The sequence below is a fragment of the Hymenobacter ruricola genome (assembly GCF_015694525.1).
GTDB classification, from domain to species: Bacteria; Bacteroidota; Bacteroidia; order Cytophagales; family Hymenobacteraceae; genus Hymenobacter; species Hymenobacter ruricola.
In genome coordinates this window covers 57310-106111 of record NZ_JADQDM010000018.1, presented here as the reverse complement: position 1 = coordinate 106111, position 48802 = coordinate 57310, and the positions used below count along the sequence as shown (strand labels likewise).

Below are 48802 nucleotides of genomic sequence, written 5' to 3'. Positions count from 1 at the left end.
ACGCCCCGCTCTTTTTTGCTGTCATTACAGAAGAAATATACGTCCTTCTTCTGTCCATCATTCCTAGACCACCTCAAGCAAAGCCAAGTCATTAATACGTTGCGGCGCCTGGAAACCCGGCTGTTCATTGTGGACGAGATTCAGCACATCCTGGCGGGCAACCGGCTCAAGCAGCGTCAGTTTTTGAATGTGCTCAAGTATTTGTCGAATGAGTTGATGCTACCATTGGTGGGGGCCGGGATTAAAACGGCGTTTAATGCCATTAAGCACGATGAGCAGCTATACCGGCGCTTTGACTCGATAACCCTGCCGTTATGGGAAATGGATGAGGAGTACCTGCGCCTGCTCTTGAGCTTTGAGCGCCTCATCCCGTTGAAGCTGCCGTCAAATTTGGGGGAGGAGAAATTGGCCAGCATACTGCTCACCATGAGCAAAGGCAATATTGGCGTGTTGGCTAAGGTTTTACAGAAAGCAGCCATTCAAGTCATCCGCAACCGGCAGGAATGCATCAGCGTGGCCTTGCTGGAGAAGCTGGATTGGCTCTCAGGGTTCGAATAGACCAGTTATTGAACGCTTACCCCAGACGAGTCATGAACAATACCAGCCGTTTGCCGTGCGCCACCCGGCCCCAACCGGATGAGCTTCTGTCCAGCTGGCTGACGCGCCTGGCCCACGACCACCTGCTGAAAACGCACACGTTCAGCAAGATACTCTTTCCGGGGGCGCATGTGTGGAATACGGACCTGGACCGAAGCGCCCCGGACAGCATGTTGCGCACACTGGCCATCCGCACGGGCGTGCCGTTGGCAATGATTGAGCACACGGTGTTGCGCTGATACGAGCGGTGCCTGCACCTGCGTGCCACATCGGGCAGCATGGCCAATGGCATTTTGCCCTTGGGCATCTACCACCGCACCCGGCGATATTATGGTTTGCTCTTCTGCCCGCAGTGCTTGCGAGGCGATGGCAATGCCCCGTACTTCCGCACCTACTGGCGCCTGTTTGTGATGTATGCCTGCACCCGATGCGGCGTTTACTTGCAGGACCGCTGTCCGGGGTGTGCGCGACCCGTCATTTTTTTTCGGGTTGAACTGGGCCGTAAATCAGCACTGGCCGACAAGCCCATCTCCTGCTGTTTTCATTGCGGCTTGAACTTGGCCCACGCGCCAGCAAAGCCCGCGCCACCTGCCGTGTTGGCCAACCAAGCGGAGTTGGAGCGCATCTTGTACGAAGGGTGGAACGAGCAGGTGTTTTATCCGCAATTCTATTTCGTTGTATTGCATCAAATCATCAAGCAGCTAATCAACGCCCGCCCGGCCAGCATGGCGCTTCAACAGGCCATAGACACCGAAACGGGCTGGAATCCAACGCAAGAAGATGCTTCTGTGCGTAAGAAGAAAATGCCGATTGGATTATTGCCTTTGCAAGTCCGAATTGGTGTGATACAACAGGCACAATGGCTACTGACGGACTGGCCCTACCGTTTTGTACAGGTCACCAAGCGGTACAAGGTTACGAGTACACCCTTTTTGTATGCTATGCCAGATGCTCCCTTCTGGTATCATCGCGTTGTAATAGAAAATCTATATGTTAGTAACGGAAAATAAACGCTGAGCGCTAATAATTCAGCGCAGAATTGTAGCTATACGCGGCAGGGTCGGGCTGGCTTGACTGAGGGCAGGATTGTCAATTTCCACGCATCGGCGCTGAGCGCCTACTGGAGGTGGCGCGTGTCACACCTGACATAGATAGGCACGGGGTTATTTTCCATAGTGGGCGTCAGCGCTAGAGCCAACTGGTGGTAGGTCCCAACTATACGTTCCGAGCGAACTAATGAGGCGCTCCAACTCGAATAAGTACGACAGCTGGCTGAGAGGCTGGCGGCCAGTGACTTCCGAAAGGTGGTAGCATGACAGTACCGGGTGAATAATCGCGCTAGCCCGGCACTGGTACCTCACCCATCAATTCTTATCAGCTTCACTGACCTCGGTGCATGCAATGGCTAGGAATAAGATGGCAGCAACTTTCTGCCCGCTTTCATGCACTAACTGTGTTTCCAGATTCTCGCCAGATTCGCCGGCTACGTTTGCTCAATGCCATTGCTGAAGGTGGTTAGACGCATTCCCGTCCTGAGTCTTAGGTGGACCATGCGCAGGTGGCCAGTGCCACACACGGAAACATTCCCTATCTAATCGCATGAAAAAACTGCTGATTTTTGCCTTATTCGCATGCTCTCGCGGGGCTGCACAAGCCCAACAATCCACTCCCTACCACCTGCTCAATACCATCACCATCGGCGGTGAGGGCGGCTGGGACTACCTCACCGTGGACCCGGCCGGCGAGCGGCTCTACGTGTCACACGGTACGCAGGTAGAAGTGGTGGACTTGAAAACCCGCAAGCTCATCGGCACCATCCCGAACACGCCCGGTGTGCACGGCATCGAAGTGGTACCCGGCGCCGGACGCGGCTACATCACCTGCGGGCGCAGCAATACCTGCGTGGTGTTCGACCTGAAAACCCTGAAGCCCATCGGCGCGCCCATCCCCACAGGTCCCAAGCCGGATGCGCTGTTCTACGACGCTTTCTCGAAGCGCGTGTTCCTCTTCAGCAACGACGGCGGCAAAAGCACCGTGCTCGATGCGGCCACCGGTGCCGTGCTGGGCACGGCCGAACTGGGCGGAGACGTGGAAGCCCCGGCCACCGACGGCCGTGGCACCCTCTTCGTCAACCTGGAGGACAAGGGCGAGGTCATCGCCTTCGATGCCCAAACCCTGGCCGTGAAAAAGCGCAGCTCCCTGGCCCCTGGCGAAGAGCCCACCGGCCTGGGCTACGACCCCAAAGCCAGCCGCCTGTTCAGCGCCTGCGCCAACGAAAAACTGGTGGTAACGGATAGCCAAACCGGAAAGCAGGTGGCCGTATTGCCCATCGGCAAGGGCGCCGACGGCGCCGTATTCGACCCCATCACGGGCAACGTCATCACCTCGAACGGGGCCTCAGGCACGTTCACAGTCATCCACCAGGACTCGCCCACGAAATACCGCGTGGTGGGCAACATGCCAACGGCGCGCGGGGCCCGTACCCTGACGCTGGACCCGAAAACCCACCATCTTTTCACCTGCACGGCCGACTACGGCCCCACGCCGGCCCCCACGGCGGAGAACCCGCGTCCCCGGCCGAGCATCGTGCCCGGAACGTTTCGGGTGCTGGAATACGGCCGCTAAGTCGATTGGCATTGTCACAATACCTTATCTGATATGTGGTGGATATATGCCCTGCTGTCGGCCGTTTTCGCGGCACTTACTGCCGTGTTGGCCAAAATCGGTATCCGGGGCGTCGACTCGAATCTGGCCACGGCCTTGCGCACGGTTGTGATTCTGGTGCTGGCCTGGGGTATCGTGTACGTCCGGGGCGGCCTGGAACAGTTGGGCTCGCTCACGCGCACCAACTGGCTATTTATCGGGCTTTCGGGGCTGGCCACGGGATTATCCTGGGTATTCTATTTCCGGGCCCTGCAGCTAGGCAAGGTGTCGCAGGTGGCCCCCGTCGACAAGCTCAGCGTGGCCATCGCCATCGGGCTGTCGGTGGTGTTCCTGGGCGAGAAGCTGACGTGGCACACCGGCCTGGGCGCGGCCCTGATTATTGGCGGCACTCTGGTGCTGATTTGGGAGTAATCGGGGCCGTTGGTCGATGAATCAGGCGGGCCTGTCGGGATGATGGCTACTACAGACCATTAACAGAATTGTGCATTTTGTTTGGTACAGTTTTTTCATCGCCGCTTCTTCTTGCCTTTTCGCTCTGAATCATGAAAACCTACCTGCTTTTCCTCGGCCTGTCGCTGGTCGGCACCCCAACGATATACGCCCAACAAACGGCGGTGCCGCCCGTCGTTTTGCAAGCATTCGTGGCGCGTTTCCCTACAGCACAACCCGCGGCTTGGCGCCGGGAGATGCAGCCGGTCCGGCCATCATACGAGTATGAAACGCATGGTGACTTCAAGGCTCGCGAAGCCTTTTCGGCGCAGGAAGTGTACGAGGCCACCTTTCAGCTGGATGGCCGGAAGACGTCGGTGGTGATTACGCCCGCCGGGCTAATCCAAGAAACGGAGACGGATTTGGCCATTCAAGCGCTGCCAGCCGCCGTGCGTGCTGCGTTGGCCCGCGACTTCGAGGCCTACCAAGTACAGGAGGCCGCCACCATCGTGCGGGCCGACGGCAGCATCGTGTACGAAGCCGAAGTAGCGCAAGCTGGCCGGACCCAGGACGTGCTGTTCACCGCCGAGGGCCAGCAAGCGCCTGAATAAGCTGCTCCGCTGCTACGACCGTATGCCACCCGATACCCCTCCTCCCTGCCGGGTGGAAGCCGGCCGGTAGTTGCCGGTTGCGAGACTCTAAGACGTACGGCCAGCAGTTGCTTTCAGGGCTAAGCAGGTCGCTTTTCCGAACTTGCAGATTCTTTACAGAATCATATTTTAATCTTGGGGAAATATACGCTTCCATTTGAAGCTTTCCCGGTTTTATTCTCTCACTACGTATCCCTAATGGATTATCTCATTCTTTTCGTCGTCGCCTACCTGGCGGCCACGGTTTCGGCGTCCGTCGGGTTTGGCGGGGCGCTGATTTTTCTGCCCATTCTGGCCAACATTGTGGGCATCAAAGAGGCAGTGCCCGTACTCACCGTGGCCCAGATATTCGGCAATGCCTCGCGCTTTTGGTTTGGCCGGCACGAGTTGCAATGGAAGCCGGTGCTGTATTTTCTGGCCGGCTCGCTGCCTATGGCCATCCTGTCGAGCAGCCTGTACTCGGGCATGAAAGCCGACTGGATTTTCAAGCTGGTGGGCGGCTTTCTGGTGCTGGTGGTCGTTTACCGCCACCTCAACGTGGCCAAAAAGGTGGAGCTGGGTAACCCCGGCATGGTGCTGGGTGGCGCGCTCACGGGCTTCCTCTCGGGCCTGACGGGCAGCGCCGGGCCCACCGGAGCTTTGTTCTTTCTGGGCCTGAACCTGCCGCCGGTGGCCTACGTGGCCAGCGACGCTTTTGCCTCGCTGGTGCTGCACCTCACCAAAACCATCGTGTACAGCAAGTATGCCCTCGTCACGACCAAAGGCCTGTTGGTGGGCACCTTCGCCGGCGTGGCCATGATTGGGGGCAGCTACACCGGCAAGCTGCTGCTGAGCCGCATCTCCAAGGAAAAATTCCTCATGGTCGTCGAGGGCCTGATTGTGGTCTTCGGGCTGCAAATGATGTTCGTGGCGTAACCTGGTTCGAGGTAAGCTAAAAAGGGCTGTTACCCGTCGTAGGTAACAGCCCTTTTTATTGTCATTGAGGGTGGTACAAACCAGAACCGAAGTTGTAAGCCCCGAAGAGCGGACAAAAAACCGGTGCTACTTGCCCTCCCGGTTCAGCGCGATGCACACGGGGCAACGGGGCCGGGTTTCCGCAATCTGGCGCGGCTCGTAGTATTGCCACTCGCCGCTGCGCTTCACTTCCTGCCCCTCGGGGCATTGGTCGTTGTCGTGGAAAGGGTAGCGCTCGGGCTCCGGCGCGGGTGCCATGAGCCCAGTGACGTGAAAAGTGTGGCGGAAAAAGGGAGGTGTTTGCATTTTGTTGGTAAGTCAGTCGGACCGGCAAGCTACCGGCCAATTCTGTGCAGAATCAGGTCGGCCGCCGGGTGGGTGGCAGCAGCACGTACACGCCCGTGACCCAGCCCAGCGCGGCTATCCAGCCCGAGAGCACGTCGCTGGGGTAATGCACGCCCAGGTACACGCGCGAAAAGCCCACCCCCAGTACGAACACCGCCCCCGGCCCCCACACCCGCCAGCGCCGACGGGCCAGCAGCAGGCCCAGCGCCAGCACCACGGCGGCCGAGCCCATGGCGTGCCCGCTGGGAAAGCTGTAGGACGTTTCGGGCGCTAACGACACCCAGAATGCCGGCCGGGGCCGCCCCAGAATGGCCTTGGCCAGCAGGTTGAGGGCTACGGCTCCGCCCACGGCCAGGCCGAAGAACCACGCCTCGCGGGGACGCCGACGCCACGCCAGCACGCCGGTGAACAGCACGGCCGCCACCACCATGGGCACGGGCCCGCCGATGGCGGAGAAAAACAAACTCAGGGAATCAAGCGCGGGGCGGGCGTGGGCGTGCGCCCAGCGCAGGAGCTGCAGGTCGCCGTAGAAGCCTTCGCCTTCCTCGATTTCGGAGCTGGCTTTCAGGAACACTGCCCAGGGCAGCACCACGCCCAGCAGCAGCAGCTTCAGCAGGCGCCGCCGATGGGCCAGCAGCAGGGCAAAGAACCGGGCGAAGTACGTGGACATGGGGCTTAGTTGTCGCTGCCGCCCTCGTCGTCGGCGCTTTTGCGCCGGGCGCGGCTCTCCGAAGTCTGGCCGAAGCGGTAGGTGAAGCCCAGGTAGGCAATGCGCGACTCCCGCTTGAAGCGCGTGACGGTGGCGAAACCCGCCCCGCTGTCGTTCGAATCGAAGCGCAGGGTGTTGAAAAGGTCGGCCACGCGCAGCGTGAAGGTGCCGTGCTCGCCCAGCACATTGTAGCGGGCGGCCAAGTCGATGTTGAAAGCCTCGCCCCGCGTGCCCTGGGCCGAATTGATGGGCGAGCGGTAGTTCACGGCCAGTTGCGCATCGACGCGCTTACTGAGGGGGAACGTGTTGTTCAGCCGGCCCGTGAAAGCCAGGCTGGTCGTGTTCACGGCCGTGCCGCTGGTGCTGCCCCGGATGATGCGCCGGAACGCCGAAGCCGTGCCGTTCACCTTCCAAAACGCAGCCAGGGGCGTGGCGCCCACCACCTCCAGGCCGTAGGAGGTTTCGTCGCCCACGTTCAAGCGGGTGGTCAGCGTGACGAGGTTACCGGTGAGTGGGTCGGTAATGACCTGCCGGAAGGGCTTGAGCGTGGCCGTTTCGAGGCGGTAGAAAGCAGTGGTGCCCAGGCTGCGCCCGCCGGCCCCGTCCACCTGGTGGCCCAGCTCGAAGGAATTGACAAACTCGGGCCGTAGCTGCGGGTTGCCGGCGGTGAGGTTCAGCTGGTCGGTGCGGTCGAGGAAGGGGTTCACGTCGCCCGCGTCGGGCCGGCCCACGCGGCGCGAGTAGCTGAGCTGCACGCGCTGGTCGTGGGGCAGGTCGAGGGCCAGCACGGCGGTCGGAAACAAGCTCAGGTAGCGCTGGGTGAACTGCTCGCCCGTGGTGCGCTGGTCGCCGGTGATGGTGGTGTGCTCGGCCCGCAGCCCGGCCTGGTAGCTGAGCTGACCGCGGGCCCCGGCGTAGAGCCCGTAAGCCGCCTGCACGTACTGGCCGTACACGAAGCGGTTGCTGGGGTCGAAGGCCAGGGCCGGCGCGCTGGCCAGCTGGTAGTCGATATCGTAGCGGCGTAGGCTGCTGCGGGCGCCCGTTTCGAAGCGGCTTTTCTCGCCCAGCGGCCGCACGTAGTCGACTTGGGCCGTGGCCTGCGCGGTGCGGTTGCGGGTTTGCTGCCGCTGGGTGCGCTGGCTGTTGTCGAGGTACACCAGGCGGGAATCGACCGCGTTGTCGTTCAGCAGCGGCGTGTACACGGCGCTGGCGGTCAGTTCCCGGCCCTTGTGCGCGGCCCACTCGCGGCGGTAGTCCAGGGTGAGGTCGGCGGCCCGGAAGGTGCCCGTGCTGGCGTTGGCGCGGGTGCTGGTGCCGGCCCGCACGGGCCGTTCGCCGGCCGTGGCGTTCACCTGGCGCGAGAGCAGGGTTTCGTCGGTGCTCGTCAGGTTCAGGCGCGGCTGCACGGCCAGGGTCAGCGTCTGCTCGGGGGTGAGGGCGTAGTCTAGGCCCAGGCGCAGGGCGTGGGTGGTTTGCACGCTGGCGCCGCTGCGGTCCTGGTGCAGGCGCAGGGTGCTGTCGCGGCCCAGGGTGGTCTGGTCCACGGTGCCGCGGAAGTACCGCCGGTCGCGCCGGTAGTCGTACTGCCCGAAGGCGTTGACCTTGCCCTTGCGGTAGTTGAGCAGCAGCGAGGCGTTGGCCTTGTCGCCGGTGCCGCCGGTGGCGCTCACCTGGCCGTTCAGGCCCTCGCGCCGTTCTTTTTTGAGCACGATGTTGAGGATGCCGCCCGCCCCACTGGCGTCGTACCGGGCCGAGGGGTTGGTGATGACCTCCACGCTTTGGATGCTGCTGGCCGGAATCTGGTCGAGGGTGGTGCCGGTGGGCTTGCCGTCGATGAACACCGTCACGTTGCTGGCCCCGCGGATGCTCACGGCCCCGGTTTGGTCCACCGTCACGGAGGGCACGTTCTGGAGCGCGTCGATGGCCGTGCCGCCGGTGGCGGTCAGGTCCTTGCTCACGTCGATGACCTTTTTGTCGAGGCCACCCGTCACCACCGCCCGCTCGGCCGTCACCACCACATCGGTGAGCTGGGTGGCGGCGGGGCGCAGCTTCCACGTGCCCAGCGTGGCGGCCGAGGCCCCGGCCGTGAGGCTGATAACGCGCCGGCCCGTGCGGTAGCCCACCGCCGTGGCCCGCAGCACGTACTGGCCCAGCGGCACCTGAGCCAGCTCAAACACGCCCAGCTCGCTGGCCTGGGTGCCGGCCACGAAAGTCGAATCGGCGCTGCGTAGCAGCACCACACTGGCAAACGAGACGGGGTTGCCGGTGCCCGTTTCCAGCAAGGTGCCGCGCACCGCGCCCGTTTGGGCCTGCGCCGCCCAGCCGATTCCCCACCACAACCCCCACAGCATCCCCAGCCGGGTCAGTACCTTTCTACGCAACATTTTCTTGATTATTAACACGCAAGCCGTCGAGTATTTCACGGCCGCTCACGCCCCGCCCAGCCAGCTGCCTGAGCCGGCTGGGCAGGGCGGTTGAAGTAGTTGATTTTACTGGGTTACGACTTTGCCATCGGCGGTGAACAACACGTCCTGCGCCTTGCCGCCCTTGCTCACTTCGGCTTCGTACACGGTGCGGCCGTCAGCTTTCACGATGGCGGCAGCTTCCTTCACCTGATAGGCTTTGTAGTCGCGGGCCAGGGTAGCACGCACGGCGGCCGGCAACTGGGCGGTCGGCATGTCGGTTTCGGTTTCCTGCAGCACGCCGGCGGGCGTCAGCACGGCCGACATGGTTTTGCCGTTCTGCTTGAAGCCGGCTTCGTAGTCGGCCCCTTCTTTTTCCCAGGTCACGGCTTTCAACGCCGGAAACTTGGCTTTGAACGCGGCCTGAACGGCGGCCGGCACCTTGGCCGCGGGCAGGTTCTGGGCGAGGGCGGTACCGGCCAGCAGGGCGGTGGCCGCCACGAGCAACAGGGTTTTCATGGGGTTGGAACGGGTGATTTGGTTGAGGAATGCCGCAAACCTAGCGGCCGAATCTGGCCGGAATCTGTACGGCGCGGACGGGCCTCAGAACGCTACACGCAACGTGTGCAGGTGCCCGGCCGGCGCGTAGGCATAGCTCAGGCTGAAGCCGTAGTAGGTGCAGATTTGCTCGGCAATGGACAGGCCCAGCCCGGGCGAGTCGGACGCCGCGTTGTGCTTGCGGAAACGGCCGAGCAGCAGCATGGGGTCGGAATGGAGCTCGGGGCCGGTGTTGGTGATTTCCAGCGCGGCCGGGCTGAGGTTCACCCGCAGTAGGCCGCCGCGCACGTTGTGATTCACGGCGTTCTGCAACAAGTTGCCCACCAGCGACTCCGCCAGCGCCGGGTGCATCGTCACCGACACGGGCGTGAGCAACGTCACCTGTGGCTCAATGTCTTTGTCTTCCAGAAAATCCTGGAGCTGCCGCAGCTTTTCCCGCACTACGCCGTCCAGCGACACAGGCACGCCGGCGTTGAACTGCCTGTTCTCAATCTTGCTGAGCAGCGTGAGGGCCTGATGCAGGCGCGAGAGGCGGCGCGCGGCACGGTACACGTCCTGCACCGCACCGAGGGTGCGCTCGGGCAGCTCGGGGTCCTGCACCAGCTGCTCCAGCCGGGCCTGCATGATGGCCAGGGGCGTCTGGGTTTCGTGGGCCGCGTTTTCGGTAAATTCCTTGAGGGCGCGGTAATCGGCGGCCACGCGCTGGGTGAGCTGGGCCACGGCCTGGTTCAGCTCGCTGAACTCGTCGATGGGCGTGGCTGGCAGCGCCAGCGACTCGGGCTGCTGTAGCTGGAAGCCGCGCAGGGCCTGCAGCGTGCGCCGAAACGGGGCCCACAGCCAGCGCGACAGCCAGCGGTTGAGCAGCAGCAGGCTGCTGAAGAGCAGCGTCATCACGGCCAGCATCACGCCCATCACCACCTTGAGGACATCCTCGGTTTCGAGCAACGACTTGCGCAGCGTGAGCCAGTGCACCTGACTTCGCACCACCACCGGGAAGGAGATAACACGGAAAGGCACCGGCTCGCGCTCCACGGGGTCGAAGATGACGGTATCGCGCAGGCTTTCGGAGCGGGTGGGGCCGTCAATGGTCAGCTCCTGAGGCAGGGCAATGGTGGGCAGCGCGCCCGCCCGCCGGATGCGCGCGGTGAGGTAGGTGCGCTGCTGCTGCAGTTGCTCGTCCACCTCGTGCGCCAGGGCGTGCTGCAGGCCCTCGTACAGCAGGCCGGTGCCCAGTACGAACAGCGTGGCGCTCAGGCCCAGGTAGTAGCGGTTGGTGCGGGTGAGGAGCTTCACGCGGTTTCGAGCTTGTAGCCCAGGCCGTAGATGGTGCGAATGTAGTTGTCGGCCCCGTGCTCCTGCAGCTTCTTGCGCAGGTTCTTGAAATGCGAGTAAATGAAGTCGAACGAGTCGGCCATGTCGGCGTCGTCGCCCCAGATGTGCTCGGCAATGGCCTCCTTGGTGAGCACGCGGTTGGGGTTGGCCAGCAGGAACAGCAGCAGGTCGTACTCGCGCCGGGTGAGCGTGAGGGGTTTTTCCTTTACCAAGACCAGCGTCTGGTCGGGGAAGATGGTCAGGTCCCGAAATACGATGTGGCGCTGGCCCTGAAACTGCCGCCGCCGGATGATGGACCGCAGCCGCGCGTTCAGCTCGGCCAGATGAAAGGGCTTGGGCAAATAGTCGTCGGCGCCCAGCTCCAGGCCCTGCACCTTGTCGTCGAGCGAGCCCCGGGCCGAGATGATGAGCACGCCGGCCACCGACTTGTCGGCCTTGAGCGTGCGCACCAGATTCAGGCCCGAGCCATCGGGCAGGGTCAGGTCCACCAGCACACAGTCGTACTGGTAGAGCTTGATTTTTTCGTGCGCCTGCTGGTAGGTTTCGGCCACTTCACACACGTAGCCCTCGTGCCGCAAAAACTCCAGCAGCGTGCTGCGCAGCGGCGCCTCGTCTTCAACAATCAGAATTTTCACGCTCAGGGAAAGAAAGGTGGCGCGCCCGTTGCCGGCCGCAAGGTCGGCAAGTAGGCCGGGAAATCTGTAAACAATCTGGCGACAGCCTGACCCCTGGTCCCGGCCCGCCGGTGCCCGCGCCGGGGCCGTCCAGAATTTACCCAGATTTGAACAGGAGGTTTGCCAGAAACTTCCTTGCCTGACCGCGTGCGCCGATTATCCTGCTTGCTTTCCGTTTTCCTGCTGCTGGCCTTGAAGGCGGCCGTGCCGGCGTGGGCGCAGCAGCCCGCCGCGCCGCCCGTGCTCAATGCGCCACCCGTTTACACGCCGTCGGCCGCGCTGGTGAGCCCGCGCCGGCTGGCTGACTTTCTGCAAGCGGCCCGCCAAAACAGCCCCCTGCTGCGCGAAAATATCAACCAGGTTGGCCAGAACCGCATCGACAGCCTCGTGCGCGCCCGCCAGAACGGCGTGCAGGTAGGCGGCATTGGCTCGGCGCTGTATTACCCGTCCATCACCAACAGCCAGGGCGAGAGTGTGTTGGGCTACGACAACGCCATTTCCAACGGCGGCAACTACGCGGCCATCGCCCAGGCCACCAAGCCCATCCTCAACCGCTTCCAGCTGCAAACCGACTACCAGATTCTGGCCAGCCAGGGCCAGGTGCTGCGCAACACCGGCCGCCTCTCGGCCCTGGACCTCCGCCGCAGCATCACCGACCAGTTCCTGACTGCCTACGCGGCCGAAACCCAGCTCACTTTCAGTCGCTCGCTGCTGACGCAGCTGCGTGAGCAAGATAAAATGCTGCGCCAGCTGGTGAACGGCGGCATTTTCAAGCAAACGCAGTACCTGAGCTTCTACCTCTCCGTGCGGACCCAGGAAGTGACCGTGGAGCAGGACCGCCTGGCCTACCGCCGCGAGCTGGGCACGTTGCGCGCCCTGGCCGGCGTGGCCGATACGGCCCTGGTGACGCTGGAGGCACCCACGCCGCCCAGCCACCGCCCGCTGGCGGGCCTGCTGGCCCCCGCCCAACGCCAGTACACGCTTGACAGCCTGCGCCTGCGCCTCGACCGTCAGGCCATTGACGCCACCTATCGGCCCAAGGTCAGCGCCGTGCTCGATGCTGGCCTACAATCCTCGTCGTATCTGCCCGTGGCCCTGGCCCACAGCGTGGGCATCGGCGGCGGCCTACAGCTCACGCTACCCATTTTCGACGGGCACCAGCGCCAGCTGCAATACCAGCGCATCGAGCTGAGCGAGCAGAGCCGGCGCGGCTATCGGCAGTTCATTTCCGTGCAGCGGCGGCAGCAGTACGAACAGCTGGAAGGTTTGATTCGGGCCTCCGATGCCTTGCTGGCCCGCATCCGCGAGCAGGTGCGCGTGGCCGATGCGCTGGTGGGCGCGGCGCGGCAGCAGCTGGCCACCGGCGACGTGGCCATCCTCGATTATTTGAACCTAGTGACCAGCTACCGCACCTTGCAATTCAGCCTCACCCAGGCCCAGACCGAGCAACTCCGCAGCCGCTTTGCGCTGGACTACCTCGCCGAGCAGTAGCGTGAACGATGCGCGTCCATGCCACACTTCCTTCCCGCTATCATGAGCCTGTCCCTTCGTCTGCTTCTCCTTCTCGCCCTCACCAGCCTCGCGGCCTGCGGAACCAAAGACCCGGCCGCCGATGAAGCTGCCGCACCCGCCGACGGCGAGGAGGAAGCGGCCGTGAAGCCCCGCGCTCTGGTCACGGTAGGCAGCATCCAAACCGACACTCTCACCGATGTGCTGCGTCTGAGCGCCGTGTCGGCCTACGCGGCCAAGGACGCACTGCGGGCCACCACCACCGGCTACGTGCTGGCGCCCACGCCCGTGGTGGGCCAGCAGGTGCGCGCCGGCCAAACGGTGTTCACCATCCAAACCAAGGAATCGAAAACCCTGCACTTGGATAAGCTCACCGGCGACCCGCGACTGAAGTTCAGCGGCATCATTCCGATTAAATCGGCCCGCGCGGGCATTCTGGCGACGGTGGACAAGCTGGCCGGCGACTACGTGCAGGACGGCGAGCAGCTCGGCCTCACCTACGACAAAAGCCGCTTCGGCTTCATCCTCGACGTGCCCGTGACGCAGCTGCGCTACGTGCACACCGGCCAGACCTGCCGCATCCTGCTCCCCGACGGCCGTGTGCTGCCGGGCCGCGTGGCCGAGGTGCTGGCCACGGCCGACGTCAGCATTCAGACCCAGCGCTATACTATCCGCCCCACCGGCCCGGTGCCCGACCTACCCGAAAACCTGGCCGTGCAGGTCGAGCTCGACAAAACCGCGCCGCACCTGGCCCGCACCCTGCCGCGCGGCGCCGTGCTCACGGACGAAACCCAGACCGAATTTTGGGTGATGCGGCTGCTGAATGACTCCACCGCCGTGAAGGTGCCGGTGACCGTGGGCGCGCAGGAAAAAGACCACATCGAAATCAAGCAGCCGGCTTTTTCCCCGAAGGACCGGATTCTGCTCAGCGGCAACTTCGGCCTCGATGACACGGCTGCGGTGAAAGTTACCCGGCCGGTGGCGGCCGAAAAGGAATAACGCGCCGACCCCCAAACCCGCAAAACGGCCGGTTTGCCACACAAAGCATCCTTACCACGGGCGTATTCCGAGGGGATGCAGCCGGTTCGCTGCAACGAACACGGTAGGGATGCCGCGTGGTGCTGGTGCCGTTCTGCTTAAACCGATTTATTTTCTCATGGCTCGTCTCGCTCTTTTTCAAGCCTACAAAGCACCCATTGCGGTGCTGCTGGCCCTGGCGCTGGCATTGGGCACGGTGGCCTACCGACGCATCAATGTGGCGCTGTTCCCGGAGGTGACGTTTCCGAAGGTAAAAGTCATTGCCGATAACGGGCTGGTGCCCGTGGACCGCATGATGGTGACCGTGACCAAGCCCATGGAGGACGCCATGAAGCGGGTGCCGGGGCTGAAGTTGTTGCGCAGCACCACCAGCCGCGGCAGCTGCGAAATCTCGGCCTTCCTCGACTGGAACGTGGACGTGGCCAAGAGCCAGAGCCTCATCGAGTCGCGCCTGAACCAGATTCGGGCCGACCTGCCGCCCACCGCCCAAATCTCGGTGGAGCGTATGAACCCGGCCATCCTGCCGGTGATGGGCTACACGCTGGAAGCGCCGGGCAAGTCGGCGCTGGAGCTGCGCAAGCTGGCGCTGTTCACCATCAAGCCGTTTCTCTCCCAGGTCGAGGGCGTCTCGTCGGTCCAGATTCAGGGGGGGCGCACCAAGGAGTACCAGGTGCAACTGCTGCCCGACCAACTGGCCGCGTTGGGCTTAGGTCCGGATGACGTGAGCAAGGCCCTCGGCGCCACCAATTTCGTGCAGAGTAACGGCTACCTGAGCGACTACCGCCGCCTCTATCTCACCGTCACGGATGCCACCATTACCCAGAAGGAGGACCTCGAAAACCTGGTGCTGCGCAACGACGGCCGCCGCATCGTGCGCCTGGCCGACGTGGCCACCGTGGCCCTGGGCGAGCAGCAGGAGTACACCCGCATCAACGCCAACGGCCACGACGCCGTGCTCATCAGCATCCTGCGCCAGCCCGACGCCAACGTGGTGCTCGTCTCCGACGGCGTGCGGGCCAAGGTGGCGGCCCTGCGCGCCGGCCTGCCGCGCGGCGTGCGCCTGGCCCCGTACTACGACCAAGCCGATTTCGTGGCCGAGGTCGTTCGCTCGGTGCAGGACGCGCTCTGGATTGGCCTGGCGCTGGCCCTGGTGGTCACGGCGCTGTTTCTGCGCTCCTGGAAGGCCACGCTGACCATTCTGGGGGCGATTCCGGTGGCGCTGGCGCTCACCATCGCAGTGTTGTACTTCGGCTTGGGCTACTCGTTTAATATCATGACGCTGGGCGCCATCGCCGCCGCCATCGGCTTGATGATTGACGACGCAGTGGTGATGGTGGAGCAGCTGCACCGCGTGCGCGAAGACCACCCCGGCGAATCGGCCGGCGAGGTGGTGCGGCGCTCGGTGGGCCATCTGCTGCCCGCGCTCATCGGCTCGTCGCTGAGCACGATTGTGATTTTCCTGCCGTTCGCGCTGCTGGGCGGCGTGGCGGGCGCCTATTTCAAGGTGCTGGCCACCACGATGGTGGTGGCACTGCTGTGTTCGTTTTTCGTGGCCTGGCTGGGGCTGCCCGTAATTTATTTATTGCTGTCGCGCGGGCCCAAGCAGGAGAAAGCGGAGGCCCCGGATACCATCGACGTAGACGACGCCAATAATCAGGTAGGTGGCGATGGCAGCGCGGCCCTGCCCAAAGCGGATTCCAACCACCACGAAATTCCTTGGGTGCGGGCCGTCATCCGGCACCCGGCATATAGCGTCATCGGTATCCTCGTTTTGGTAAGCAGCATGGTGCTCATTATCCCGCGTTTGGCCACCGGCTTTCTGCCCGATATGGACGAGGGCGCTATCGTGCTCGACTACACCTCGCCCCCGGGCACCAGCCTGGAAGAAACCGACCGCATGCTGCGCCAGGCCGAGAAGCTCATCGTAAAGGTGCCGGAGGTGGCGAGCTACTCTCGCCGCACGGGCACGCAAATGGGCTTTTTCATCACCGAGCCCAACAGCGGCGACTACCTCATTCGCCTCAAAACCGACCGCAAGCGCAGCACCGAAGACGTCATTGCCGATATCCGCGAACGCATCGAAAGCACCCAGCCGGCCCTCACCATCGACTTCGGCCAGGTCATCGGCGACATGCTGGGCGACCTCATGAGCACCGTGCAGCCCATCGAAATCAAGGTCTTCGGCCCCGACGCCGCCAAACGCTACGCCCTGGCCAACCAGGTGACGGCCGTGGTGGAAAAAGTGGCCGGCACGGCCGACGTGTTCAACGGCATCGTGCGCATGGGCCCCAGCGTGGACGTGCGTCCCGACCCGCGTCGACTGGCCCAGTTTGGTCTTACCGCCACCGATTTTCAGACCCAACTCCAAACCCAGCTCCAGGGCACCACCGCCGGCAACGTGCTCGAAGGCGAGCAGCTCCTGAACATCCGCCTGCGCTACCCCAACGCCGCCCAGACCAACCTGGCCCAGATGCAGGCCGAGCCCGTGTTCCTGCCCAACGGCCAGCGCCGCCGCCTCGACGAGCTGGCCACCGTGCGTGTGACGCCCAGCGAAGCCGAGCTGGAGCGCGAAAACCTGCAGGCTATGACGGCTGTCACGGCCCGTCTCGACAACCGCGACCTGGGCAGCGCCATGACCGAAATCAAGCAGAAGCTGGAGCGCAACGTGCCGCTGCCGCCCGGCTACTTCATCCAGTACGGCGGCTCGTATGCCGAGCAGCAGCAGTCGTTTCAGGAGTTGCTCACCATCTTGGGCACGGCCTGCCTGCTCGTGTTCGCGGTGGGCTTGTTTCTGTTCCGGGACTTGAAAGCCGCCGGGCTCATCCTGCTGGTGGCCGTGCTGGGCCCGGCCGGTGGTAGCCTAGCCTTGTTTCTCACCAACACGCCCTTGAATGTGGGCTCCTACACCGGCCTCATCATGGTGGTGGGCATCATCGGGGAGAATGCCATCTTCACCTTTCAGCAGTTTAACGAGGCCCGCGCCGAAGCGCCCGTGGAGCAGGCCATCGGCTACGCCATTGCCGCCCGCCTGCGCCCCAAGCTCATGACGGCGCTGGCCGCCATCGCGGCGCTCCTGCCGCTGGCGCTGGGCATCGGGGCGGGCGCGCAGTTGCACCAACCGCTGGCCATTGCCGTCATTGGCGGGCTGCTGCTGGCCCTGCCGCTGCTGCTCGTGGTGCTGCCCAGCCTGCTGCGCCTGGCCTACAAGGGCGAGCCGGTAACCGAGATGCCCGCCCCGGTGGCCCGGGCGGCCTAGGGCCCGCGCTACTTCGTTGGCCGCCAAGTGAGACTCACGCCCGAGGCACCGCTGCCGAAATAGGCGGGCGTCATCCCGATGTCGCGGCCGATGCTTTTGCGGCCCCAGCGGTTGCGGTGGCTCAGGTAGGCCAGGTGGGCCGAGAGGATGCCGAAGCCCGCGCCGGCCACTACGTCGCTTTGCCAATGCTTGTCGTTAATCATGCGCAAGGCAGCCACGCTGGTGGCAATGGTGTAGGCGCCCACACCATACCACTGGCTTTTGTCACGAAACTCGGTGTGCACGATGCTGGCCGCCAGAAACGCCTGCGCCGTGTGGCCCGACGGGAACGAGAGATTGTCTTGCCCATTGGGGCGGGTTTCGTGGGCCAAATATTTCACGGCGAAGGTGCTGGCCAGCATGATAGCCTCGCCCTTGGCAATGATGAGCAACGTGTTGATGCGGTCGTTGCGCGACTCCACGCCGGCCAGGGCCACGGCGCCCAGTTCCACGTAGGGTAGGAAAATGACCGTGTTGTCAATCATCGTATTCACCGGTCGGAACTGCTTCTGGACGAAGGTGCGGGCGTCGCGGTTGACACCTGCATCACCCTGAGCCGTAATTGCTCCGTAGGTTATCAGCACGGTTGGTATGGCTACGGCCTTGAACAACTTGCTTTTGAAAAAAGGCTGCTTGACGGCGGCAGGTATTCCGCCGGGGTTTTCGTACTTGCGCGTGGTGTCGGCAGGGAGCGGGGCGACCTGCGCGTGAATTGAAGAGCAAGCAGCCGTTCCGAGCGAAAAAGCCAGCGCCAGCCGTAGTGGTAGTAATTTCATTACTCGGAGCAGAAAGAAGCAGTTAATTATTTAGGAGCGATTTGGCTCGATATTTCAGTCTACGGGGGCATTCTGGAGAAAAGCTGTAGAGGCTGTACAGAATTCAGTATTTTACCCAGCCCAGCTTAATCTCGATGTGGCGCCGGTGACTTCAGGTTAGGCTTGGCGTATTATATAGATGTCGGAACCTGCGATACGTTTCTACGTGCCCCGTATTACCGAAAATGCGGGCATTAACACCACCGCTTTCCCTAAACAGCACTATCCTGTCACGCGCGGTGTAACAGGATAAGCGAGGGAAAGGGCAGGAATTAATTCAGAAATTTGTCCCGGTATTCCGTGGGCGTAAGCCCTATTTATTTTTTAAAAAGCCGGGAGAAGTATGGCGGGTAGTTAAAGCCCCTGTAGCCCGTTGCCGCCACTAGAAACAGGTGAATGTGCTCCAGCGCAGTCTTGCCAGTTTCCTGTTTCAGCAAGTCGTTCAGGTAGCGGGGCGAAGTGGCAGTTCGTAGGCCATGTATTTCACCCTTGGCAAGCCACCTGTTTCGCTCGCGGGCCCACGTATGCCAACTCATGAACGAGTGAATGTTCGACTACAACACCCAACGGCCCTACCAAGCTTTACATTTTTTGACTCCTATCGAATAAAAATAAGCGGCATAAGCCTACCCATTGCTGACTGGCTGGGGAAGCGGACATGCGCGGTCAAGAGAATTTGCTGCCCGACTCGCTCTCGTAACGGACTCGCAGTTCGGTCAAATCCTGGTTGCCGGGGTGGTCCTCCAGCATTTCCGCTAGCAGTTGGCCGAAAGTGATTCCACGTCCACCGTTACGCAGGTGGCGAGCGGCATCCAGCCATTGCATTCGCCCAGTAGAACCTACCGCAATATCAGCTATTCGGCCACCCGCTCGGTTCCAGATATCTGCGTCTCGAATGCCGCCAGCATATAGTTCGCTTGCCAACTCGGCTAGCCGCCGGGCTTCATCGGCCGTAGGCAGGCGGGGCGGCGCGCTGACTGCGTAGAGTTGTTGCACGAAAGCTATTACAAACGCCGCTGCATTGGCACAGGCGTAAGGCTGCGAACCACGACGGTCTGCGCCCTGCTTATCCTCCACTAAATCGGATATGCCGCGTAGCAGCAGTGCCTGAGTAGCGGGGTGCTGACGGGCAGCTTTTAAAAAACCATAGCCTTCCATCTCGATGGCTAGGGCGTGGCCACAGTGTACGCGCAGAAATTGATGCAACTCTGATTCGACGCTGGCATCTACCTTTTCTCCTGAGGCAATGGTGCCGGTGTATACCTGTACTGGATTAGGAAATGCCGCTGTGGGCAATCGCGCAGCAATGGTGCGCCATTCGGTCGATTGGCTAAATGCTGTAGCGGCTCTCTCTAATTGGTAAGAGGAAGCTCCCACGCCGGGCCGGGCACTAAAACCATTGTCTGTGGCCTTGCCCCGCTCATAACCATAGACATCGTCGCCGATTACCAAATCCCCAATATTTACGTCCTTGAGTCCACCTGCTACCCCCACAAAAAAGGCGTAGTGAGGTTGGAAATAGGTAAGCGCTTGGCCAGTTTCGAGGCTGGCGTTCACATTGGTTTGGTCGGTACGACCCAGCACGACCCGCACTTCGCCGCTGGCCGTGGTTAGTTGGGTAACGTAGTAATCGGTGTGTGTATTGGGATGGTGAACAATGTTCGACGGCGGCAACTGTGCCAGCAGAACTTGGCGTTCGGGACCTTCAAGCGCGGTGAGCAGGAGAACGGTGCGGTCATTCATAGATAGGGTGATTCGCTAGAAACTGTAGATTATTATTCCAAGAGTGTTGCTCCTGCATCAGACGTAAAAGTTTAGCAGTCTGCTTGTACTCGCGGCGAGTGCGCAAAATATTCAGGGCCTGTTGCCACTGCTCACCACCAGTGCGTGCTAAGGAGAGTTCGTAGTTTTTGCGCCCGATGGATTCCCACAGGTGCTGATGAGTCGGTCCGCCTGAATACAGGTTACTGGCTTCTTCCCACACGGCCTTCCACCAGTCGGTGCTAGCCTGTTTGGTAGTCTTAGCCGTCAGAATATGAGGATTTTGAATGCGCAGCTTTAGCCGGTCTAGCCAGCCCAATTGGTCGAAGCAGTAGGCGAGGGCTGCGTAACGTGATGGTTCCGTTTGGGCCTGAGTGAGCAGAGCCTGGGCGGCTTGTTTCCAGCCATTGCGCTCGATAAGTTGCCCCAACTCTTGTGCGCTGCGCTTGTCGAATTGACTGCGGTGGGCATTAAGGTATGACAGCAAAGTGCTTTCAGGAGCCGAGAACCGGGATACGTAGCGCACGGCTCGGCCAGCGGTAAGTGAAAGGTGAGCAAGGGCACGGGCCGTGAAGGACGGGCTGGTAAATGACTGGATTACTTCTGGCTCCAGTAAGCTGTTAGCTTCTTCTGGTTGCTCATGAACTAGTAAGCTCCAAGCTGTTTCCTCCAGAAAGAGCGAGCGCACGGCGGTGGGTAGCACGGCCCACGCGGACCGCCGGGCAGGGTAAGCCCGCAAGTCGGCGTAATGGCTTTGCCCAATGAGCGCCAGCAGGTCGGTTAGCACCGGCTGCCCAGCCAGCAGTAAGTCAAGTAATTGTGCGACCTTTGAAGCAGGTGCGGCAATGTTAGCCCACACGTTGCCACTAATTTGAGCCGCCGCGAGCCACACGGACTGCCAGCCGGGCTGTTCCACAGCCAATTTTTTGAGTAACTGCGGCTTTTGGGCGCATAGGTTGCCCGCCAGAGTGGTCAGGCGCTTCTCATCCAAGGCCACGGCAGCAGCTACGAAGTCCGTCGCTACCGCTTGCTTGGCCGCTACCTCTAGCGCTGCCATGTGTGCCGGCTCAGTATCTAGGGCCAATTGTTTGGTCAGGGCTTTGGGCAATGGATAGAGCGCAAGTAAGCATGACATGTGCAGGCGCAGCCACCGGCGTGAGCGGGCCAACTGCAATCCATTTTGCCAAGCCATAGCGGGCATTTGCGCGGGCAGTTCGCGTAAGAGCAGCGCTTCCGTATGGGCAGTAGATGGTAGCAATTTCAAGTAAGACGTATTAACCTCCGCGGCTTGTTGCCACAGGTCAAAAACGAGCCGGGCAGCGGCTGTGCTGCCGGCGGCGAAAATGTCCGTCAGCGTCGCCCGCACGCTCTGCTGCCACCAGGCACGGTCAGGCGCATCGTGCCAGCTCATCAGCGCGGGCAATAACTCTGCGCTGGACACCTGGTCAGCAAGTTCCACAAAGCGCTTGTGCACGGTATCCGCTAGTTGCCGCAAGTCAGCCGAATTCAACATTTCCTCCTGCACCGACCCTAACCGCTGCACTTCCTGGGGCGGGCTGGTGGCTACAATTTGCCGGAGTCGCGCCAGTACACGCTGGCGGTAGGCCGGCTGAGTACTGGGGTACTGGCGGAGCAGGGTGGCCAGTGCTATCACATCCCGCAACGACGCCGTGGCGAGCGCTGTCGCTGTGGGGGCTACCCGTTGCAGCGCGTCCAGGTCGCTGATGCTAAGCAAATCAGCTTTGAGCTCCATCAACAGCAGGCTCAAGTTTGGGGACTGCTGTGGCAGCCCGGCCAGCCAAGCCTCGGCCTCGTCGAGCGTTGTGTAAGCAGCAGTGACTTCCACTACACGGGATACGCTACGCCAGCGCTGCAACAGGGAATCGGGCACGGCCACCAGGGTCAGCGAATCTGTTGGCGCGCGCTGGTAACCAGGTAGAAAGCCTAAGCTCAGTCGGAGTTGCTGGCGCTCAGCCGCTCCCAGCACCTGCCAGGTAAGGGCGGCCGCCTCATCGAAGCCCGCCTGCCCGGCCCATACCAGTACGCCTGGTCGGGGGGTATGAACCACTTCATGCAGCAGGTAGCCCAACCGCGGGGTAAGCACTAGTGGCGGCGCTGGCACGGGCCAAATCTCGGCCGCAGCTGTAGGAACCTGCTTGGGGGCGTCTACCGATAGGGCAGCCAGTAAAGGCTGCAAATCAGAGAGCTGGGTTACCTGGTCAAGGGGCAGCAGTAGCATATGTGAATACACTCGGCCACCTCGCACCTGCGGCGAGGTATCTGCAAACGTGCGCAACAACAGGTAAAAGTTTCCCCAGGGCAGGCCCCTCAGGGCCGGCTGCCAACTCAGCTGCGACGGGGCGCTTTCGCTCAGGTCGGCTGAGTTGAAAATGCGCCTTACTAAAGACTTGTCGGGGTGGGTGGTACCCAGTAGCGCAAAGCCTTGTCCGTGAGCAGGGTCTTGCCCAAATAATGCGCGGTGTACCGTAATACTCATCTGACCTATCCGAATAACCGCGACAAGTCATGTACTGGCTCACCGCCTTCGGGCAGGACTACGTACGCATACTCGGATGGTGTGCCATCGAGATATTTATCCTGATTTTCAGTGGTGTCCAACCGGAATCCCTGTGCTGAGAGTCCCCATACCTGTAGAGCTTCTGGTGTCCAGTTGCTGCGGGCGAACTCCAGTAATAACGGCAGGCGGGCTGCCAACACCTGCTCGGGCCGGTCTGCTGTGTGCAACTCATCCCATAACGTGAGTACCAGCTTCAAGCGAGGCTGCCGCAAAGGTTGCTGAATGCCCAATTCACGCACTGCCAGTAACAACTGAAGTAATTCAATCAACTCGACTGCCTTTTGAAAGGTGGTCAAGTCGCCAGCCGCCTCCGGGTCGGGCAGTTGCGGGGCCGGCTCTACCTCGGCGGTTGCCTTGGTCAGTACATCGTGCGGCTCCTTATGGTCGTGCAGCCGGATGAATAGTAGCCAGTCGTCGCTCTCGCGGCACATCTGCACCCACTCTGGCCCCAACTGACGCTCTTGGATAATGGCGTCTACCTGCTCACCACCATAGTCAGGAAATTCCAATTCCAGCGGCTGGTCAGCCAGCTGCAAACTCAGGCGTAGCGTCTGGTTTTGGGAGGCTGGCGTGCTTTGAGTGGATTTACCTTCGGCTAAGCGGCGGCGGGCCTGCTCGATGGCCACCGTGTTGGCAGGAGTTGCGAGTAGGCGCAAGCGGCCGTGTCCCAGTTGCAAGACTTCGAAAAGCTGGGCTAGGAACGTGGTCTTGGATGTCCCTGGCTTACCAATAATTAGCACTCGGTTAGCAGGTTGATTCATTGTCCGCGGTAACGTAAGAAAAAGTCAGAGCGTTGGCCCACTGGGGCGAGCTCCAGCACCGTAGGCCGCCGCTGGGCTATCCGGGCTAACAGATTATCTACCGCTTGCAGGTTGGCCAGCTGTTTGGGGTCGGGCTGCGCGTCAAGCTCTTTGCTGATGTAAAGATGGGGCACCTCACCAAACACGAGCATCAGTTGCCGGGCCATGCGCTCTTTTACCGCTTCACGTACATCGGCGAGCTTATCGGCCTTTGACCAAACGACGAGCACTGGCCGACCGCGTAGCCCCTGCGCCAAACGGCTGGCTAGGTCGGCCAGGGGAGCTACTGCTGCCCCGCGCCGCTCGGCCAGTGCTTCGCAATCCACGAAAAAGAAGAAGGCGTCGGCGTGACGGTATATCCAGCGTACGTTTTCTGCGTTGCTGTCCTGCTCATCCACAGCCCACTGGCTGAATACCTCGCCTGCCGCGTCTGGAAACAGCACGTCTAGCAACCGACCGTCGGCAGGTCGACGCAAGGCCCAGTGCAGCAGACGGTAGTAATCTGGGTCGGCGGGGGTTGGCGGTTGGTCTGTAGCTTGCCCTTTCGGAAAGCGCAGCGCCAGCGCTAGTTTTTCCCAACCCAGCAGCGTCAGTGAGCCGGCAAACGTGTGTTCCCGCAGGCTATGGCCATGCAACAGCAATGTGTGCAGCATTCCCAGAAAGGATGATTTGCCCGCATCCGTTTCGCCCACGGCCGCTAGCAGCAGTGGATTTGAACGCCGACTGACAAGCTCCAGGTCAGCCAGCTGCAGAGCCTCACCCGTCCAGGCAACTCCTTGGACGTCACTTGCGCGGTCATGCTTGGCTCCGGCGACGGGTGCCTTGCGCAGTTCTGCTGATGGCCGTGCCTGTGCTGCCCCAACTGCTATCCAGTGTGGGCACTTATCCAAGGCGAGATTATCGAAACAGAGTCCGGTTTTTACCGCTACGCATGCGGTATTGGTACAGCGTCCAGCTGGTTTCACGGCATTACTTGGCACTAGCCAGTTTAGCTGCTTGCAACTCGCGAAACAGCCATACGCCGGCTTGCTGCCAGTTAAGCGTATCGGTCAGGCGCAAGCCGGTGAGAAATTCAAAATCAGCGGGCTGCGTAGTGCCCGCTGCCAGCGCCCGCACAAAGTGCAGGAGAGGTTGGCGACCAGGCTCGGGAGCAACGACTGCCGGAAGCGGTTCGGCCATTTTCCCTAATTCCACCTGCCAAGCGGCCAGTAGCTCGGTAAACGTGATGGATATCTCGGTATCCATCGCCGCGCTGGCCGCGCGTAATACTTCGCGTAGGAAATATTCCACACTCACTGGGTACACCGCCGGCACTAGCGCGGCTAGGTCCATCGCCAATGCCACGCTGCCCGCCGCTACTGATAGCTGGCGGTAGCTGACTTGTTGACTTTCGGAATACAGGCTCTCCTTAAGCCACAGCAAATGGCTCCGCAGATTGTGCGCGGCCGTCTGCTGGGTCGCCTGTTCCCCCAAAGCCCTTAGGTAATCTGTTATGGCCTCGGTATAGGACGTAAGCTGTTGGGTGCTGGCTACCTCGGCGAGAGATTTATTAATGGAGTTAACGATGATATCGGCCGTTTCCTTAATGAAACCACCAGCTAATTGACCAAAGGAAGATGCCCAAGCGGCTGATGGCTTTATGTTCTTCTGTCCATCGTAATTGCTTTGGAATGAAGATAATACATTGTTATTGCCGGCCTCTTCATTGCCATTTACGGCCAGAGTCATTTTTGTCGTCGCGTATTCCTTCTTAATAGTCACGGCTGAAGTAATCGCAACCTGTTTCAACTCCGGCAGTGTGGGGAGATTGGTCTTGCCCCCTACGCTCCATTGGCGCTCAACAGCTTGTTGGTAGGTGTTGCCCACATCTAGCAGAAACTCACCCAACAACGCAGTCTCTCGCTCGACTCCGTCAGCGTAAGGCAAGTAATTGCTGGCCGTTAGCCAAATAATACCGGCCAGCTCGGGCTGGGCAGCCAGCTTCTGCAAGGCGGCGAGCAGGACCGCCCGCACATAGGGAATGGGTCGGTCATGACATTTGCTTGGAAACGCTTTCCACTTGCTGGTAATCATGTCCTGCACTTCACTCACCAGCGGCTCCTCTGGAATAGTCTGGGGGTCAAACGCGACCAGCGTAGCCTGAATAATGCGGCTTTTCTTACCACCAATCCGCTTCTCAACGTCAGCCGCTGTCTTGCTTAAAAAGGTGAATTCCTCATTTTGGTCAATGCTGATGAGGTTTTGATTCAGAAAATCCTGTAAAACTGACTGAGCCATATGCAATATCTTTAAAAGATTTTGCTAAATTAATAAGAAAAGAACAGCCAAACCAAAAGGCTATGGCTACAATATTTAGCACATGGGCTTGGGGTAGATTATAATCTGAGTAAAGAGACATCCACGTTTCAATACCCCGTTTAGTTTTCCATTCACTACGAACGAATGGCAGTAGCGTCAGCAGGTTTGGGGCCGACCACCCGTTTGCCGTGATGCCGCTGCTCCCGTAACTTGAGCGACACGAAACTGTGCGCAACTGCGACTTCGTGCCCACGCTGGTTCGCAAAACTGAGGCCGTCATTCGACAACTCTACGTTGCCTTCGCCCACCCGGCCATAAAAGCCTGACCAGCTATTTCACCGAACATCGACTGACTTACACGCAGGAGTTGCTGCGCGCCTTCCGGCTCGACGTGAGCCGCATCCCCCGACAACTTGGCTACAGCAGAATGGCACACTTCTCGGGCCAGTTTCGCCGGTACGCGCGGTGCTCTCCCTCGGCCTACCGCCAGCAGTTGGAAACGAGTAGTAGCCAGAACTGAGCGGGTTACTGATAACCTCTTACGCATTTTATCCGAGGTCGTATTATCTTACTGTCATTAAGCAATTGAACACCAATTATGGTTAAAATTACGGCCGCCGACCTTGCCGTTCAGGCATTTGCTCTTCTACAGGTTAATGCACCGGTTACGGATGTGAAAACAACACTTGGTATGGACAGCACCATGTGGAGTAAGGTAAGCGCGCTGGTGTATGAAAAAGCCAAAGCTGCGGGCCGGCAAGAGCGTGACTGGTATGCCCAGCGCCCGCACGTTTCGACCACTTCCAATTCGGAGATAACGGATTTGCTGGCACTGAATCAGCAACTGGCGGATTACGCGCTACTCGCTCCACCTACTATAACTGTGGCTGAGTTCCGCAGAATCGAGCAATTGGCATCGAAACTGCCTACTTCCGAAAGTACTATCCTGGCTTATCTAGGCGGCATTTTTACGTTGCCGAAGATGTTCGCTATCCTGAAACAGGGGTTTGAGAATTTCCCTGCGTTTCAGTCTTTCGTGCCCTTGGTCGAGGCGGCTATCTTGTCGTATTACCAAGAGAATTATATCAGTTCCTTCCTAAGCCTGGTGCCCATCGTGGAAGGTCTTATTCTGCGCTGGAGTGGTTTTGATGGCACGGGTCCGAAAGCCAAGCCTGATTTTGAGGTAGTGCGTAAGTTCGTGGGGAACTCATATCTGCGACAGCCCAACCCCAGCAACGTATTATTCCACGACGTGTACGTGCGAGCTAGCCAGGCTATTTTAACGAACCATCTGTACCTGAATTCGGCTACGGGTTCGGCTTACGCCAACTTTAGCCGGCATTTAGCCGCACACCTACTTACTGACCAAACGTTTGCCACCCAGTCGAACTGCGTTAGGCTATTTATTCTGCTTGATGCTTTGCTTACGGTTTACACGTACGAAATCAAGCCCGCCAAAGACCCGCGGTTTCATGTTAATCAATCTGTTCTAGAACAGGATGTCATGCGGTATCAGCAACTCTTGCTGCACCAGCACTTATTCCGAAATGAGCAGCTGAAAATAGATTAGCCGATGTACTACAATACAGCCTGAAAAATTTCCACATATCGGCTTACGAATTCTTCGAGATTTAAAGAGTGCTCAAGCATCCTCGTGAGGGATGTCGTGTTGGGATTCCTTGAACTTGACCAAGTACTGTTCCAACGCTTGATTGATGAGAAATGTCTTTGACCTCCGGCGTCCAGTGCTCCAGTAAGACAGATTGTCTAGCCCCCTCTTATTGGCTTCACTGAAGTTGGTGGTGAATGAGTGGATATAGGGGCTGCTTTTCCGGCCGGACTTTGGCAAGAGCATTTCCTCTTTATCGATTGTAGGTGCGGGAACAGATTTTCGGCGAATAATAATTTCTACCTCAAGAGGTTCCTGGTCCTCATTAACGCCCTTTATCTGGGTGATAAAATGAGCAACGGGATGCGCATTAGGCTGCACGGCTGCTGGAAAAACGGTGGATGTCACTTCTTTCATTCATGTGTTGAACGCGCAATTTACGCCTTTTTTGTAGACTACTGACAACAACAAGGGGGTATAACAAGCCTGTAGCTTGCCGCTTATATGAGCGGTGAGCCGATTAAGGTTTTTGGGCTGGTCATCAAGCAGATGCGTAAGGAGTTGGGCCTTTCCCAAGAAGCACTTGCTGATGAAGCGAAGCTAGACCGCACCTTTATCTCTCAACTAGAGACGGGAAGTAAGCAGCCCTCCCTCACTACTATCTTTCGCTTGGCTTCAGCCTTGCGGATAGAGGCATCCGACTTACTTCGACGCGTAGAAGCGGACCTTGCGACCGATAGCTCAATTGGCTTGAATAGCTAATTCCATAAATAATAAATGCGGACCAACCACGATGCGTCAGGAGTAGTGCATATGTTACGGCTTAAAAATCTTATCTTATTTTGATGTCGTATTGATGCCCCGTCAGGGTATTTCAAAAGTGTAGCTAGAACAAACTGCAATCTCTTTCTAAATCTATCTATGACATGGTTAACCAAATCAATGCAAAACGGCACTGTAACCGTTTCGCATGGAATGGGAATAGCAAGAAAAGCGGTGTTGTTTGATGCCTGCTTAAATTTTGTATAGTGAATGCTTTTATAAAAAGACGTTAAACCAAACCTGTTACGAACAGGTACAATACAACTCAATAGCTCATTCCACTCTGAGGGCTTTGGTTGAATAAGGTTTTGCTTGATAAAAAGTATTGCTAATTCTGGGTTTGATTCAGGAAAAGGCTGAGCGATGTAAAAGGGCGTATTGTCTAAATGCATTTCTATGCAAGAGAAACAACTTATCTGTTTTTCATACAGTGTTATCGGTAAAGGAGAATGTCTATTGATTGGAAGAACGGATACATTTCGTCCAAAAACATTATCTGAATTGTTTATTGATATTGGTTTGATTGTAAATTTGTTTGATTTAAATGCGGTTATTAGTCTATGAAATCTGTGAGTGTGAAAAGCTTTAGTCGCGAAAAATAAATTAGAGCGCTGAACTGATTCTTTCAATAATCTTTCACTTGTGTCTAAATCGGAAGAGCGCGGCAATAGGGATGCCCAGGGAAACCTGCGTATAACCAAAGGAAGCGTACCGGATTTACGAATGGCATAAAGCCATTTGCTGTCCGAATCCTTCATGGCCTTCGCTAAGCAGCATTTCATTTCAGACTTAAAAGATTGCTGGTGAGTTAGCTGAAGTATATCGGGACACTTTGGTTGATAAGCGTCTTCATCTACTGCTTGTTTTAAATTGCGTGATGAGTCTTTTTTTGAGCTAGTATAAATCGGATAAAAAAGGAGTGCATTGAACTCATATTTGTAGTTAGTGACCTCTAAGTTGTTCACCCAGAAGTATTCGTTGGATTCATATAAAATGCTTTGCCCTGTTGAAATGAATGAAAAGCTGCTAAAATCACCCACAGGTATAGTGCTCCTCTTATCTTGTGTGCCAGCATTTATTTGAGAAATACTGTTGCGCCAGTATGCTTGTGATAAGTTGAATGCATAAAGAAGCTTTGGGTCGAATAGGAGGTTGCCTATTAGACGAGCTTCTGATGCTGTACATTTCTCAGTGGCTATACAGTATCTCGCAGTGAACAGGTTGCTTGCATTTGGAAACTCAAGAGGAATGCAGAGCGAGCTAATCGAATTTTGAGAAAAGAAAAAATCCGTGGCTCGGCGACTTGTTGCATAGAAACATGCGCGCAACAATTCAAAATAAGTTATTATGAATATTTTATTGTTGTGTTTTAATTGCACTACCCATGTGTTTTCCTGGTTAGCCCAAAATTTCGAATGTGATAATTTATTCAGATTGAATAAGTCTTTCAAACGGCGGGCGTGTATAATACCTTGCTCGATAGTAATTGCTTCATATTCATTTGTTAAAAGGCATTCTATCTCATTAAATGGCTTGCTTCTAGTCCATATTGTACCGCAGATGAGGTTGCCAGCGAGTGTGCTATTAATGGCATGACTTACAATTTCTTCGCTAGCCGGGGTGTTGCTTAATATTAGCCAAGGTTGAAAATAGCATACTATGCGATACGCCCCGATACTACTATCATGGATTGCTTCACCAACATTTATAAGCTTATACAGTATTTCCATGCAAGTATTCGCGTTTTAAGTGTAAGGATTGGCTAAATGTGCTCTATCCGCTTATAGCATATAGATTGAGTTGTCGAAATAATTTTTGTAATAAATATTATGCTATCCTGAATAAATTGTTGTCCTAATAGCTGTTGTTATACAAGAAGTTTGTGAGCCGATGGTGTATTTTTTACGGCAATTTGTGGGTGTGTTATTCCCAACTACTCCGCTTTATTCCCAATTACTTCGCTCTATTCCCATTTACTTCGATAATTGACAGTAGCAGCCGCCGAATCAGGATGATTTCGCCGGTGTGGTAGGCGGTGTGGTCGGCAATGAGCATGGCCTCGCGCAGGAGGGTTTGGCCAGTGCCGTGGGGGAGGGGCGACAGCAGGTTAGTACCGGGCGCGTGCAGCAGGTGGAGGAAGCGCTGGCGGTCCTGCCGGATGTGGTCCAGGGCTTCCTGCCACTGCTCCTCGTCGGCGGTGGCATCCGGGGCGGGCCAGTAGCCTTCCGGCCATTTCGGCGACTCGTGCTCGGGCTCCACGCAAAACTCCACGATGTCCCACTGCGCAATGCGCACGTGCTCCACCAACTGCCAGATGGTGTAGGGCACGTCCGGCACGTGCTGGTTCCAGAGCTTGGGCGTCAGGTCGGCACAAGCCTCCTCGAAGGTGGCGTGGGCATTGGCCTTGGTGAGCAGGCTGGTTAGCTCGGCCACCACGCCTTTCTGGTTGGGCCGGTCCATTGGAGGTATGCTAGTCATAATATTGTTTATCTCAATCAGACGGCCTTGCCTGCCCGATATTTTGGAAGAGACGCGGCGGGCTTCTGCCGCTGCGCAGCATCGAGGGCGCCGGTCGAATACAACGCCGCGCCCATCAGCACGGGCTGAAAAAACAGCCGGGCCAGCCGCTTGGCATCGGTATCAAGGCCGAAGGCGGAAATGTGATGCGTGTATTGGTGCACGTTGCCGGGAAACACCGCCGCGTAGAAGGCCGCCAGCCCGATGCCCATGCGTCGCCGGTTTTTGCCTTTCAGAAGTAGCAGCGCCAGCCCCAGGCCAATTTCCACCACGCCCGAAGCCAGCACGGTGGTATCCTTGTTGCCGGGCACAATGTCGGGCACCTGCGCCTGAAACTCGCGCCGCGCAAAGGTGAGGTGGCCGGTGCCGGCAAAGACCATGAACGTGCCCAGCACGCCGCGGGCCACATTTTGCAGGGTGGAGGTGTGGGGTTGCTGCGGCATGACGAGTGGGGTGGGCTGAAGGAACGTATAGCTATACGGCGAGCACGGCGTTGCGGTGGGCAATAAAAACCCCACAGCTGCAAATGCAACGCAGAAGCTCCGCATCTGCCAAGCCCATCACACGGAGCGTCTACAGGGGAGCCCGGAAGCAGCGTCAGCCCGAGTCGCAGGGCGAATGCCAGGAATAGTCGTTCTGATGGAAACGAAAAGCCCCAAGCTTCTGATGCTTCGGGCTTTCCGGGGCCTGATGAAGTTCTGACAGCTGGGCTCGAACCAGCGTCCGCCCGGACCGAGAGCCGGGTGCTCTTCCACTGAGCTATGCCAGAAGCGGGATAAGGGCTGGGCTCGAACCAGCGTCCAACCGGGTGACAGAGCCGGAAATTCTTCCACTGAACTACCTTATCCTTATGACGAAACAGATTAGTGGGGAAACGGCAGCTTCCCCGAAAACACGTTGTTTTTGCGCAATACCAGCGCAAGATATGGATTGCTGATGCTTACGCCGTTGACGAGCTCCGGGGTGGGGCGAAACGGCACGATTTGGTGGGGGCGTGGCGCCAGCCCGATTTTGCCGCGTCGAGGCCGGCCCGGGCGCAGGCGGCGGCCACTGTGTCGCGGGTGCAGTGCGCCGGGCCGCTCAGCACTTCCCACGGCAACGGCAACTCGGCCCATACCACCGTGTTGGGGTCCAGCTGGCCTCCCGTCTGCCTGTGCCAGAACACGACATCGGCGGCCATCAGGCGCAACACTTTGCCCGGGCACAAGTCGTCGAGCACGAACTCCATTCCCAGGGCGTATAGCAGGTTTATCCAGTTGTCACGCGCTTTGTTCCAGGCGCCGGCCGTGATGTTCCACGTAGAAGAATCGTCGCCTTGCTTGACCACCATGGAATCGCGCCGGAACGTATTGGCGGCCCAGATTTGCCGCAGCACTTCCGCCAGTTCTTGCAGCAAGGCGGTCCAGCGGCCCAGCAGCTGGCCTTTCTGCGCATCGGGTAGCTCGGCCAGCACCGGCGGCGCCGCATACACGTGGGCAATGGCCCACCAGGCCGGCGCCGGCGGCCGTCCGGCGCGGCAGTGCTGAAAAAGCATGTCCGCGACGGCATCGTAGGGCCGGTCCTGGCCCTGGTTGGTGAAGGTGCTCCGCAGATTGCAGCGGGCGGTGTAGTAGGCAATGAACGCTGCGCTGAACAGGTCCCGGCTAAAGTCTGCGTAAGAAATTTCATGCGCAAAGCCGTGCTTGCTCACCATTTGCAAGCGGCGTTGCCGGTCGGCAAATACCAGTTGCTGCAATTTCTCTTCCAAGTGCCGCAGGGCCCGAAAGCGCTTGTTGTAGCGACGGCGCGACAACTCACCCAAGCCCGCGGCCTGCCGGCCTTTGCGGTCGAGCCGGTCGGTCAGGTAGTTGCTATGCCCCAGGTTCTTGGCCAGCCGAGGGCTCAGCTCCTGCAGGAGTTGCCGCACCTGCTCGGGGTCGCCATAATCGGGAGAGGCAGTGCCCGGGGCCGCGGGCCGCGGATATTCAAATAATTCAACTGCCTTAAGTGCTTGCTTGTCCGCCCCCACCGGCTGCCTGAATTCCTCCAGCATGGACGTGTACTGCCAGACATTGCGCCGCAGCGAATTGGCCGCCGCTTGCTGCAGCGTCGCTAACTCAGCGGGCGCCAGGTGGTCCTGCAAAAGCGGCAGCAGCAGCTCGGCCACGTCTTCTGGGCGGCGGCGCTGGCTTAGGGTGTGGTGAAGCGTGGTGAGGTCCATCACAAAAACATAAAATCGTTTGCTTCAGCATGTGAGGCGCGTCTCGGTACTTTACGGCAGCGGCGGCGTGCTGTTGGAATCAATAGCCAGCAAGCCGTGCTTCACGGCGTAGAGGGCCAGGCTGACGGCATTCGGCGTGTTGGTTTTTTCCAGCAGGCTTTTGCGGTGGCCCTCCACGGTGCGGTCGCTGATGAAAAGCGCCTCCGCGATTTTATTGGTGGAGTAGCCCTTGCAGAGCAGCGTCAGCACCTCCGTTTCGCGTGGGGTGAATGCCGCGGCCGTGGCCTGAAACGACGGCTTCGGGGGCGTGCCCGAAGCCAAGCCGCGCATCATGGCCCGCGAGATGCCGTCGGTGAAATAGTACCCGTCGGCCACCACCGCCGCAATGGCCGTGCTCAGCAACTGCTTGTCCACGTCTTTGGGCAGGTAGCTGCGCACGCCCAGCTTGAGCATGTGGGCAATAAAATCATCGGTCGAGTGCATGGATATCACGATGATTTTCAGGTCGGGGTGCTCTTTCAGCAGCTGCTTGGTGGCGTCGATGCCGCTGATGTCGGGCATTTGCAGGTCCAGCAGCAGCACGTCGGGCACCTGCTGGGCAAACTGCGCCTGCAGCTCGCTGAAAGTGGCGGCCTCTTGCACCGCCGTCGCGAAGGGCAGGTTTTGCAGAATGTACGTGATGCCCTGGCGAAACAGCCGGTGGTCATCCAGAATCGAGATGTGAACGAGGGGTAGAGTAGACATGGACATAAAGCTAGCAGCTTAGCTCGGATGCGGCACCGTGACGCGCACCCGCGTGCCCTGGCCCGCCGCCGTTTCCAGGTGCAGCGCGGCATCGAGCAGGCTGACGCGGGCGGCCAGGCTTTTCAGGCCCAGCCCGCCCGCGTTGCTGGCCTGCACGTGGGCCAGGTCGAAACCGCAGCCGTCGTCGGCCACCGTCAGGACCAAGCCGGCGGGCTGCGGCGCCAGCTGCACCACCACCCGCGAGGCCCGGGCGTGCTTCAGGGCGTTGTTGATGAGCTCCTGCACGATGCGGTAGAGGGCCAGCTCGTGGGCGTAGGGCAGGGGGGCCGCCAGCTCCACCTGCACCTCCACGCCGTGAGGGAAGGCCTCGGTGCACACGCGGCCCAGGTTGTGCAGGGCCTGGCTCAGGCCGAAGCGCGCCAGCACGGCCGGGTGCAGGTTTTGCGAGATGTTGCGGATGTCCTGCAGCGAGTTGCCGATGATGCTTTGCACCAGCACCACCACTTCCTGCTCTTTGGCGGTGGTCGAAACGGAGTCTTCCAGCTGCGCCATCAGCATTTTGGCCGCCGACAGCGACGAGCCGATTTCGTCGTGCAGGTCGTTGCCGATGCGCTGCCGCTCCCGCTCCTCGGCCTCGATGGCGGCGGCAAACACTTCTCTTTGGTACGCTCCCCGAATGGTTTGCAGGGCCAGCTGCTGGCTGACCAGCTTGCGCTGGTACAGCAGGAAAAAAGCCACCAGCGCGGCGGCCAGCAGCAGCATCACCACGGTGCCGCCGAACAGCAGCCGGACTATTTCCTGGTCGACGGACTTATCCACAAGGCAACTGCATATAAACCGTTTAGCACCATGTAGAGCAGCGCGTGCACGTCCCACAGCCGCAGGCTCAGGGTCTTGGAGTGCTGAATGACGTAGTTGCTGGAGATAAAGATGAACACATTGCCGGAAAAATACAGCAGCAGGCCCACCGACACCCAAAACAACGGCTCGCGCTCCAGGTGCTCGATGGCCAGCTCGCGGATGACGGTGTAGAAATACCGCAGCACCAGGCCCAGCACCAGCAGGCTCTCGGCAAAGCGCTGCACGGTGTTGAACTGCAGCAGCCGGGCCGGCTCGGCGTACGACACCAGCGAGGCCGCCGCGAACACCGCCACCACCGCCGGCAGCCAGCGGCTCAGGGCCGAAGGCCAGAACGCCCGGCGGTACATCCAGGCCAGCGCCCCAAACTCCACCATCGTGTCGGCCGGCAGCACAAACAGGTTGGGCGTCACGGCCCGCGACAGCAGCTCGACGAAGATTTCAAAGAAAATCAGGCCCGCCAGGCAGCGCAAGGCGGGGTCGAGGCGCCCGAAGCGTGCGGCCCCCACGGCGCCGGCCACGAAAACCAGCAAAAGCGGGGCGTAATTTAAAAACGACATATTTCCTCCGGTGCGGCCCGCCGGGGACGGCCGCGGGCCAGTGCAATGGGGCGGTGCCGGCCCACGGGGCCAGCACCGCGTTCAACGCCTCGCCGCATTAATACGGCGGCGAAGGCCGCGACACGTCGTAATACAGCTCGTCGGCCGAGAGGATGATGTCCTGCGACTCGCGCTGGGCAGTGTATTCGGCAGGCAAATCGTTCAGCACCAGCACGGTGCTGAACAGGTAGGAATACGTGTCGTCCACGGCGTTGGGCTTGTTGTATTTGTGCAGGGCAAAGCACAGCCACAGCGCCTGGCTGTCGAGGTTCAGCCCGGCGGGGAACAGGGCCTGCAGAAAGTCGTCCAGCGGGTAGGTGTAGCCCAGCAGCGGCCCGTACACTGAGGTGAACACAGACGCGTCGAGGGAAACTCCGTTGGCTTCCAGGTTCTGCCAGTTTTGTATCCAGTTTCCCGCCAAATCGAGGCCCACCAGCTCGGGCGGCGAGTCCGGGGTGGGGCCCACCACCACTTGCACGGTGGCCGGGTCCGCCGCCACACCCGCCAGGTAGTAGGCCGAAGTGGGCTGGTTGTCCTTGTCGACGCCATAGATGACAATGCTGAACGCCGGCTGAAAAGTCGGGCTCACCACCGCAAATTTTATCTGAATGGCCACCGTGCCCACCGCCGAGAGCAGCGCCACCGCGTACTTGTTGCTCAGGTACACGTAGTTCACGATGGGGTTGGGCGCCTCCTGGTCGCGGGCCGCAAACACCTGGCCCAGGGTGAGGCCGTCCGGGGAAGGGGTGCCCTTTACCAGCAGTTCCCAGGCAGAAGTGAAGCTCTCATAGTCATGTTGGCTGAGCAGGCGCGGTTCGATGAAGTCTGACACGGTTGGAAAATAAAATGAGGGTTGAGAAAGCCTAAATGTAGGCCGGCCGCCCAAGAGCCACCACATTCCCAAACCGCGCACCAGCCTGCCACCAGCCCGTGCCGGGGCAGAAAAAGGCCCTGACGGCCCGCTCAGCCGCCCACCCCCGGGAAAATACGGGGGCGCAAAAACAGGGGATTTCCCGGGCAATTCAGGGAATGCTACCCGATTAAAAATTCAGGGGTTTTCGCGTTTAAATAAGGCCGCCGTGAGTCGGTGCTTTGTGTCGTCAGCAAGCAAGCCCGAAGCTTGTGCCCGTTGCTCATTACCAACACTATTTCCCCCTTTTTATCATGATAGATGCCGTAGTAGACATTTCGCATCACCAACAAATGACCGTTGATTTCGTTGCTGTGGCCAGTAGCGGAATTCTGGGCGTAATTCACAAAGCCACCGAGGGCCTTGACTTTACGGACCCGATGTACGCCAGCCGGAAGCCGCTGGCCTTGCGCGAGGGCCTGCTGTGGGGCGCCTACCATATGGGTCACAACGAGGACGGTGCCGCCCAGGCAGAATTTTTTCTGAAGACGGTGCAGCCCGGCCCTACCGATTTGTTGGCGCTGGACTTTGAGGACCTCTATAAGGGGGCGGAGTACAACATGACCCTGCAGCAGGCCGAAGACTTTGTCCAAGCCGTGCAGCAGGCCACCGGCCGTTACCCGGGGCTATACGCCCTCAATGACTACTTGCTGCAAAATGGCGCCCAGAATAGCGCCATTCTCCAACAATGCTGGCTGTGGATAGCTCAGCCCGATGATGAGGCCGAACCGTCGCACCCGGCCCAATGGTCCACCTGGACGCTCTGGCAGCATACCAACGGTAAACCGGGCGTGGGCGTGCCCCCTTTCGCCGTAGACGGCATAGGCCTCTGCGACCGCGACTTTTTCAACGGTTCGGCCGATGACTTGCGGCGGCTGTGGGGCGTAGCCCCGGCCAGCTAACGCCAGCCAAGCCGCAGCGCCGGCCCTGCAAGGGAGTGTCTGGCTGCAGGCCCACTAAAAAGCAACAAGCGAAGCACTTAGATAACAGTGCTTCGCTTGTTGCTTTTTAGTGGGCCTGCAGCCAGTTGTGGCCGGTGCCTACAAGGGCACGCCGTGGAGCAGAATCATGTGGGTCTGGAGTTTCTCTTTGCGCAGCGGTGGGGTAGATGTCAATCATGGCCATCTTGATGATGTCGGCGGCCGTGCCCTGAATGGGGGCATTGATGGCGCTCGGCCTGGCAAGGGGCTATGGGAGTTCACGGTCAAGAAAATCGCGCAACGGTTGAATGGCTTGCGCATTTAGGTCCCACAGGTTTGCGTTCTCGAAAATCTTCTGGCCTCCTTTTTTGTGGTGCCTTTCCCATTCAGCGCCTTCCAATGGCATCACGTTCACATAGTCGTAGATGCGCCGCTTTTTGGATGGTGTGTTGTAATAGTCCTGCCCGTTGTCAACCAATTGTTGTAAGCAGTGCTCGTAGCCGTCGTAGCAAAGCATCACGGGTTGGTGCGCGGGCTGCACCAGTTGCAGGAGCAGGTCTTCCAGTTCGCTGGGTTGGTCAGGACCGGGGAAAAGAAACAGGGCCGGGGCCGGTTCGTCGGCCACAATCTGTGCCCGCAAGGTGGCGGCCCGCTGGGCGGGCGCTTCATCGGCATCGAATACGATGAGCGTTTTGCCGCCTGAGTCGTGGGCTTGCCGAAGCGGAAACGACTGCTTACTGCCCAGGTTTTTCCATCCGCCAATGCTGGAAATTAACAGCGTGTCGCCGGTCGCATCGGCTATCAGGTAAGTTGTCACCATCTGCCCCTCGCGGGTATTTTTGATGGTCGGGTGCGGTCTGGTGGCCCGCAGTTGCTGCACGAGCACCAAAACCAGGTCGTGGTCGTCGGTGCCTTCCACGTAAATGTTGAACTGCCGGGTTGCCATGTTATCCCCGAATTAATTACGCACCTCGATGCCGTGTTCAATGGCATACTCAAGTTGCTCGTAGTCGTGGCGGTAGCTGCGCACGGTGTCGTCCTCGGCCCGGATGAGCGTGTAGGCAGCTACATCGTCGCGGTAGCCGGCATTTTCTTCCTCATCCAGCACCCAAGTGAGGTGGCGCAGCGCTTCGGCGCTGTGCGTGGTAGCAATTATTTGCACATTGTATTCTAGTGCAGCATGTAAAATGCCTTTCCAAAGCACCCGAAGAGCAGAATAGTGTAGACCATTGTCTAACTCATCAATCAACACAATACCACCAGCATTGCTTGCAATAGCTGATATGATTGATAATAAACGCTGAATACCCTCTCCCATCAAATTAAGAGGTAAAAGAGTGCGGAAGTCTTGCCCCAAATCAAGATAGATTTGACCGCTTGGACTCAACTCTATTCTCTGAATTCTCTTATCAAGAGAGCGTAAGACTTCTAACAGTTGGTTCTCTTCCTTATTAACTTTTAATCCTTCCAATTCATCATTCAGCCAATACAAGTTACTTCTGGTAGTTAGAAGCTTTGCTAAGTTTCTAGGCCCTGCAATAAAAGCTGGACCTTGCTCTAAATATGCTCTACTTTTGTTGTCTCTAGGATATAGTTCCATGTATTCCTGTTTGAATGAACGCCTAAGCTCGAAGCCGATAGGAATATCAACTTCGGGTGTTTGCAGGATTACAAGCAAGGAATCTGGTGCGTGAGGGTTTTTAGGAGTGTTAGGTTGACGTTCATAGTAAACCAATTCTCTAGGTAGCAATGTATGTCTGTCGACTAGTGATAAAGCGGCGCTTAGAGTTGCAATAGGCACTTGAGCTTCTATTATTTCTCCACAATAAGTGCCTGATAAGGCAATAGATTTACTAGTGTCGAAACCATAGAATAAGTGCCTGAAATCTGACCTGTCAGCACTAAGGTTACGAGTTGATTCAATATTTTGGACCCAGTATGGGTTGCGAATATTTGCAATCACAAACAGTCCTTCTAGCACACTCGTCTTACCCGAATTATTCTTCCCCACCAGCAAATTCACCCGCGCTAGCTTCTCCAGTTTCAAGTGCTTCAGGCTGCGGAAGTTGTCGACTTCAAAGGATTCCATTAACATAGCAGAGCCGCTCCCCGGTTGGGCGGGAAGCGGCTCAAAGGTCGACCAAATCCAGAAAACTTCAGAAAAATTCTGATGTTAGTGGGCTTGCAGCCAATTGTGGCCGGTGCCCACTTCCACTTCCAGCGGCACGCCGTGGGGCAGCAGCAGCGCCGTCGTCATCAGCTCCTTGATTTTGGGGGTGATGTATTCGACTTCCGACTTCACGGCGTCGAAGACGAGTTCGTCGTGCACCTGCAGAATCATGCGGGTCTGGAGCTTCTCCTCGCGCAGCCAGTGGTAGATGTTAATCATGGCCATCTTGATGATGTCGGCGGCCGTGCCCTGGATGGGGGCGTTGATGGCGTTGCGCTCGGTGTAGCCGCGCAGCGTGGCGTTGCGCGAGTTGATGTCGCGCAGGTAGCGCCGCCGCTTGAGCAGCGTTTCGGCGTATTCCAGCTCGCGGGCCCGGTTGATGCTCTCGTCCATGAACTGCTTCACCGATGGAAATTCCTGGAAGTAGGTCTCGATGATGTCAGTGGCTTCCTTGCGGCTGATGCCGATGCGCTGGGCCAGCCCGAAGGCCGAAATCCCGTAGATGATGCCAAAATTGACGGTTTTGGCCTTGCGGCGCATCTCGGCGTCCACGGCGTCCATGGGCACCTTGAAGACCTTGCTGGCCGTGCTGGTGTGCACGTCGAGGCCCTGGCGGAAGGCCTCAATCATGGTTTTGTCGCCCGAGAAGTCGGCCATGATGCGCAGCTCCACCTGCGAGTAGTCGGCGGCCAGCAGCACGTGGTTTTCGTCGCGCGGCACGAAGGCTTTGCGGATTTCGCGGCCCTTTTCCGTGCGAATGGGGATGTTTTGGAGGTTGGGGTTGGTGGAGGACAAGCGGCCGGTGGCGGCCACGGCCTGGTTGAAGTTGGTGTGCACGCGGCCGTCGGCCTTGTTCACGAGCTGGGGCAGGGCCTCCACGTAGGTGCTGCGCAGCTTGGTGAGCTGGCGGTATTCGAGGATGAGGGCGGCAATGGGGTTGTCGGCGGCGAGCTGGCTCAGCACTTCCTCGCCGGTGGCGTACTGGCCGGTTTTGGTTTTTTTCATCTTGCCCTTGCCGATGTCCATTTTGTCGAACAGCACCTCGCCCAACTGCTTCGGCGAGCCGATGTTGAACTCCTGCCCGGCCTCGCGGAAAATCTGGCCTTCCAGCTCCGTGATGTAGCCCTGCAGCTCGGCCGAGTACTCGTTCATGGCGTTGGAATCGATGCGCACGCCCTCGTACTCGATGCTGCTGAGCACCGGCACCAGCGGGTTTTCCACGTCGTTCAGCAAGCCCAGCAGGCCCAGGTCCTTCAGCATGGGCTCGAAGACGTGCTTGAGCTGCAGGGTCACGTCGGCGTCTTCGCAGGCGTAGTCTTTCACTTGGGCGGGCGGCACATCGGCCATGGTAATCTGCTTCTTGCCCTTGGGCCCGATGAGCTCCAGAATGCTCACGGGCGTGTAGTGCAGGTAGGTTTCGGCCAGCACGTCCATGTTGTGGCGCATGTCGGGCTCGATAAGGTAGTGGGCCAGCATGGTGTCGAACAGCGGGCCGCTCACTTCCACGTTGTAGTGGCGCAGAATGGTGAGGTCGTACTTCACGTTCTGGCCGATTTTCAGGATGTTTTCGGCCTCGAAAAACGGGCAGAACTCCTCCACGATGGCCTGCACGGCGGCCGGGTCCTCCGTCGGCACGGGCACGTAGTAGGCCTCGCCCGGCAGCCAGCAGAAGCTCAGGCCCACCAGCCGCGCCGTCATGATGTCCAGCCCGGTGGTTTCGGTGTCGAAGCTCACTTCGGTTTGCTGCAGCAGGAAGCGGAGCAGCGACTGCCGCAGCTCCGGCGTGTCGATGAGGTGGTAGTGGTAGGGCACGTCTTCCAGGCGCTTGCGCGGGCCGGCGGGCGCGCCGAAACGGCCGCCAGAGAACGGCTCACCGCCTTCCTCGGCGCCAATGGCCACGGCCTCATCGCCGGGGTTGCCGAAAAGAGACGCTTGGCCGGCTGCCACGCGCGGCTGGCGGGTAGGCTTGGAGCCGGGCGTGGCCACGCGGGCCGGCGTGCGCTCGGGGCCGCCGCTCAGAATGCGGGCCGAGAGTTGGCGAAACTCCAGCTCGTCGAACAAATCGCGCAGCACGGTTTCGTCGGGCGCATCCAGCACCAGCTTGTCGGGCTCAAATTCCAGCGGCACGTTCACATGGATGGTGGCCAGCTCCTTGCTCATCAGGCCCTGCTCGGCAAAGTTGCGCACGTTTTCCTGCTGCTTGCCTTTGAGCTGGTCGGAGTTGGCAATCAGGTTCTCCACCGAGCCGTATTGCTTTATCAGGGCCTTGGCCGTCTTTTCGCCGATGCCGGGGATGCCGGGAATGTTGTCGCTGGCGTCGCCCTGCAGGCCCAGAATGTCAATCACCTGCTCCACGCGCTCAATCTCGAAGCGGGCCAGCACGTGGTCCACGTCCAGAATTTCGGCCGCGTTGCCCATGAAGGCGGGGCGGTAGATTTTGATGTGTTCCGTCACCAGTTGGCAGTAGTCCTTATCGGGGGTCATCATAAACACCTCGAAACCCTCCTTTTCGGCCTTTTGCGCCAGCGTGCCAATCACGTCGTCGGCTTCGAAGCCGTCCATCATCAGGATGGGAATGTGGAAGCCCTGGATGATTTTCTTGATGTAGGGAATGGCCACGCCGATGTCCTCGGGCATGGCCTGGCGCTGGGCCTTGTACTCGGCAAACTGCTCGTGGCGAAAGGTCTTCTTGGCCGCGTCAAAGCACACGCCGATGTGCGTGGGCTTTTCCTTTTGCAGCACTTCCACCAGCGTGTTGGTGAAGCCGAGCACGGCGCCGGTGTTCATGCCCTTGGAGTTGATGCGCGGGTTTTTGCTGAAGGCGAAGTGCGAGCGGTAAATCAGGGCAAAGGCGTCGAGCAGGAAAAGCTTTTTGGGAGCGGGAGCGGCGGTATCGGTCATAAGACGAAAGTACGGAGCCGGCGGGTAGGCGGTAGCTGGACAACTGGCAACATCATGTACCTTGCTGATTACAAACGGGTTTTTCTCTCAATTCGGTTCGTATGCCCCTTTCACTACGCATCTCCATCTCGGTGGCTGCCCTGCTGTGGCTGCCACGCCTGCTGGCAGCCCAGCAACTGGACCCGTCTTTTCGGGTGGCTCAAATTTATAAAGTGGCTGGTGCGCGTCAGGTGGTGCAGCAACCCGACGGCAAGCGCCTGGTACTAGGCAACTTCGTGCGGGTTGCGCATCAGCAAGCTCCCGCTTGTGGCCTGGTGCGCCTGCTTGCAAATAGTGACCAGCCAGATAGCGTGTTTCTACAAAATATATCGGCTCTGACGGGTTATGTTCGCCAGTTTCTGTTGCTGGCCAACGGCAAAATTCTGGTGGCGGGGGGCAATGGGTTGACGCTGCAATCCGGTGCAGTGAGCCGTCAAGCGTTGCTGTTGCTCAATGCGGACGGGACGCCCGATGCGTCGTTCAACGCTGGAGCCGGTCCCAATGCATTCGTTTTGCATATGCTGGAGCAGCCCAATGGCAAACTGCTGATGTGTGGGGCATTCACTCAATTCAACGGATTAAGCACCACCGTAATTGTACGGCTCAACCCCGATGGAACGTTGGATACGGCTTTCCGGGCGGCCGCGCCATATTTTGCCCCTATTACTGTTGGTACCCAGCCTAACCAAGCGGGCTTTTGCATGGCGTTGCAGGCCGATGGCAAAATTCTGGTTGGCGGACGACTTGATGGCCGTTTGCCCCAAATGCCACAGGGCTATTCCAATGTGGTGCGATTACTGACCACTGGGAGAATAGACAGTACCTTCCAAACGGGGCTCGTAGCCGGCCTTGGAAAAGTATTCGGATTAACCGTATTGGCCGATGGTAAAATACTGGTGGTAGACTCGTATGGGCATCTGACGCGTCTGTTGCCCACTACTGGTAGGCTTGATGCCATATTGTACAACTACTTAGGGGCGTTCGATACTTTCGATGACGACTGGGTGGCGGGGGCTCCGCTCGTGCAAGTGCAGCCCGGCACCGGTCGCATTATTGTGAAATCGCGCGTCGCCACTATAGGAAACACGACGACGGGAGCACTGGTGGCTTTTACTCCCGGCGGGCTGTTAGACGCGACATTTAATAACGGAGGGGCCGCTAGTTATAGTCCGAATTGGGTTCACATGCTCGCAACGGGCGAGCTACTGGTCACGGGCTTAACACTGCGCTATGGCGGAACAACTACTGCCCCTACGCCGCTAGCCTTGCTTACGCCAACTGGCCAACGCAACAACGCGCTGCCAGCCGTGCTGCTGCAAACAGTCGGCGCAGTGAATGCGATGGCATTGCAGCCAGATGGTAAAATTCTGGTCGGGGGCGATTTCACGGAGATAAATGGCTTGGCTGTCTCGGGAGGACTGGCGCGGCTGCAAGCAAACGGAATTCCGGATTCGCTGTACTGCGTGACGGCCGCCCCGCCCGAAGCCCGGGTGACGACACTGGCGTTGCAGGCCGATGGGAAGCTGTTGGTGGCGGGCGATTTCACAAATGTTGGAGGTGGGCGACGCCCTACTTTAGCCCGCCTGCTACCGTCCGGGCAACTTGATGTCACCTACCAGCCCTCTCTCTCAGCTTTCCCTTCTTCTTATCCGGACGTGGCTCAGGTACTGGTGCAAACGGATGGTAAAGCGCTTATCAGAAGCTACGGAATTGCCTGGGGCCAGAGCGGCGGCAATGCCTATCAAGGCCTGGTACGCCTGCTGGACAACGGCCAGCTTGATTCCAACTTTCACCCCAGTGGCTATGGTGCCCAAGCCGTGCAACTGCAGCCCGATGGCAAAATCCTGGCCAGCGGCTATCTGAACGCGCCAAATGCAACCCTGTGGCGGTGGCTGCCAACGGGTGCGCTCGATAATTCTTTTGCGGCAGTGCTTTATACCCCGCAACGCCCTACGGCGACGCTACTTGCGCAAGACGGGCAGGGAAGAATTGTGTACCAGTACCAGGAGGCTACTGTTAACGCAGCTACGGCATTCTACCTCGGGAGATTAGAAGTCACGGGCCAGGTGGATGCGGCGTTCAACGTCACACTTAACAACCAATCCGTTACCACAATGCAGGTACAGCCCAATCAGCGGCTGCTGGCCGGCATACTCCCATTTCCCGCCATTGTTTCGGCACCCGCCACCATGCGGCTGTTGCCATCGGGCAGCACCGACCCGAGCTACCAAGCGTTCAACGGGCCCGGGTATAGAGTCAATACCATCCTGATTCAGCCCAATGGAGCCGTTTTGATGGCCGGCAGTTTCGCCAACGTAAGCAGCTTGCCAACCAATGGCTTAGCTCGCTTTATTGACGCCAACGTGCTGGCCGTGGCCTCTAAACAGTCCCGGGTGCCACCGGCCGTATGGCCCGTACCGGCGCGCGATGTTCTACACGTCCGCCTCAACATGGCTGACCAGCCGCGCACCCTTGCATTGCTTGATGCCCTTGGCCGGGTCGTGCTGAGGCAGCCGGTCATTCGGACCGAAACAACCCTAAACACGGCAACACTGCCTACCGGCGTCTATGTGCTGCGCGTAGAGTGCACGGCAGGCGTAGTTATCCGGCGGGTAGCTGTCGAGTAAATACAGGTCGAACTACGTCTCTACAGCGCCGGCTTCACTTCCAGCACCACGCGGCTGCTGCCCGCCAGGCCCGTGCTGCTCAGGCCCTGCGTCACTACAAGGTAGCGGCCGGCCTGGTCGCCGGTGTAGAACTCCAGTTTCCTGGCTTCCGCGCCCGTGGTCGAGATTTCGGGGTTCCAGTACAGCAGGTTGCGCAGGTCGGGCAGGCGGCTGGTTTTCTCCTGGTCGGTTTCGTAGCGGGGCGCGTAGAATTCGCGCTGCCGCTGCACGCCCTCGTACTGCTGCACCAGCACGCGGGCGTCGAGCGCGAAGCCCTCCAAGTCGCCCTTGTAGGTGGTGAAGCTCACGAGGCCATTGTATAGCGCGAGGCCGTGGAAATAGCGGCTGTCCATGACTTCCAGACGCTGAATTTTCAGCGGGTTTATAGCCATGATGTGGTTGATGTTGAACACGGGCACACCATCCAGGAGCACCATGGGAGCTGCCGAGAGTACTGTTTGGTTTATCTTGTCGGCCACCATCAGGCGGTAGCCGCCTTTCTGAATGCGCACCAGCACGCCGGGCACGTATTCGCGCAGCACCTCCTCCATCACCTTGAAGCGGGTGTACTTGTCGAGGTAATACAGTTCGTCGGGCCGGCCAAAAAACGACGTGCTGTCCACCCGTTCCGCCGCGTAGCGGTTGCGGTACCGGCCCGAAAACACGTTCTGTACCTGGGCCTGCAGGTACCGCTTCGCGTAGTCGTGCTGGAAGCGCGCACTCAGGCCAAACGGTGGCCTCACGGCTTCGGCATAGCGTTCCGAAAACGGGTTAAGCACTGTGATTTGGCAGGTGGTGTCCTGTTGGGCATCGGTTTGCAGCATGATGTCGCGTGGCCCGGTCAGGTAGGGCACCTCAAATTTTACGCGGCCTTTGGCGTCACTCAGCGAGGTGCTCAGCCGCGTGATGCGGCTCGGGGAGGCCAGGTAGGTGAGTGTGCCCACGCGCGGCCTGCCGGTGCCCGCCTGCAGCAACTGCGCCTGCACCACTAGGCCGTTGGGCTCGGGCATGAACTCGAATGGCGGCGGGGCGGGGGCCAGCACGTTTTCCCAGCGGAAGCGGCTCCAGCCCTGGGTCAGCATGAGGTTGTCGGCGGCGGCGGCGGCTTCGGGGCCGGTGGCCGTGAAGTAATAATCTGGGTTTTCCACGGCGCCTTTGAGGTCGGAGGTCAACCACAGGTAGCGGTCGATGGCAGTGGCCTGAGTCGTGGTCAGCGAGTCGAGCCGGTACACCGCCATCGACAGATTCGCGGCGACGGGCGTTTGCTGGTCGGCGCCGCTCACCTGCAGGAGCACTTTGTCGCGGGTGGTGTACTGGGCCTTGTCGGGCTGCACCGCCACGGCCAGGGCGTGCGTGGGGCGTTGGAAATACAACCGCTCGCACACGGGCTGCTGGGCGCCGTTGAACAAAGTGAGGTGCGAAACCCCTTCCAGCAACTGCGCTTTGCTGACGACAAACTGGGCCCGGCCGTTCACGAGCTGGGCCGATAGGGCCACGGCCGCCTGCTGGCGCGAGTGGCCCAGCAGAAACACGGTTTCGGGCAGGGTCGTGGTGGCGCTCACGGTCACGGCCAGTTGGTCGGGGCCGGTGTCGTCGAGGTGCAGCACGTAGCCTTGCTCAAATACGCGAGGCAGCTTGCGACTGATTTTCAGCTTTTTGCCCAGCGCTACTTCGGCTGTGTAAGCGCCCGGCCCGGCCGTGGGCGTGAGTGTGAACGTGCCCAGCCCCAGGCGTTGCGTCTGGAAAGTGGCCACCACGGCGCCGCTGGGGTTCAGTACTTTGCCCTGCGCCCCGGCGATGCCCTTGCCGGCTTTGTCGGTTACTTTCACCGCCACCGTGCTCGTCAGGCCGCGCACCAGGTTGCCGCCTTCGGGGAAAAACTGGGCCTCGTAGGAGGCGGAGTCCTGGCTGAGGGCCCCCGAGGCCACGGCCGGGTTGATGACGGTAACGGCGGCGTGGAAAAAGAAATCGGGCCCGAAATTCTTCATCCAGCTGGTGTAGGCCCGCACGGTGTAGGTGCCGGCCCCCAGCCCCGAGGGCAGCACGAACGAGCCCTGCCCGGTGGCGTTGCGCAAGGCCACTTTGCCTTGCAGCACCGGCTGGTGCTGAGCATCGAGCACCTCAACGTAAGCCACACTGCTCAGCGTGAGGGGGCGGGCGGCGGTGCCGTCCACAGCGTACACCTTAAACCACATGGTTTCGCCGCTCAGGTACACCGGCCGGTCGAGGTGCAGGTAGAGTTTTTCGTGGGGCGTGCGCTGCTCGTAGCGCGCCAGCCGGCCGGCCGGGCTCAACGAGTCGGTAGGGGTGAAGCCCTGGAACTGGGCCTGGGCAGCGGGGCCAGCCAGGCTTAGCGCCAGGGCCAGCCCGGCGCTCCGGGCTGGGCGAAGAACGGAGAAAGCAGCAAGAAAGTGGCTACGCATAAAGAGGCACTGCTGAAGGTTAGGGCCAGAAAGAGGGCTTGACGGAGGCGCCCCGCGTGCGGCAGTCTATACAGTCGCGCGGCTTGGCCGTGTAGCCCGTGCTGCCGTTATTGACGACGTAACCCAGGGGCAGGTATAGCTGCGACAAAAATGCGTTTCTCAAAATAGTGGCCTCGGGGGACCGCGCAGCCCGCGGCCCGCTGATGTACACCGTGTCGGGCGGGACGCAGGCCTCGTAGCCGGTGAGCACGCGCTGGTCGCGGGGCAGGTCGGCGCGGCTGATGAAAATGCGTTTTTCAACCAGCGAGTGCGCTCCCACGTAGCCCAGCACCGCTTCGGCCGGGCTGCTGAGGCAGTGCACATTGCCGGTGAGCTGGCTGGGCTGCGGGTCGAAGAGCGAACCGATGCTTTCGGTGTTCTTGCGCAGCAGTGTCCAGTACTCGAATTCGGGGCGGGTAAGGACCTGCTGCTGCACAAGGATGCTGTAGCGGCTGTAAAAGCGCTCGGAATTGGCCGGCAGCCGGCGCAGCGGGAAGTCGGCCACTACGTCTTTCGTCAGGCCCGTGGTTTTGGCTATGTGCACGGCATTGGAGCGCTGGTTACCCCAGCAAATGCTGGGAAGCCGCGCCGAAATGGGGCGGATGCCCCCGTTCGAATACTCAATCCCCGGCGAGTATACCGGATAAATCTCCCAGGTTTCGTCGGTTTCCCAACGGTAGTACTGCGAGGCGCTGGTGTCGTCGTGGGTGTCGACGTAGATGTTCAAATCGTTGTTTTCGATGCGCCACTTCACGGCGTCGATGGGCGGGGTAGTTTTCACCGGCACATAGTCGGAGGCGTATTCTTTGCCCGTGGCCGTGCGGAAGTGGAGCCGAACGTTACGGGCCGGGTTCAGGGTCACGTTGTCGGAAACGTAGGTGCCCGCGGTGCTGCTTTCGCGCAGCACGACGCGCGCGCCCCCCTCGTCTTCGATGTACACCGTGGCCCGGGTTTCGGCGGGCGGCGCCGTTTTGGCGGCAATGCCGTAGGCGCGCGACAGCCGGATAGTGGTTACCCCTTGGCTGTTGAGGTACCCATCTACCACCATCAACGCCTCGGGCGAAGTGATGACGTCGGGCATATAGGGGTCGGTGCAGCTGCCCAGCAGCACCGCCAGGCCCCAGAGCAAAGCCCGGCGCGCCGAAAGAGAAAAGGCCTTCATCAGAACTTGAAATTGTAGGTGATGGTGGGGATGGGGTTGCCGAAAATCGACAGCTGGTACCCCTTTATCTGGCCGCCCACCGACTTGAAGTAAATGGAGTAGGGGTTGCGACGGCCGGTGAGGTTGTACACGCCCACCGTCCAGGAGCTGTGGGCCAGCTTTTTCACGCGGTGGTTGCCCTCAATGTTCACGGCCAGGTCGAGGCGCAGGTAATCGGGCACGCGGTAGGCGTTGCGGTCGGAGTAGTACACGCGCAGCGAGTTGCCGAGGTAGTACTTCGACAGCGGCAGGGTGATGGGCCGCCCCGTGCTGTAGTTGAAGTTGAGCGAGGTGCTGAAGCGCCGGCTGAAGCGGTAGTTGCCCACCAGCGTGAAATCGTGGGGCTTGTCGAAGTTGCTGGGGTAATAGTTGCCGCCGTTAATCATTTCGGCGGTGGTGGCCGCGTTCACCTGCACCAGCGAGCGGGAGTAGGTGTAGCTCGCCCAGCCGTTGAGCTTGCCGGTGAGCTTTTTCACGAAAACCTCCACGCCGTAGGCCTTGCCCTGGGCGTTGATGATGTCGGTTTCGATGTGGTGGTTGAGCACCAGCGTGGCCCCGCTTTTGTAGTCCACGAAGTCGCGCAGCGTCTTGTAATACGCCTCGACCGACGCCTCGATGGTGTTCGCCTTGAAGTTGCGGTAGTAGCCCACCGAGTACTGGTCGCCCACCTGGGGCCGCAGGGTGGCGTCGCTCAGCTTCCACACGTCGGTGGGCGAGACGGAGGCCGTGTTGGTGAGTTGGTGAATGTACTGGCGGGTGCGGGTATAGCTGGCTTT

42 protein-coding genes, 2 tRNA genes and 2 pseudogenes (1 of these 46 cut by a window edge) are annotated in these 48802 nt (G+C 59.6%); 15 read left to right on the top strand and 31 right to left on the bottom strand.

All coding sequences use genetic code 11. The features are described from left to right. From I2H31_RS22030 to I2H31_RS22000, 7 genes are all read left to right on the top strand, one after another. Positions 1-558: TniB family NTP-binding protein (locus tag I2H31_RS22030; RefSeq protein ID WP_230687981.1), on the top strand; the 558-nt coding region annotated here is incomplete at its 5' end. Positions 559-590: 32 nt separating this feature from the next. Then, positions 591-836, top strand: coding sequence for a TniQ family protein (locus I2H31_RS22025; RefSeq protein ID WP_196295217.1), 246 nt, complete (start codon positions 591-593; stop codon positions 834-836). A 39-nt stretch (positions 837-875) separates the two neighbouring features. Continuing rightward, positions 876-1607, top strand: coding sequence for a TniQ family protein (locus tag I2H31_RS22020; RefSeq protein WP_196295216.1), 732 nt, complete (start codon positions 876-878; stop codon positions 1605-1607). A gap of 589 nt (positions 1608-2196) precedes the next feature. Then, positions 2197-3222: a YncE family protein gene (locus tag I2H31_RS22015; RefSeq protein WP_196295215.1), complete on the top strand. Its 1026-nt coding sequence runs from the start codon at positions 2197-2199 to the stop codon at positions 3220-3222. A 33-nt stretch (positions 3223-3255) separates the two neighbouring features. Then, complete coding sequence (locus I2H31_RS22010) at positions 3256-3672, top strand: EamA family transporter (RefSeq protein ID WP_196295214.1); 417 nt, start codon at positions 3256-3258, stop codon at positions 3670-3672. A 131-nt stretch (positions 3673-3803) separates the two neighbouring features. Beyond that, the gene (locus tag I2H31_RS22005) at positions 3804-4301 is read left to right on the top strand and encodes a hypothetical protein (protein WP_196295213.1); all 498 of its coding nucleotides are present in this window, start codon (positions 3804-3806) and stop codon (positions 4299-4301) included. 237 nt (positions 4302-4538) lie between these two features. Then, positions 4539-5255, top strand: coding sequence for a sulfite exporter TauE/SafE family protein (locus I2H31_RS22000; RefSeq protein WP_196295212.1), 717 nt, complete (start codon positions 4539-4541; stop codon positions 5253-5255). Positions 5256-5381: 126 nt separating this feature from the next. On the opposite strand, the gene I2H31_RS21995 is transcribed toward I2H31_RS22000, so the two are convergent. The 6 genes from I2H31_RS21995 to I2H31_RS21970 form a co-directional block, all read right to left on the bottom strand. Next, the gene (locus I2H31_RS21995) at positions 5382-5552 is read right to left on the bottom strand and encodes a hypothetical protein (protein WP_196295211.1); all 171 of its coding nucleotides are present in this window, start codon (positions 5550-5552) and stop codon (positions 5382-5384) included. A 100-nt stretch (positions 5553-5652) separates the two neighbouring features. Beyond that, positions 5653-6309, bottom strand: a complete 657-nt coding sequence (locus tag I2H31_RS21990; RefSeq protein WP_196295210.1) for a phosphatase PAP2 family protein — start codon at positions 6307-6309, stop codon at positions 5653-5655. A 5-nt stretch (positions 6310-6314) separates the two neighbouring features. Next, positions 6315-8732, bottom strand: coding sequence for an outer membrane beta-barrel protein (locus tag I2H31_RS21985; RefSeq protein ID WP_196295209.1), 2418 nt, complete (start codon positions 8730-8732; stop codon positions 6315-6317). A gap of 105 nt (positions 8733-8837) precedes the next feature. After that, positions 8838-9269 carry a PepSY-like domain-containing protein gene (locus I2H31_RS21980; RefSeq protein ID WP_196295208.1) on the bottom strand — a complete coding sequence of 144 codons (432 nt, stop codon included), beginning with the start codon at positions 9267-9269 and terminating at the stop codon, positions 8838-8840. An 84-nt stretch (positions 9270-9353) separates the two neighbouring features. After that, complete coding sequence (locus I2H31_RS25355; protein ID WP_196295207.1) at positions 9354-10601, bottom strand: sensor histidine kinase; 1248 nt, start codon at positions 10599-10601, stop codon at positions 9354-9356. After that, the gene (locus I2H31_RS21970) at positions 10598-11275 is read right to left on the bottom strand and encodes a response regulator transcription factor (RefSeq protein WP_196295206.1); all 678 of its coding nucleotides are present in this window, start codon (positions 11273-11275) and stop codon (positions 10598-10600) included. The genes I2H31_RS25355 and I2H31_RS21970 overlap by 4 nt, the downstream gene beginning before the upstream one ends. Before the next feature lie 186 nt (positions 11276-11461). Between I2H31_RS21970 and I2H31_RS25715 the strand changes: the two genes are divergently transcribed. The 3 genes from I2H31_RS25715 to I2H31_RS21955 all read left to right on the top strand — a co-directional run bounded on the left by I2H31_RS25715 (position 11462) and on the right by I2H31_RS21955 (position 17117). Then, a complete protein-coding gene (locus I2H31_RS25715; protein ID WP_196295205.1) occupies positions 11462-12805 on the top strand; it encodes a TolC family protein in 1344 nt (447 codons plus the stop codon). A 42-nt stretch (positions 12806-12847) separates the two neighbouring features. After that, on the top strand, positions 12848-13822 hold the full coding sequence (locus I2H31_RS21960; RefSeq protein ID WP_196295204.1) for an efflux RND transporter periplasmic adaptor subunit: 975 nt from the start codon (positions 12848-12850) through the stop codon (positions 13820-13822). Between the two features lie 157 nt (positions 13823-13979). After that, on the top strand, positions 13980-17117 hold the full coding sequence (locus I2H31_RS21955; protein ID WP_196295203.1) for an efflux RND transporter permease subunit: 3138 nt from the start codon (positions 13980-13982) through the stop codon (positions 17115-17117). Between the two features lie 8 nt (positions 17118-17125). Here the strand turns inward: I2H31_RS21955 and I2H31_RS25345 are convergent, their stop codons facing one another. From I2H31_RS25345 to I2H31_RS21925, 7 genes and pseudogenes are all read right to left on the bottom strand, one after another. Then, on the bottom strand, positions 17126-17932 hold the full coding sequence (locus tag I2H31_RS25345; RefSeq protein WP_230687980.1) for a phosphatase PAP2 family protein: 807 nt from the start codon (positions 17930-17932) through the stop codon (positions 17126-17128). Positions 17933-18637: 705 nt separating this feature from the next. After that, positions 18638-19714, bottom strand: coding sequence for a phosphorylase family protein (locus I2H31_RS21945; protein WP_196295202.1), 1077 nt, complete (start codon positions 19712-19714; stop codon positions 18638-18640). Beyond that, entirely contained in the window at positions 19707-21821 is a 2115-nt protein-coding gene (locus I2H31_RS21940) for a hypothetical protein (protein WP_196295201.1), read from the bottom strand. The genes I2H31_RS21945 and I2H31_RS21940 overlap by 8 nt, the downstream gene beginning before the upstream one ends. A gap of 99 nt (positions 21822-21920) precedes the next feature. After that, positions 21921-22229, bottom strand: a pseudogene (locus I2H31_RS25860) (GAP1-N1 domain-containing protein); the annotation flags it as partial. Between the two features lie 5 nt (positions 22230-22234). After that, complete coding sequence (locus tag I2H31_RS21935) at positions 22235-23071, bottom strand: TRAFAC clade GTPase domain-containing protein (protein WP_196295200.1); 837 nt, start codon at positions 23069-23071, stop codon at positions 22235-22237. Next, entirely contained in the window at positions 23068-23802 is a 735-nt protein-coding gene (locus I2H31_RS21930; RefSeq protein ID WP_317192255.1) for a TRAFAC clade GTPase domain-containing protein, read from the bottom strand. The genes I2H31_RS21935 and I2H31_RS21930 overlap by 4 nt, the downstream gene beginning before the upstream one ends. Positions 23803-24079: 277 nt before the next feature. Further along, a complete protein-coding gene (locus I2H31_RS21925; RefSeq protein ID WP_196295198.1) occupies positions 24080-25387 on the bottom strand; it encodes a GTPase-associated system all-helical protein GASH in 1308 nt (435 codons plus the stop codon). Positions 25388-25712: 325 nt separating this feature from the next. On the opposite strand from I2H31_RS21925, the pseudogene I2H31_RS25855 reads away from it, so the two are divergent. Further along, positions 25713-25928: pseudogene (locus I2H31_RS25855) on the top strand (helix-turn-helix domain-containing protein); the annotation flags it as partial. A gap of 78 nt (positions 25929-26006) precedes the next feature. Continuing rightward, positions 26007-26978: a hypothetical protein gene (locus I2H31_RS21915; RefSeq protein ID WP_196295197.1), complete on the top strand. Its 972-nt coding sequence runs from the start codon at positions 26007-26009 to the stop codon at positions 26976-26978. A 72-nt stretch (positions 26979-27050) separates the two neighbouring features. Here I2H31_RS21915 and I2H31_RS21910 read toward each other — a convergent pair whose 3' ends face one another. Continuing rightward, positions 27051-27434, bottom strand: a complete 384-nt coding sequence (locus I2H31_RS21910) for a ribbon-helix-helix domain-containing protein (RefSeq protein WP_196295196.1) — start codon at positions 27432-27434, stop codon at positions 27051-27053. An 87-nt stretch (positions 27435-27521) separates the two neighbouring features. Between I2H31_RS21910 and I2H31_RS25850 the strand changes: the two genes are divergently transcribed. Continuing rightward, a complete protein-coding gene (locus I2H31_RS25850) occupies positions 27522-27779 on the top strand; it encodes a helix-turn-helix domain-containing protein (RefSeq protein ID WP_196295195.1) in 258 nt (85 codons plus the stop codon). Here the strand turns inward: I2H31_RS25850 and I2H31_RS21900 are convergent. The 10 genes from I2H31_RS21900 to I2H31_RS21855 form a co-directional block, all read right to left on the bottom strand. Then, the gene (locus I2H31_RS21900) at positions 27776-29569 is read right to left on the bottom strand and encodes a hypothetical protein (protein ID WP_196295194.1); all 1794 of its coding nucleotides are present in this window, start codon (positions 29567-29569) and stop codon (positions 27776-27778) included. The two genes, I2H31_RS25850 and I2H31_RS21900, sit on opposite strands and share 4 nt — an antisense overlap. 223 nt (positions 29570-29792) lie before the next feature. Beyond that, a complete protein-coding gene (locus I2H31_RS21895) occupies positions 29793-30317 on the bottom strand; it encodes a DinB family protein (protein WP_230687979.1) in 525 nt (174 codons plus the stop codon). A 17-nt stretch (positions 30318-30334) separates the two neighbouring features. After that, a complete protein-coding gene (locus I2H31_RS21890) occupies positions 30335-30799 on the bottom strand; it encodes a DoxX family protein (protein WP_196295193.1) in 465 nt (154 codons plus the stop codon). A gap of 253 nt (positions 30800-31052) precedes the next feature. Next, positions 31053-31125 (bottom strand) — tRNA-Glu (locus I2H31_RS21885). A 4-nt stretch (positions 31126-31129) separates the two neighbouring features. Continuing rightward, positions 31130-31203, bottom strand: a tRNA-Gln gene (locus tag I2H31_RS21880). Positions 31204-31296: 93 nt separating this feature from the next. Next, the gene (locus I2H31_RS21875) at positions 31297-32559 is read right to left on the bottom strand and encodes a hypothetical protein (RefSeq protein ID WP_230687978.1); all 1263 of its coding nucleotides are present in this window, start codon (positions 32557-32559) and stop codon (positions 31297-31299) included. A 48-nt stretch (positions 32560-32607) separates the two neighbouring features. Further along, on the bottom strand, positions 32608-33300 hold the full coding sequence (locus I2H31_RS21870; protein WP_196295192.1) for a response regulator transcription factor: 693 nt from the start codon (positions 33298-33300) through the stop codon (positions 32608-32610). An 18-nt stretch (positions 33301-33318) separates the two neighbouring features. Beyond that, the gene (locus tag I2H31_RS21865) at positions 33319-34119 is read right to left on the bottom strand and encodes a sensor histidine kinase (RefSeq protein WP_196295191.1); all 801 of its coding nucleotides are present in this window, start codon (positions 34117-34119) and stop codon (positions 33319-33321) included. Then, a complete protein-coding gene (locus tag I2H31_RS21860; protein ID WP_196295190.1) occupies positions 34092-34718 on the bottom strand; it encodes a hypothetical protein in 627 nt (208 codons plus the stop codon). The genes I2H31_RS21865 and I2H31_RS21860 overlap by 28 nt, the downstream gene beginning before the upstream one ends. A 97-nt stretch (positions 34719-34815) precedes the next feature. Beyond that, on the bottom strand, positions 34816-35589 hold the full coding sequence (locus tag I2H31_RS21855) for a hypothetical protein (protein ID WP_196295189.1): 774 nt from the start codon (positions 35587-35589) through the stop codon (positions 34816-34818). A gap of 332 nt (positions 35590-35921) precedes the next feature. On the opposite strand from I2H31_RS21855, the gene I2H31_RS21850 reads away from it, so the two are divergent. Next, the gene (locus tag I2H31_RS21850; protein WP_196295188.1) at positions 35922-36569 is read left to right on the top strand and encodes a glycoside hydrolase family 25 protein; all 648 of its coding nucleotides are present in this window, start codon (positions 35922-35924) and stop codon (positions 36567-36569) included. Positions 36570-36675: 106 nt separating this feature from the next. On the opposite strand, the gene I2H31_RS25845 is transcribed toward I2H31_RS21850, so the two are convergent. From I2H31_RS25845 to polA, 4 genes are all read right to left on the bottom strand, one after another. Further along, positions 36676-36801, bottom strand: a complete 126-nt coding sequence (locus I2H31_RS25845; RefSeq protein ID WP_394368978.1) for a hypothetical protein — start codon at positions 36799-36801, stop codon at positions 36676-36678. A gap of 54 nt (positions 36802-36855) precedes the next feature. Then, positions 36856-37533, bottom strand: coding sequence for a DUF3226 domain-containing protein (locus I2H31_RS21840; RefSeq protein ID WP_196295187.1), 678 nt, complete (start codon positions 37531-37533; stop codon positions 36856-36858). Between the two features lie 12 nt (positions 37534-37545). Continuing rightward, complete coding sequence (locus I2H31_RS21835) at positions 37546-38676, bottom strand: AAA family ATPase (protein ID WP_196295186.1); 1131 nt, start codon at positions 38674-38676, stop codon at positions 37546-37548. A gap of 84 nt (positions 38677-38760) precedes the next feature. Then, on the bottom strand, positions 38761-41658 hold the full coding sequence (gene polA, locus I2H31_RS21830) for a DNA polymerase I (RefSeq protein WP_196295185.1): 2898 nt from the start codon (positions 41656-41658) through the stop codon (positions 38761-38763). 101 nt (positions 41659-41759) lie between these two features. On the opposite strand from polA, the gene I2H31_RS21825 reads away from it, so the two are divergent. After that, entirely contained in the window at positions 41760-44324 is a 2565-nt protein-coding gene (locus I2H31_RS21825) for a T9SS type A sorting domain-containing protein (RefSeq protein WP_196295184.1), read from the top strand. A gap of 20 nt (positions 44325-44344) precedes the next feature. Here I2H31_RS21825 and I2H31_RS21820 read toward each other — a convergent pair whose 3' ends face one another. The 3 genes in view from I2H31_RS21820 to I2H31_RS21810 are tightly spaced (at most 19 nt apart) and all read right to left on the bottom strand, a layout consistent with a single transcriptional unit that may run on beyond the window. Next, complete coding sequence (locus tag I2H31_RS21820) at positions 44345-46786, bottom strand: hypothetical protein (protein WP_196295183.1); 2442 nt, start codon at positions 46784-46786, stop codon at positions 44345-44347. Positions 46787-46805: 19 nt separating this feature from the next. Next, on the bottom strand, positions 46806-47987 hold the full coding sequence (locus tag I2H31_RS21815) for a DUF4249 domain-containing protein (RefSeq protein WP_196295182.1): 1182 nt from the start codon (positions 47985-47987) through the stop codon (positions 46806-46808). Next, positions 47987-48802 carry the 3' portion of a TonB-dependent receptor gene (locus I2H31_RS21810; protein ID WP_196295181.1) on the bottom strand. It continues 1950 nt past the right edge of the window, so the window shows 816 of its 2766 coding nt (coding positions 1951-2766); the start codon falls outside the window, past its right edge; the stop codon is at positions 47987-47989. The genes I2H31_RS21815 and I2H31_RS21810 overlap by 1 nt, the downstream gene beginning before the upstream one ends.

Bases quoted from the DNA above. Each gene is read 5' to 3' on its own strand.
- I2H31_RS22025 (WP_196295217.1), top strand. From the start codon at position 591: ATGAACAATACCAGCCGTTTGCCGTGCGCCACCCGGCCCCAACCGGAT.
- I2H31_RS22020 (WP_196295216.1), top strand. From the start codon at position 876: ATGGCCAATGGCATTTTGCCCTTGGGCATCTACCACCGCACCCGGCGA.
- I2H31_RS22015 (WP_196295215.1), top strand. From the start codon at position 2,197: ATGAAAAAACTGCTGATTTTTGCCTTATTCGCATGCTCTCGCGGGGCT.
- I2H31_RS22010 (WP_196295214.1), top strand. From the start codon at position 3,256: ATGTGGTGGATATATGCCCTGCTGTCGGCCGTTTTCGCGGCACTTACT.
- I2H31_RS22005 (WP_196295213.1), top strand. From the start codon at position 3,804: ATGAAAACCTACCTGCTTTTCCTCGGCCTGTCGCTGGTCGGCACCCCA.
- I2H31_RS22000 (WP_196295212.1), top strand. From the start codon at position 4,539: ATGGATTATCTCATTCTTTTCGTCGTCGCCTACCTGGCGGCCACGGTT.
- I2H31_RS21995 (WP_196295211.1), bottom strand. From the start codon at position 5,552: ATGGCACCCGCGCCGGAGCCCGAGCGCTACCCTTTCCACGACAACGAC.
- I2H31_RS21990 (WP_196295210.1), bottom strand. From the start codon at position 6,309: ATGTCCACGTACTTCGCCCGGTTCTTTGCCCTGCTGCTGGCCCATCGG.
- I2H31_RS21985 (WP_196295209.1), bottom strand. From the start codon at position 8,732: ATGTTGCGTAGAAAGGTACTGACCCGGCTGGGGATGCTGTGGGGGTTG.
- I2H31_RS21980 (WP_196295208.1), bottom strand. From the start codon at position 9,269: ATGAAAACCCTGTTGCTCGTGGCGGCCACCGCCCTGCTGGCCGGTACC.
- I2H31_RS21960 (WP_196295204.1), top strand. From the start codon at position 12,848: ATGAGCCTGTCCCTTCGTCTGCTTCTCCTTCTCGCCCTCACCAGCCTC.
- I2H31_RS21955 (WP_196295203.1), top strand. From the start codon at position 13,980: ATGGCTCGTCTCGCTCTTTTTCAAGCCTACAAAGCACCCATTGCGGTG.
- I2H31_RS25345 (WP_230687980.1), bottom strand. From the start codon at position 17,932: ATGAAATTACTACCACTACGGCTGGCGCTGGCTTTTTCGCTCGGAACG.
- I2H31_RS21945 (WP_196295202.1), bottom strand. From the start codon at position 19,714: ATGAATGACCGCACCGTTCTCCTGCTCACCGCGCTTGAAGGTCCCGAA.
- I2H31_RS21935 (WP_196295200.1), bottom strand. From the start codon at position 23,071: ATGAATCAACCTGCTAACCGAGTGCTAATTATTGGTAAGCCAGGGACA.
- I2H31_RS21925 (WP_196295198.1), bottom strand. From the start codon at position 25,387: ATGGCTCAGTCAGTTTTACAGGATTTTCTGAATCAAAACCTCATCAGC.
- I2H31_RS21915 (WP_196295197.1), top strand. From the start codon at position 26,007: ATGGTTAAAATTACGGCCGCCGACCTTGCCGTTCAGGCATTTGCTCTT.
- I2H31_RS21910 (WP_196295196.1), bottom strand. From the start codon at position 27,434: ATGAAAGAAGTGACATCCACCGTTTTTCCAGCAGCCGTGCAGCCTAAT.
- I2H31_RS25850 (WP_196295195.1), top strand. From the start codon at position 27,522: ATGAGCGGTGAGCCGATTAAGGTTTTTGGGCTGGTCATCAAGCAGATG.
- I2H31_RS21900 (WP_196295194.1), bottom strand. From the start codon at position 29,569: ATGGAAATACTGTATAAGCTTATAAATGTTGGTGAAGCAATCCATGAT.
- I2H31_RS21895 (WP_230687979.1), bottom strand. From the start codon at position 30,317: ATGACTAGCATACCTCCAATGGACCGGCCCAACCAGAAAGGCGTGGTG.
- I2H31_RS21890 (WP_196295193.1), bottom strand. From the start codon at position 30,799: ATGCCGCAGCAACCCCACACCTCCACCCTGCAAAATGTGGCCCGCGGC.
- I2H31_RS21870 (WP_196295192.1), bottom strand. From the start codon at position 33,300: ATGTCTACTCTACCCCTCGTTCACATCTCGATTCTGGATGACCACCGG.
- I2H31_RS21860 (WP_196295190.1), bottom strand. From the start codon at position 34,718: ATGTCGTTTTTAAATTACGCCCCGCTTTTGCTGGTTTTCGTGGCCGGC.
- I2H31_RS21850 (WP_196295188.1), top strand. From the start codon at position 35,922: ATGATAGATGCCGTAGTAGACATTTCGCATCACCAACAAATGACCGTT.
- I2H31_RS21840 (WP_196295187.1), bottom strand. From the start codon at position 37,533: ATGGCAACCCGGCAGTTCAACATTTACGTGGAAGGCACCGACGACCAC.
- I2H31_RS21835 (WP_196295186.1), bottom strand. From the start codon at position 38,676: ATGGAATCCTTTGAAGTCGACAACTTCCGCAGCCTGAAGCACTTGAAA.
- polA (WP_196295185.1), bottom strand. From the start codon at position 41,658: ATGACCGATACCGCCGCTCCCGCTCCCAAAAAGCTTTTCCTGCTCGAC.
- I2H31_RS21825 (WP_196295184.1), top strand. From the start codon at position 41,760: ATGCCCCTTTCACTACGCATCTCCATCTCGGTGGCTGCCCTGCTGTGG.
- I2H31_RS21820 (WP_196295183.1), bottom strand. From the start codon at position 46,786: ATGCGTAGCCACTTTCTTGCTGCTTTCTCCGTTCTTCGCCCAGCCCGG.
- I2H31_RS21815 (WP_196295182.1), bottom strand. From the start codon at position 47,987: ATGAAGGCCTTTTCTCTTTCGGCGCGCCGGGCTTTGCTCTGGGGCCTG.